The 55990-nt window shown below is 53.4% G+C and carries 65 protein-coding genes and 1 other annotated feature (2 of these 66 running past the window's edge); of the genes, 3 read left to right on the top strand and 62 right to left on the bottom strand.

Features of this window, described 5'->3' with window-relative positions:
* The 18 genes from trpB to mtrB all read right to left on the bottom strand — a co-directional run.
* Nucleotides 1-971, bottom strand: the 5' portion of a protein-coding gene (gene trpB, locus C7820_RS03040; RefSeq protein WP_116229700.1) for a tryptophan synthase subunit beta. 229 nt of this gene lie to the left of the window's left edge; the window shows 971 of its 1200 coding nt (coding positions 1-971); it begins with the start codon at nt 969-971; its stop codon lies off the left edge, out of view.
* The gene (locus tag C7820_RS03035) at nt 968-1639 is read right to left on the bottom strand and encodes a phosphoribosylanthranilate isomerase (RefSeq protein ID WP_116229699.1); all 672 of its coding nucleotides are present in this window, start codon (nt 1637-1639) and stop codon (nt 968-970) included. Before C7820_RS03035 ends, trpB begins: the two co-directional genes overlap by 4 nt.
* A complete protein-coding gene (gene trpC, locus C7820_RS03030) occupies nt 1632-2462 on the bottom strand; it encodes an indole-3-glycerol phosphate synthase TrpC (protein ID WP_116229698.1) in 831 nt (276 codons plus the stop codon). Before trpC ends, C7820_RS03035 begins: the two co-directional genes overlap by 8 nt.
* A complete protein-coding gene (gene trpD / locus C7820_RS03025) occupies nt 2452-3492 on the bottom strand; it encodes an anthranilate phosphoribosyltransferase (protein ID WP_076170102.1) in 1041 nt (346 codons plus the stop codon). Before trpD ends, trpC begins: the two co-directional genes overlap by 11 nt.
* Before the next feature lie 25 nt (nt 3493-3517).
* Nucleotides 3518-5071, bottom strand: coding sequence for an anthranilate synthase component I (gene trpE, locus C7820_RS03020; RefSeq protein ID WP_116229697.1), 1554 nt, complete (start codon nt 5069-5071; stop codon nt 3518-3520).
* A gap of 319 nt (nt 5072-5390) precedes the next feature.
* Entirely contained in the window at nt 5391-5765 is a 375-nt protein-coding gene (aroH, locus tag C7820_RS03015; protein ID WP_116229696.1) for a chorismate mutase, read from the bottom strand.
* Nucleotides 5758-6864: a 3-dehydroquinate synthase gene (gene aroB / locus C7820_RS03010; protein WP_116231607.1), complete on the bottom strand. Its 1107-nt coding sequence runs from the start codon at nt 6862-6864 to the stop codon at nt 5758-5760. Before aroB ends, aroH begins: the two co-directional genes overlap by 8 nt.
* Before the next feature lie 2 nt (nt 6865-6866).
* Nucleotides 6867-8036 carry a chorismate synthase gene (gene aroC / locus C7820_RS03005; RefSeq protein ID WP_116229695.1) on the bottom strand — a complete coding sequence of 390 codons (1170 nt, stop codon included), beginning with the start codon at nt 8034-8036 and terminating at the stop codon, nt 6867-6869.
* A gap of 351 nt (nt 8037-8387) precedes the next feature.
* Nucleotides 8388-8552, bottom strand: coding sequence for a hypothetical protein (locus C7820_RS33390; RefSeq protein ID WP_163879324.1), 165 nt, complete (start codon nt 8550-8552; stop codon nt 8388-8390).
* 81 nt (nt 8553-8633) lie between these two features.
* On the bottom strand, nt 8634-9473 hold the full coding sequence (locus tag C7820_RS03000; protein ID WP_309545732.1) for a CheR family methyltransferase: 840 nt from the start codon (nt 9471-9473) through the stop codon (nt 8634-8636).
* Nucleotides 9464-9907 (bottom strand): nucleoside-diphosphate kinase, encoded by a 444-nt coding sequence (gene ndk, locus C7820_RS02995; RefSeq protein WP_076170097.1) that lies wholly within the window; start codon nt 9905-9907, stop codon nt 9464-9466. Before ndk ends, C7820_RS03000 begins: the two co-directional genes overlap by 10 nt.
* Before the next feature lie 89 nt (nt 9908-9996).
* On the bottom strand, nt 9997-10971 hold the full coding sequence (locus tag C7820_RS02990; protein WP_116229694.1) for a polyprenyl synthetase family protein: 975 nt from the start codon (nt 10969-10971) through the stop codon (nt 9997-9999).
* A gap of 180 nt (nt 10972-11151) precedes the next feature.
* The gene (locus C7820_RS02985) at nt 11152-11805 is read right to left on the bottom strand and encodes a UbiX family flavin prenyltransferase (protein ID WP_116229693.1); all 654 of its coding nucleotides are present in this window, start codon (nt 11803-11805) and stop codon (nt 11152-11154) included.
* Nucleotides 11802-12674 carry a UbiA-like polyprenyltransferase gene (locus C7820_RS02980; protein ID WP_116229692.1) on the bottom strand — a complete coding sequence of 291 codons (873 nt, stop codon included), beginning with the start codon at nt 12672-12674 and terminating at the stop codon, nt 11802-11804. The genes C7820_RS02985 and C7820_RS02980 overlap by 4 nt, the downstream gene beginning before the upstream one ends.
* Nucleotides 12667-13401, bottom strand: coding sequence for a demethylmenaquinone methyltransferase (locus tag C7820_RS02975; RefSeq protein ID WP_076170190.1), 735 nt, complete (start codon nt 13399-13401; stop codon nt 12667-12669). The genes C7820_RS02980 and C7820_RS02975 overlap by 8 nt, the downstream gene beginning before the upstream one ends.
* Nucleotides 13402-13409: 8 nt before the next feature.
* Entirely contained in the window at nt 13410-14291 is an 882-nt protein-coding gene (locus C7820_RS02970) for a heptaprenyl diphosphate synthase component 1 (RefSeq protein ID WP_116229691.1), read from the bottom strand.
* 124 nt (nt 14292-14415) lie between these two features.
* A complete protein-coding gene (locus tag C7820_RS02965; RefSeq protein ID WP_116229690.1) occupies nt 14416-14967 on the bottom strand; it encodes a hypothetical protein in 552 nt (183 codons plus the stop codon).
* Between the two features lie 185 nt (nt 14968-15152).
* The gene (gene mtrB / locus C7820_RS02960) at nt 15153-15386 is read right to left on the bottom strand and encodes a trp RNA-binding attenuation protein MtrB (RefSeq protein WP_076170091.1); all 234 of its coding nucleotides are present in this window, start codon (nt 15384-15386) and stop codon (nt 15153-15155) included.
* Nucleotides 15387-15490: 104 nt separating this feature from the next.
* On the opposite strand from mtrB, the gene C7820_RS02955 reads away from it, so the two are divergent.
* Nucleotides 15491-15673 (top strand): hypothetical protein, encoded by a 183-nt coding sequence (locus C7820_RS02955; protein ID WP_116229689.1) that lies wholly within the window; start codon nt 15491-15493, stop codon nt 15671-15673.
* A gap of 45 nt (nt 15674-15718) precedes the next feature.
* Here the strand turns inward: C7820_RS02955 and C7820_RS02950 are convergent, their stop codons facing one another.
* The 24 genes from C7820_RS02950 to C7820_RS02840 all read right to left on the bottom strand — a co-directional run bounded on the left by C7820_RS02950 (nt 15719) and on the right by C7820_RS02840 (nt 35862).
* Nucleotides 15719-15991: an HU family DNA-binding protein gene (locus C7820_RS02950; RefSeq protein ID WP_076170090.1), complete on the bottom strand. Its 273-nt coding sequence runs from the start codon at nt 15989-15991 to the stop codon at nt 15719-15721.
* Between the two features lie 170 nt (nt 15992-16161).
* On the bottom strand, nt 16162-17148 hold the full coding sequence (locus C7820_RS02945) for an ABC transporter permease (protein ID WP_105444680.1): 987 nt from the start codon (nt 17146-17148) through the stop codon (nt 16162-16164).
* Nucleotides 17138-18634 (bottom strand): sugar ABC transporter ATP-binding protein, encoded by a 1497-nt coding sequence (locus C7820_RS02940; protein ID WP_116231606.1) that lies wholly within the window; start codon nt 18632-18634, stop codon nt 17138-17140. The genes C7820_RS02945 and C7820_RS02940 overlap by 11 nt, the downstream gene beginning before the upstream one ends.
* Before the next feature lie 280 nt (nt 18635-18914).
* Nucleotides 18915-19991, bottom strand: a complete 1077-nt coding sequence (locus C7820_RS02935; protein WP_116229688.1) for a sugar ABC transporter substrate-binding protein — start codon at nt 19989-19991, stop codon at nt 18915-18917.
* A gap of 285 nt (nt 19992-20276) precedes the next feature.
* Nucleotides 20277-21755 (bottom strand): stage IV sporulation protein A, encoded by a 1479-nt coding sequence (gene spoIVA, locus C7820_RS02930; protein ID WP_116229687.1) that lies wholly within the window; start codon nt 21753-21755, stop codon nt 20277-20279.
* Nucleotides 21756-22227: 472 nt separating this feature from the next.
* Complete coding sequence (locus C7820_RS02925; RefSeq protein ID WP_251677021.1) at nt 22228-22989, bottom strand: DUF3939 domain-containing protein; 762 nt, start codon at nt 22987-22989, stop codon at nt 22228-22230.
* Between the two features lie 77 nt (nt 22990-23066).
* Complete coding sequence (locus tag C7820_RS02920) at nt 23067-23426, bottom strand: 2Fe-2S iron-sulfur cluster-binding protein (RefSeq protein WP_089548058.1); 360 nt, start codon at nt 23424-23426, stop codon at nt 23067-23069.
* On the bottom strand, nt 23423-24064 hold the full coding sequence (locus tag C7820_RS02915) for a nucleotidyltransferase family protein (protein ID WP_181908921.1): 642 nt from the start codon (nt 24062-24064) through the stop codon (nt 23423-23425). The genes C7820_RS02920 and C7820_RS02915 overlap by 4 nt, the downstream gene beginning before the upstream one ends.
* Nucleotides 24065-24091: 27 nt before the next feature.
* Nucleotides 24092-24394, bottom strand: a complete 303-nt coding sequence (locus tag C7820_RS02910) for a 2Fe-2S iron-sulfur cluster-binding protein (protein WP_116229686.1) — start codon at nt 24392-24394, stop codon at nt 24092-24094.
* A 23-nt stretch (nt 24395-24417) separates the two neighbouring features.
* Nucleotides 24418-24597 (bottom strand): DUF2768 family protein, encoded by a 180-nt coding sequence (locus C7820_RS02905; RefSeq protein ID WP_076170084.1) that lies wholly within the window; start codon nt 24595-24597, stop codon nt 24418-24420.
* 224 nt (nt 24598-24821) lie between these two features.
* Nucleotides 24822-25097, bottom strand: a complete 276-nt coding sequence (locus C7820_RS02900) for a stage VI sporulation protein F (protein ID WP_076170083.1) — start codon at nt 25095-25097, stop codon at nt 24822-24824.
* 70 nt (nt 25098-25167) lie between these two features.
* On the bottom strand, nt 25168-26208 hold the full coding sequence (locus C7820_RS02895; RefSeq protein WP_076170082.1) for an NAD(P)H-dependent glycerol-3-phosphate dehydrogenase: 1041 nt from the start codon (nt 26206-26208) through the stop codon (nt 25168-25170).
* Nucleotides 26198-26821 carry a glycerol-3-phosphate 1-O-acyltransferase PlsY gene (gene plsY, locus C7820_RS02890; protein WP_116229685.1) on the bottom strand — a complete coding sequence of 208 codons (624 nt, stop codon included), beginning with the start codon at nt 26819-26821 and terminating at the stop codon, nt 26198-26200. Before plsY ends, C7820_RS02895 begins: the two co-directional genes overlap by 11 nt.
* Nucleotides 26822-26832: 11 nt before the next feature.
* Nucleotides 26833-28155, bottom strand: a complete 1323-nt coding sequence (gene der, locus C7820_RS02885; RefSeq protein WP_089548060.1) for a ribosome biogenesis GTPase Der — start codon at nt 28153-28155, stop codon at nt 26833-26835.
* A gap of 254 nt (nt 28156-28409) precedes the next feature.
* Nucleotides 28410-29639, bottom strand: a complete 1230-nt coding sequence (gene rpsA, locus C7820_RS02880; protein WP_116229684.1) for a 30S ribosomal protein S1 — start codon at nt 29637-29639, stop codon at nt 28410-28412.
* A 123-nt stretch (nt 29640-29762) separates the two neighbouring features.
* Nucleotides 29763-30359, bottom strand: a complete 597-nt coding sequence (locus C7820_RS02875; RefSeq protein WP_285855049.1) for a lysophospholipid acyltransferase family protein — start codon at nt 30357-30359, stop codon at nt 29763-29765.
* Nucleotides 30356-31060 carry a (d)CMP kinase gene (gene cmk / locus C7820_RS02870; RefSeq protein WP_076170078.1) on the bottom strand — a complete coding sequence of 235 codons (705 nt, stop codon included), beginning with the start codon at nt 31058-31060 and terminating at the stop codon, nt 30356-30358. Before cmk ends, C7820_RS02875 begins: the two co-directional genes overlap by 4 nt.
* Nucleotides 31061-31166: 106 nt before the next feature.
* Nucleotides 31167-31388 (bottom strand): hypothetical protein, encoded by a 222-nt coding sequence (locus C7820_RS02865; protein WP_147306251.1) that lies wholly within the window; start codon nt 31386-31388, stop codon nt 31167-31169.
* 69 nt (nt 31389-31457) lie between these two features.
* Nucleotides 31458-32111 (bottom strand): flagellar brake protein, encoded by a 654-nt coding sequence (locus C7820_RS02860; RefSeq protein ID WP_181908920.1) that lies wholly within the window; start codon nt 32109-32111, stop codon nt 31458-31460.
* Nucleotides 32112-32259: 148 nt separating this feature from the next.
* Nucleotides 32260-33621 (bottom strand): germination protein YpeB, encoded by a 1362-nt coding sequence (gene ypeB / locus C7820_RS02855; protein WP_116229682.1) that lies wholly within the window; start codon nt 33619-33621, stop codon nt 32260-32262.
* An 84-nt stretch (nt 33622-33705) separates the two neighbouring features.
* Nucleotides 33706-33855: a hypothetical protein gene (locus tag C7820_RS33385; RefSeq protein WP_163879344.1), complete on the bottom strand. Its 150-nt coding sequence runs from the start codon at nt 33853-33855 to the stop codon at nt 33706-33708.
* A gap of 78 nt (nt 33856-33933) precedes the next feature.
* On the bottom strand, nt 33934-34629 hold the full coding sequence (gene prsW, locus C7820_RS02850; protein WP_076170075.1) for a glutamic-type intramembrane protease PrsW: 696 nt from the start codon (nt 34627-34629) through the stop codon (nt 33934-33936).
* Between the two features lie 126 nt (nt 34630-34755).
* Nucleotides 34756-35370, bottom strand: a complete 615-nt coding sequence (locus C7820_RS02845) for a genetic competence negative regulator (RefSeq protein WP_076170074.1) — start codon at nt 35368-35370, stop codon at nt 34756-34758.
* 186 nt (nt 35371-35556) lie between these two features.
* On the bottom strand, nt 35557-35862 hold the full coding sequence (locus tag C7820_RS02840) for a hypothetical protein (RefSeq protein WP_116229681.1): 306 nt from the start codon (nt 35860-35862) through the stop codon (nt 35557-35559).
* A gap of 95 nt (nt 35863-35957) precedes the next feature.
* Between C7820_RS02840 and C7820_RS02835 the strand changes: the two genes are divergently transcribed.
* Nucleotides 35958-36878: a polysaccharide deacetylase family protein gene (locus C7820_RS02835; protein ID WP_116229680.1), complete on the top strand. Its 921-nt coding sequence runs from the start codon at nt 35958-35960 to the stop codon at nt 36876-36878.
* Between the two features lie 53 nt (nt 36879-36931).
* Here the strand turns inward: C7820_RS02835 and C7820_RS02830 are convergent, their stop codons facing one another.
* Genes C7820_RS02830 through C7820_RS02820 form a run of 3 tightly spaced genes read right to left on the bottom strand, consistent with a single transcriptional unit; the run spans nt 36932 to nt 38804 of the window.
* Nucleotides 36932-37780, bottom strand: a complete 849-nt coding sequence (locus tag C7820_RS02830) for a metallophosphoesterase (protein WP_116229679.1) — start codon at nt 37778-37780, stop codon at nt 36932-36934.
* The gene (locus tag C7820_RS02825) at nt 37774-38214 is read right to left on the bottom strand and encodes a hypothetical protein (protein WP_116229678.1); all 441 of its coding nucleotides are present in this window, start codon (nt 38212-38214) and stop codon (nt 37774-37776) included. Before C7820_RS02825 ends, C7820_RS02830 begins: the two co-directional genes overlap by 7 nt.
* Nucleotides 38211-38804 carry a CPBP family intramembrane glutamic endopeptidase gene (locus C7820_RS02820; protein WP_076170069.1) on the bottom strand — a complete coding sequence of 198 codons (594 nt, stop codon included), beginning with the start codon at nt 38802-38804 and terminating at the stop codon, nt 38211-38213. Before C7820_RS02820 ends, C7820_RS02825 begins: the two co-directional genes overlap by 4 nt.
* Before the next feature lie 247 nt (nt 38805-39051).
* Nucleotides 39052-39286: a binding site (T-box leader), on the top strand.
* A gap of 242 nt (nt 39287-39528) precedes the next feature.
* Here C7820_RS02820 and serA point away from each other — a divergent pair.
* Nucleotides 39529-41124: a phosphoglycerate dehydrogenase gene (gene serA, locus C7820_RS02815; RefSeq protein ID WP_116229677.1), complete on the top strand. Its 1596-nt coding sequence runs from the start codon at nt 39529-39531 to the stop codon at nt 41122-41124.
* 165 nt (nt 41125-41289) lie between these two features.
* Here the strand turns inward: serA and C7820_RS02810 are convergent, their stop codons facing one another.
* From C7820_RS02810 to C7820_RS02730, 17 genes are all read right to left on the bottom strand, one after another.
* Entirely contained in the window at nt 41290-42723 is a 1434-nt protein-coding gene (locus tag C7820_RS02810) for an ATP-binding protein (protein ID WP_105444665.1), read from the bottom strand.
* A gap of 1 nt (nt 42724) precedes the next feature.
* A complete protein-coding gene (locus tag C7820_RS02805; RefSeq protein WP_076170066.1) occupies nt 42725-43441 on the bottom strand; it encodes a response regulator transcription factor in 717 nt (238 codons plus the stop codon).
* A 181-nt stretch (nt 43442-43622) separates the two neighbouring features.
* Nucleotides 43623-44885 (bottom strand): cytochrome c biogenesis protein CcsA, encoded by a 1263-nt coding sequence (ccsA, locus tag C7820_RS02800; RefSeq protein WP_116229676.1) that lies wholly within the window; start codon nt 44883-44885, stop codon nt 43623-43625.
* Nucleotides 44882-46573 carry a cytochrome c biogenesis protein ResB gene (gene resB, locus C7820_RS02795; protein WP_251677033.1) on the bottom strand — a complete coding sequence of 564 codons (1692 nt, stop codon included), beginning with the start codon at nt 46571-46573 and terminating at the stop codon, nt 44882-44884. The genes ccsA and resB overlap by 4 nt, the downstream gene beginning before the upstream one ends.
* Nucleotides 46573-47097, bottom strand: coding sequence for a thiol-disulfide oxidoreductase ResA (gene resA / locus C7820_RS02790; protein WP_076170064.1), 525 nt, complete (start codon nt 47095-47097; stop codon nt 46573-46575). Before resA ends, resB begins: the two co-directional genes overlap by 1 nt.
* A gap of 128 nt (nt 47098-47225) precedes the next feature.
* Nucleotides 47226-47966, bottom strand: a complete 741-nt coding sequence (locus tag C7820_RS02785; RefSeq protein ID WP_076170063.1) for a pseudouridine synthase — start codon at nt 47964-47966, stop codon at nt 47226-47228.
* Nucleotides 47967-47987: 21 nt separating this feature from the next.
* A complete protein-coding gene (locus C7820_RS02780; protein ID WP_076170062.1) occupies nt 47988-48329 on the bottom strand; it encodes a peptidoglycan recognition protein family protein in 342 nt (113 codons plus the stop codon).
* 80 nt (nt 48330-48409) lie between these two features.
* On the bottom strand, nt 48410-48943 hold the full coding sequence (locus tag C7820_RS02775; protein WP_116229675.1) for a spore maturation protein: 534 nt from the start codon (nt 48941-48943) through the stop codon (nt 48410-48412).
* 9 nt (nt 48944-48952) lie between these two features.
* On the bottom strand, nt 48953-49600 hold the full coding sequence (locus tag C7820_RS02770; RefSeq protein WP_116229674.1) for a nucleoside recognition domain-containing protein: 648 nt from the start codon (nt 49598-49600) through the stop codon (nt 48953-48955).
* A 35-nt stretch (nt 49601-49635) separates the two neighbouring features.
* On the bottom strand, nt 49636-50826 hold the full coding sequence (locus tag C7820_RS02765) for a D-alanyl-D-alanine carboxypeptidase family protein (RefSeq protein ID WP_116229673.1): 1191 nt from the start codon (nt 50824-50826) through the stop codon (nt 49636-49638).
* Nucleotides 50827-50983: 157 nt separating this feature from the next.
* A complete protein-coding gene (ytfJ, locus tag C7820_RS02760) occupies nt 50984-51457 on the bottom strand; it encodes a GerW family sporulation protein (protein WP_105444660.1) in 474 nt (157 codons plus the stop codon).
* Between the two features lie 121 nt (nt 51458-51578).
* Nucleotides 51579-52262 (bottom strand): DUF2953 domain-containing protein, encoded by a 684-nt coding sequence (locus C7820_RS02755; protein WP_181908919.1) that lies wholly within the window; start codon nt 52260-52262, stop codon nt 51579-51581.
* Nucleotides 52263-52402: 140 nt separating this feature from the next.
* Complete coding sequence (scpB, locus tag C7820_RS02750) at nt 52403-53002, bottom strand: SMC-Scp complex subunit ScpB (protein WP_105444744.1); 600 nt, start codon at nt 53000-53002, stop codon at nt 52403-52405.
* Complete coding sequence (locus C7820_RS02745; RefSeq protein WP_116229671.1) at nt 52971-53765, bottom strand: segregation and condensation protein A; 795 nt, start codon at nt 53763-53765, stop codon at nt 52971-52973. Before C7820_RS02745 ends, scpB begins: the two co-directional genes overlap by 32 nt.
* A 124-nt stretch (nt 53766-53889) precedes the next feature.
* A complete protein-coding gene (gene ribH / locus C7820_RS02740; protein WP_089548072.1) occupies nt 53890-54357 on the bottom strand; it encodes a 6,7-dimethyl-8-ribityllumazine synthase in 468 nt (155 codons plus the stop codon).
* Nucleotides 54358-54377: 20 nt separating this feature from the next.
* Nucleotides 54378-55619, bottom strand: coding sequence for a bifunctional 3,4-dihydroxy-2-butanone-4-phosphate synthase/GTP cyclohydrolase II (locus C7820_RS02735; protein WP_116229670.1), 1242 nt, complete (start codon nt 55617-55619; stop codon nt 54378-54380).
* Nucleotides 55620-55675: 56 nt separating this feature from the next.
* Nucleotides 55676-55990, bottom strand: the 3' end of a protein-coding gene (locus C7820_RS02730; protein WP_116229669.1) for a riboflavin synthase. 351 nt of this gene lie beyond the right edge of the window; the window shows 315 of its 666 coding nt (coding positions 352-666); its start codon lies beyond the right edge, outside the window; it ends in the stop codon at nt 55676-55678.

Genomic DNA, 55990 nt, shown 5'->3' with positions numbered 1-55990 from the left:
TCAATGTCCTTAAGGTAAGAATGCTCCGGTCCGACACCCGGATAATCCAGACCAGCCGATATGGAGTGGGCTTCCTGTACCTGGCCGAAATCGTCCTGCAGCAGATAGCTCATGGAGCCTTGGAAGACGCCATGGGTGCCTTTGCTCATCGTCGCCGCATGGAAGGCGGTCTCCACACCCTTACCAGCTGCCTCTACGCCGATCAACCGGACGTCCTTGTCTTCGATAAACGGATAGAACATGCCGATCGCATTGCTGCCGCCGCCGATGGCCGCCACAACATAGTCCGGAAGACGCCCTTCGGCCTCCTGGATCTGGCGGCGCGTCTCGTCGCCGATAATCCGCTGGAAGTTGCGCACCATCATCGGATACGGATGCGGCCCTACGGCAGAGCCGAGGATGTAGAACGTATCGTCGACATGGCTGACCCAGTACCGCAGCGCCTCGTTGCCGGCGTCCTTCAGCGTGCGCGAACCGGACGTAACGGGTACGACTTCGGCGCCCAGCATCTGCATCCGGAATACGTTCAGCGCCTGCCGCTTCGTATCCTCTTCCCCCATAAATACCTTGCATTCCATGCCCAGGAGTGCGGCTACGGTTGCCGTTGCCACACCATGCTGGCCTGCTCCCGTCTCGGCAATGACCTTCGTCTTGCCCATTCGTTTGGCGAGGACGCCTTGTCCGAGCGCGTTGTTGATTTTATGGGCGCCGGTATGATTGAGATCCTCCCGTTTCAGGTAGATCTTCGCCTGCCCCAAATGCTTGCTGAGACGCTCCGCATAATACAGGGGCGTCTCACGGCCGGAGTACTGCTTAAGCAGATAGTTCAGCTCCTCCTGAAAGCTTGGGTCGTCCGAATATCGGTTGTATGACTCCTCGAGCTCGATCAGCGCGTTCATGAGCGTCTCGGGAACGAATCTTCCGCCAAACGGTCCGAAGCGTCCGTTCTTGTCTGGTAATTGTGTTGTCATGCCTGCTTCACCCTTCCCACAAATGCTGCGATTTTGTCTATATCCTTCACTCCGTCACTTTCCACGCCGCTGGAAACGTCTACGCCGTCCGGGCTGTATTTATCAATCAGCTCGGCCACGTTGGACGGCAGAAGGCCACCGGCTACAAACAACGGAATCCCTTGGGCTCTCGCCCAATCGCGGTATGCCGGTATCTCCTCCCAGGCAAACGTGCTTCCCGATCCTCCGCCATACACCGGATCAAATGTATCAAGCAGCAGGCCGTCGATCACGCCTGCGTATAGTTCATGATTTATAGATGCTTCAGAATTCTCATTAAGGGACTGAACCGATAAGACCTTGAATACCCGGGTCCCCAAGCGCTCCTTGACCTCCCGGCAAAATTGCGGGCTTTCCTGTCCATGGAGCTGAACGACGTCAAGCTGGGCCTCCTCCACGATCGCGGCAAGCTCTTCAAGGTCCGGGTTGACGAACACGCCGACGCTTTGCGGAATTTCGGGCGTCTTCCACGCCTTCAGCTGCGCTGCAAGCAGGGCAGCCTGCTCAGGCGTTACCCGGCGCCGGCTCGGTGCGAATACGAATCCGATAAAATCCACAGGCAAGTTTACCATTGATTTTAGCACTTCAACGTCCTGAAGTCCACAAATTTTTACCGCCGTCTCACCCACGATGCTTCACTTCTTCCCCGGATAAGATCGGCCCCATCAAGTCACGGACCGCCTCCGCGATGTCATCCCGGCGCATGAAATACTCTCCGATCAGCACGCCGTTTGCTCCCGCCTGCTCCAAAAACGCCATATCTTCCTTGCCGGCGATGCCGCTCTCACTGATAACCGGAATCCCTTGTGGAATCAGCTCCCGAAGCTTTGCCGTTGCCTCCAGGGAGGTCTCGAACGTATGCAGATTCCGGTTGTTGATCCCGATCAGCGCCCCTTGGTGCAGATCCGCTCCGAGGCCAAGCACGGCTTCGAGCTCTTCCCGGCTGTGAACCTCAATCAGGGCGTCGAGCCCGAGCGCACCCGCCCGCTGCAGGTAAGCAGCGATTTGATCGGGCTCCAGAATGGCGGCGATCAGCAGCACCGCGTCCGCACCGAGGAGGCGGGCTTCATAAATTTGCCGCTCGTCGATGATGAAGTCCTTCCGCAGGAGCGGCAGGTCCACCGCGGCGCGCACATCGCGCAAATACTGCCCGCTCCCCTGGAAGTATTCAACGTCCGTCAGAACCGACAGGCAGTCGGCCCCTGCCGCTTCATAAGCCTGGGCGATACGCACCGGATGAAAATCCGGACGGATGAGACCCTTGGAAGGCGACGCCTTCTTCACCTCGGCGATCAGACCCATGCCCCGCTTGCGTCCTGCAGTCAGCGCCCGGTGGAACCCTTTGGTCGCGGGCATCGCCGCGATTTGGCGCTCCGCTTCCGCAAGTGAAAAATGCTCGGCGAGTCGGGCCACCTCGGCCCGTTTGGTTTGTACGATTTTATCAAGATACATAGCTCAGCTCTCCTGTCATTTGGATCAGTTGCTCAAGTTTGGCCGATGCGCTGCCGTTGTCGATGGCCCGTGCCGCCGCCTGTACGCCTTCCGCGATGCTGTCCGCAAGCCCCGCGACATAGATACATGCCCCCGCGTTGGCCAGCACGATGTCGCGGTACGGGCTCTTCTCGCCTGCCAGCACCGAACGGATAATGGCGGCATTCTGCACCGCATCGCCGCCCAGAACGGCTTCCAGCGGGTGGACGTCCAACCCGAGATCATGCGGGTGAATTTGATAGGTCCGCACTTCGCCGTGACGCAGTTCGGAAATTTGCGTCGGCCCCGAGATGCTGATTTCATCCAGCCCTTCCAGGCTGGTCACAACGAGCGCACGTTTGGAGCCGAGCTCCTTCAGCACGTTTGCAATCGTTTCGGTCTTGTTCCGGTCATAGATTCCCAGCAGCTGACGGTCGGCTCCGGCCGGATTCGTCAGCGGTCCCAGCATATTAAATACCGTCCGCACGCCGAGCTCCTTGCGCGGAGCGGCTGCATGCTTCATGGACGGATGGTAGATTTGGGCGAACAGGAAGCAGATGCCGATTTCCTCGAGGCACCGTTTAGCCTGTTCACTGCTCAAGTGGATGTTAACGCCGAGCGCCTCCAGCACATCGGCGCTGCCCGCGCGGCCGGATGCCGAGCGGTTGCCGTGTTTTGCCACCCGGACCGAAACGGAAGAAGAAATAATCGCCGAGACGGTGGAAATGTTGAATTTGTGGATCCCCGATCCGCCCGTTCCGCAGGTATCCAGCAGCCTTGCGTTATCGGTCGCTACATGGCTCGCGACGCTTCTCATCGCTTCGGCAAACCCTGTGATTTCTTCCACGGTCTCCCCCTTGATCCGCAGCGCCGTCAGCAGCGCCCCGATCTGAGAAGATGTCGCCGCTCCTTCCATGATGCACTGCATCAGTCCGCGGGCTTCCTCCCTTGAAAGATCCGCGCCCCCGATCAATTGTGACAAACTCGCATGTATCAATTCGCTTGCGCTCATGCTCTTTCCTCTCCTTTCCGGTCCATTAAGGTGTATATTCAAAGAAATAATCCTGATTGGTCACTTCCCGCTCCAGTTTGACCGGAGGGAACATCGCTTCCGCCGTCCGGATCGATTTCAGGAGCGCTTTGGCTTTGTTCACCGTCTCCTCATACTCTTTTTCCGGAACGGAGTCCCACACGATGCCGGCGCCCGCCTGCACGTACGCTTTGCCCTTGCGGAATATGATCGTCCGGATCGTAATACAGGAGTCCATGTTGGCGTTAAAGCCCAGATACCCGATAGCGCCGGCATAAGCGCCCCGCGCTTCTCGCTCCATCTCGGCGATGATCTCCATCGCTCTCAGCTTCGGTGCTCCGGACACCGTCCCCGCCGGCAGGCAGGACAGAAAGGCATCGAAGAAATCTTTGTCGTCCCGCAGCGTCCCCGACACATTCGAAACCATGTGCATTACGTGCGAATACTTCTCAATTTCCATAAAGCTGTCGCATTTCACGGTGCCGAACGCCGACACCCTGCCAAGATCGTTGCGTCCCAAATCCACGAGCATCAAATGCTCGGCGCGCTCCTTCTCGTCGGCGAGCAGCTCGGCGGCAAGACGGCTGTCTTCGGCCTCATCGGCCCCACGCGGCCGCGTGCCTGCGATCGGCCGGGTGCCGACCTTGTTGCCGTCGACCTTGACCAGCGCCTCGGGTGAGGTGCCGACAATGATTTCTTCGTGCATTTTCAAATAATACATATAAGGCGAAGGATTCAGTGTTCTCAGCACCCGGTACACATGCAGCGGGGACACCTCCGTCTCGATATGAAAGCGCTGGGACAGCACCACCTGAAAAATGTCCCCTGCGCGAATATACTCCTGAGCTTGGCGAACGTTCGCCATATACTGCTCCTTGGTCATGTTCGACTTGATTTCGCCGAGGTCGATATCCACCGGAATGCTGCGGCCGTTGACATTCTCTCGCGGCCCCTGCTCTTGCAGCTGCCCCGCGATCTCCTCCAGCTTGCGGTCCACCTCGTCATACGTTTTGCGGATCGCTTCGTCGTTGTCCCCTTCCTTTACATGCACGTTGCCGACCAGCAAAATTTGCTGCTTCACATGATCGAACACGATGACCGTGTCGCAGAACATGAAGCGGATGTCGTCCATCCCCAGATCGTCGACCTGATGCGCGGGAAGCTTCTCATAATACTGCAGCAGATCGTATCCGAAGAAGCCGATCGCTCCTCCCGTGAACGGAGGAAGATCATCGAGCTTCGGGCTTCGATACGAGCGAAGCAGCGCCTTGAGCTCCTCAACAGGCTTCCCTTTCATGAGCTGCTTCTGTCCGCCCTGTTCCAGCACGATTTCCCCCTTCTTGCCGGAGATCATCATGAACGGGTCCGTCCCGATAAACGAATAACGGGCCCACTGGCTTCCTCCCTCTACACTTTCAAGCAGAAATGCGCATTCCCGCTGGGCATAGCGCTGAAATATACGGATTGGCGTTTCCATATCGGCCAGCAGCCGCTTGACGACCGGGATCAGATTGTACTGTCCGGCCAGGGCGATGACCTGCTCTTTACTAGGATTCAACATCGTGTACCCTCCTTCGATTGATCAGGACTTTGTTGAGCAGCAGACTCGAAAGCAACAAAAAAACCTCTACCGAAGTAGAGGTTTGGATTTCAATAAGTATATGAAAGAGTCCGACAGCATGAACCGCATCAGCATTCACGCGTCCCCTAATACAAGGAAACGTCTTGACTGCCTCAGTACGGACATGTTGACGAAATTTAACATGCAACCCTATGGACTCTGCTCTTCTATACTTAACTCATCTCATCTAAACTCTACTCATCTCAACTACCTACACTATACAGGAACATTCCCTGTTATGGCAACTATGTTTTTCAAATCAGGCTTTGGGTGCGGCCAAATCCGGGCGCAGCTTCTTCGCTTCATTCAGATAGACGTGGTTGATCTCTGCCTGGCCCTTCTCGGTATTGACCGTCACCATAAGACGGATGCAGCGCGGCAGGCTTCCCTCGACCGGAACCTCCATCGAACACATCAGCGGCACAAGCTCCCAGCCTTCCAGCTGGCGGATCGCTTTGGCCGGAAACGCTGCATCCAGATCTTGGGTCAGCGTAATCCAGATGCTGCAAATGTCTTCCGGATTGATCTCGTTGCGGTCGGCAATTTCCTTCATCAAACGAAGGGTTTCATCCAGAATTTCCTGTTCGTCGTTGCGGGTTACTGTCGTTGCTCCCCGTATTCCCCGGTTATACATGCTCAGGCTCCTTTCTTCTCAGCTCTTCGATCACTTCGCGGACCAGAGCCTCCGGAATGTCTTTCACAATGCTGACCTCCCCGATCCGTTCCGGGACGATAAACACCATGGTGCCTTCCGTAAATTTCTTGTCATGCTTCATCGCCGCGATCAGCTCATCCGTAGACAAGTGCTCCGGCAGTACGACCGGAAGCTTCAGTGCCTTCAGCATGGACACCGTTTCCGGATAGATGGAAGCATCGCGGCCCAGTTTGACAGCCAGCATTGCCGAGCCTGCCATCCCGATGGAAATCGCCTCACCGTGCAAAAATTCTCCGTAGCCACCCACCGCTTCAATCGCATGGCCAATCGTATGGCCCAGATTCAAAATGGCGCGCAGGCCGCCCTCGCGTTCATCGGCCGACACGACATCGGCCTTGATGGAGCAGCCGCGTTCCAATCCGTACGCCAGCGCCTCCCGGTCCAGGGACAGCAGCTCGGATGCGTGGTCGCGGCACCAGCCGGCAAACTCCGCATCCCGGATCAGGCCGTGCTTGACCATCTCGGCAAGACCCGCGGATACTTCGCGCGCCGGGAGCGTCTGCAGCGTATCCATGTCGTATAGCACCAGCTCGGGCTGGTGAAAAGCACCGATCATGTTTTTCGCGAGCCGGTGGTTGACGGCTACCTTCCCGCCGACGCTGCTGTCATGCGCCAGAATCGTGGTCGGAATCTGCACGAACTTGACGCCGCGCATATATGTAGCAGCCACGAAGCCGGCAAGGTCTCCAACTACGCCGCCCCCAAGCGCCAGAACGGCCGAGCTGCGGTCCAAACCTCCCTGGATGGCCGTCGTCATCACTTCTTCATACACCGCGAGGGACTTGGACGTTTCCCCCGACTTGACGATCGAGACCACCGCTGTATATCCACGGCTTTCCAGACTTTGCTTGAGGGTGTCCAGATGGCGGGCCGCAACCTGCTCATCCGTGACGATCAGATGCGTGCTTTTCTTGGTCAGCCCATGTTTCTCCAGATAACTTCCCGTTTCGGGAAGAAGGCCCGGGCCGATATAGATCGGATACGAACGGTCGCCAAGCTCTACGTGTACAGTCCTCATCATTAGTACCTCTCCACTTGGGCCAGGTAATTTTCATAGTTGGCTTTGATTTCGTCCATGGAATCGCCGCCGAACTTCTCCAGGAACGCCTTGGCGATTTCCCATGCGACCACATGCTCCATCACCACGCTCGCGGCCGGAACGGCGCAGGCATCCGAACGCTCTACCTGAGCGGTGTACGGCTCTTTTGTATCAATGTCCACGGTCTGCAGCGGTTTGTACAGCGTCGGGATCGGCTTCATCACGCCCCGGACGACAACCGGCATACCGTTGGTCATGCCGCCCTCAAAACCGCCCAGGCGGTTGCTGGCCCGGGTATATCCCTTGCCTTCCACGTACAGGATCTCGTCGTGGACCTGGGATCCGCGCAGCACGCCGGCCTCAAACCCGATGCCGATCTCAACGCCTTTGAACGCGTTGATCGACATGACCGCTTGAGCGATCCGTCCGTCCAGCTTGCGGTCGTACTGCACATAACTCCCCAGACCGACCGGTACGCCCTCAACGACGCACTCCACGATCCCCCCGATGGAATCGCCTTCTTTCTTGATTTCATCGATGTAGGCTTCCATCTTCGCTTCCGTCTCAGGATCCACCACCCGAACCGAAGAAGCCTCGGTGCGTTCGATCAGTTCGTCGACGCTCAGATTGTTGGCCGGCGCTTCAATCTCGCCGATCCGGATGACCTGCCCGGCAATTTTGATGCCGAAAGCTTCGAGAAACTGGCGGGCAATCGCCCCGCAGGCAACGCGTGCCGCTGTCTCGCGCGCGCTGGAGCGCTCCAGCACGTTCCGCAGGTCTTTATGGTTGTATTTCAGACCGCCGTTCAGGTCGGCATGTCCCGGCCGGGGACGGTGAACGCGGCGTTTCTCTTCATCCGACCCTTCGATTGGCTCCACGTTCATAATGCTGCTCCAGCTCGCCCAGTCCTTGTTTTCGACCACGAGGGCAACGGGCGCTCCCGTCGTATAACCGTGCCGGACACCGCCGACAATATTCGCCGTATCCTTCTCGATTTGCATGCGGCGCCCGCGTCCATGCCCCTTCTGTCTGCGTGCAAGCTGAAAATTGATGGCTTCAAAGTCCAGTTTCAACTGGCTCGGTAATCCTTCGATAATGGCCGTGAGTTGAGGTCCGTGCGTCTCCCCCGCCGTTAAGTAGCGTATACTCATGGTGCTTTCCCCCTTTAAACTGTTAAACATTAACTGGCTAAAATCCGCAGATATCTTTTGCCATTATAGTATAGGTGCCACGCTTTGACAAGAAACCCCTACAGCTATATACCATGTGCTAAAGCTAGGGAAAACACTTCAGCAGTATAGAAGATGGATCAAGGAGAACCTAGGTTCATTTAGCCCCGATATATGAAAATCCGCCGATGATCAAGGCCAGCTTGTTCGGTACGTTTACAGCTCCAGCCTTATGCATGGGGGCACCCGAAAGAATAGCCCCGTAACAAGCACAAAAAAGCACCGTCTTTCCAAGTGAAAGAGCGGTGCTTATCAGCGCCAGCTTCCGCCTGCCTACCGGCTTACCGGCTGGCTGCTTCGCTGCGTATTCTTCTGACCTTCCAGGGAATCCTGTACCAGGCGGCTCAGCTGGACGCTCTCAATGCCCAGAATCTGTCCGCATTCCTGAATGGTAATAAACCCGCGCTGATACGCGGTAATTACCTTTCGTTTGTCCATGATGTGCAAACCTCCGCTTTGTCTGATGCCGTAATATAATCGTAGTATCGCAAAGAGAAGGTTTGAATATACCTTGACACCTTAAGCATCGGCCTTTTTCCGGTAAAAAAAGGTTTCGGTCGGCTCGAGCCCGTATTGGCCTGGCGTAAAAATTTGCTCGGTGCTTCCCACAAAAAGATATCCCCCGGGACGCAGGGCAGCAGCAAATTTATGGTAAAGCTTGGCTTTGGCTTCTTCAGTAAAATAAATCATCACATTCCGGCAGACGATGAGATCGTGATTCTGCTCAAACGTGTCGGTCAGCAGATTCTGCTTACGGAATTGGACGTTTGCCTTGAGCCCTTCGCTGAACTTGTACATCGGACCTTCCTGGGAAAAATAACGGGCCGCGACTTCCTTCGGCACGTCCTTCAGCGAACGCTCGAGGTACAAGCCCTGTTTCGCTTTGGCCAGCGCGCCCTCATCGATATCGGTGGCGACCAGCGTACTCGTCTGCAGCAGCCCTTTGCCGTCCAAAATCATGGCCAGCGTATAGGGCTCCTCTCCCGTGGAACATGCGGCGCTCCACACCTTAAGCCTGGACCGCGCACCTGCGGTCAATTCCGAAAGGATCACATCGCGCAGCACTTCCCAGCGGTTCGGGTTGCGCCAAAATTCCGAGACGTTGATCGTCATCCGGTCCAGAAACTCATCAAACAAGCGCTTATCCTTTTGCAGCGCCTCGAAAAATTCCGCAAAACTGTTGTATCCGTTCTTTACCCTGAGCGTCGTCAGCCGCCGCTTCATTTGGGCTTCCTTATAGTCCGAAAGGTCGATTCCCGTGCTTCGCTTAATATTCTGGATAAACCCTATGTAATCCGGGTCGGGCGTCCCTGGCTCTTCCGACGCGCCGCTATTATATAAAACTGGCTTTACATCCACGGCGTAATGCTGCGGTCGTAATCCACCAGTTCATGCGCTTCGAAGAAATTGGCGATTTCGCGTGCGCTGCTCTCCGGTGAATCCGAGCCGTGAATCAGATTATGGGGCGTATGGGAAGCATAGTCCCCGCGGATGGTGCCCGGCAGAGCCTCTGTGACTTCTGTTTTGCCCATCAGAATGCGGGACAGTTGAATAATGTTATCCCCTTCCCATACCATGGCAAATACAGGGCCGGACGTGATGAACTTTACCAGGTTGTCATAAAAGTCCTTGCCCTCATGCTCCGCGTAATGACGCTTGGCCTGCTCGTCCGACACCTGCACCAGCTTGCCGGCCACCATTTTGAAACCTTTGTCTTCCAATCTGCCGATAATTTTACCGATTAAACCACGCTGCACTCCATCAGGCTTGATCATTAAAAAAGTTCGCTGCATAAACTCACTCTCCATTTCCTCAAGTCATTGCGAATGTTGTACATAGTTATGATTTGTATTGTAAACAGAAAGTCGGATCAGCGGAAGTATCAATACGAACGTTTGGTCACAAAATGGGCGATATCGCGCAAATTTTTCTTCGTCCGCTGGTTCGGAAGCCGGTCGAGCGCCTCCAGCGCCTTGTTGATATAGCGGGTAGCCAGCTCCTCCGCCCGGGCGATCCCCGTGCTGGATTTGATGAGCGAAACCGCTGCGGAAACGTCGCATTCCCCGTTCTGTTCCCGGATGACGGCGATCTCCTTCAGCAGCGGTTCCCGAATCGCCTCGTCCTCCAGGGCATACAGCACAGGCAACGTAATGTTGCCCTGCCGGATATCGCTTCCAGGCGGCTTGCCGATTTGCTTCTCCGTTCCGCACAGATCCAGGAGATCATCCTGAATCTGGAATGCCATCCCTACGTTGTAGCCGTAGCGGTAGAGCAGGTTGCCTACCTTCGGCTCCGCGTCTGCCGCTACCGCTCCCAGCTGGCAGCTGATCGCGATCAGAAGGGCGGTTTTGCGCCGGATACGGAGAAGGTAACGACGGATGCTCTGTTCCGTATTGAAGAAGTCCCGGATTTGCTCCATTTCCCCGATGGACATCTCAACCATCGCTTTGGAGAGGATTTGATGAATCTTCGGGTTCTCCAGCTTGGTGGCCAGCAGCAGAGCCCGGGCGTATATATAGTCCCCCGTATACATCGCGATTTTATTATCCCACTTGGACTTGACGGTCAATTGACCGCGGCGCGTCTCGGCATCGTCAATGACGTCGTCGTGCACCAAGGAAGCCATGTGGATCAGCTCCAGGGGAACGGCCACATGCTTCAGCTTGTCCAGGTCATAGGTGCCGAACTTGCCGCCCATCAGCACAAACACCGGGCGCAGCCGCTTGCCGCCTGCCTTCAGCAGGTGCATGGACGTCTCGTTCAGCAGCTCGTGATCGCCCTCAATGCTGCGAAAGAGCTCTTGTTCGATTTGATTCATATCTTTTTTCAGTAAGCCGAATATGTCTAATCTCTTCATTCCTTCACCCGTATCAGCGTAATGTTACTCCGCATTTCCCTGTCCGTTCATGTTCAAATCATCGGCTTGAGCATGGCCCGCATAGCAGAAACAAAGAGCACTGGCGTTCTTCCATTCATTTTCATCTTATTTAAATCATAGCATACAATTCGTGCTGCACGAATGGGTTTGGAGGACTGTCTATTGTTTGGTACCGGACTCTGCAGCTTTGGCCTGTCCGGCCAGCCCGCCGTCCCAACGCCTGAACAGCTCATGCTCGATCCGCATCATATCAAGCACTTTCCCCACCTGGAAGTCGATCAAATCCTCGATCGTCCGGGGATGAAAGTAAAAAGCCGGCATCGCCGGAATCATCTTCACCCCGAGCCTGGCGAGCTTCAGCATATTTTCCAGGTGAATGGCATGCAGCGGCGTCTCACGGGGCACCAAAATCAGCGGCCTTCCTTCTTTCAGCATGACGTCTGCAGCGCGGGTCATCAAATTGTCGGACGATCCGTTAGCTACAGCGGACAGCGTCCCCATCGAGCACGGCGCAATCACCATGCCCTCCACCTGATAGGAGCCGCTGGCAATCGTTGCTCCGATATCCGCCACGGGATGGTAATAGACGCTGCCCGGATGGCCGCCGAATTTCTCGCTTAGCACAAGCTCCCTTTGAGCTGTTTTCCAGCCAAGCTCTTCGCCGAGCACCCGCCAGCCTGCATTCGAGACGACGATGTGCACGTCATAGCCCTGCTTCAGCAGAACCTCCGTTAACCGAACCCCATACACCGAACCGCTGGCGCCGGTAATCCCGACGACCCAGCTCCTTCTCTTGTTCTCCGTCTTCGTCACAGGTACTGCACCACCAAATCAATCAGGGTGAATACGAATACGAGAATGCTGAGAACGCTGTTCATCGTAAAGAAGGCGACCTGCAGCTTGCTCATGTCATTCGGGGACAAAATAAAATGCTCGTAGAAGAGAATAATATAGGCGATCAGCATCCCGGCAAAATACCACCAGCTCAGCTCGGTCGTAAAGAACAGGATAACGAATCCGATCGCGGTAATGAAATGAAAATACCGTGCGATGAGCAGCGACTTGCGGACGCCGAAGCGCGCCGGAATGGAGTACAAGCCTTCCTTCCGGTCAAAATCGATATCCTGGATCGCATAAATGATATCAAAGCCGGCAGTCCAGAAGGCAACCGATACGTACAGAACGATGGACGGCCAGTCGATTTCGTTGGTCACGGCCACCCAGCCGCCAAGCGGGGCAAGCGCGATTGTTAAGCCGAGTACGATATGGCACAGCCAGGTAAACCGTTTCGTGTAGGAATAAAAGACGAGAAAAAACACGGCGATCGGAAGCAGTTTGAGCGCCAGCGGAGACAGCTCATAGGCCGCCCACAGCAGTAGCAGGAAGCAAACGACCGTAAACAGGATCACTTCCGCGCTCTTCAGCAGCCCTGCCGGAATGGCCCGGTTCGCCGTCCGCGGATTTCTCTTGTCGATCACCTGGTCGATCATCCGGTTCAGGCCGAAGGCCGCGCTTCTGGCTCCGAACATGGCTAACAGGACCCAGCCGATCTGGGCCCATGATGGAAGGTGACCGTTTACGACGACCGATCCGAGGATCGCGCCCATAAACGCAAAAGGTAACGCAAATAATGTGTGCTCAATTTTGATCATTTCTAGAAAAATGCCGATTTTCTTAAACATGCCGATTCTCCTTGATCCCAATATGTAATGCTGCGACGCCGCCAGTTAGGGGATAGGCTTCGACATTCTGAAGACCGATGCTGCGGAATATGCTTGCCAGTTCCTCTCTTCCCGGGAAAAGAGCCAACGATTCCGGCAGCCATTTGTACTGCTCATATCTTTTGGCCAACACCTTTCCGAGTCCAGGCAGTATATACTTGAAGTAAGAATAATAAATTCCTTTGAAAGGCTGCCACGTCGGCTTGGACACCTCAAGGCATACAACCATGCCTCCAGGCTTGACTACCCTCTGCATTTCTTTCAGCACCTGCACCAGGTCAGGCACGTTCCGCAGACCAAAGCCGATAGTGGCGTAGTCAAAACGGTTATCCTCAAACGGCAAATTCATGGCATCCCCCTGAACCAGCGTAATCTGATCCTCGAGGTGTCTTGCCTTGATTTTGTCCATGCCGACCTTCAGCATGTTCGGGCTGAAATCGAGGCCGACCATCTGCCCCGTGCCGCTGGCTTCCGCCATGCTCAACGTCCAGTCGCAAGTCCCGCAGCATAGGTCAACCGCCGTATCTCCGGGTTTCATCGCCATTTTCTTCATCGTGAACTTCCGCCAGGCCTTATGCCTGCGAAAGCTTATAATATCGTTCATCACATCGTACTTCGGTGCAATGCTCTCAAAAACGGATTGGACATGTGAGTATTTGTTCTCCGTCTTCGTGTCCCGTTCACTCATGCTGGTATTCATCCTCTCGCCAATCCCTCCCCTACTGCGGATCCCGGTGTGTTAAGCTGACGAAGGAACGGGTCAAGCACCTGTCCGATCTCCCGGAACATTCCGTCTCCCTTAACCATTTTCAGGATGGACTGCACGCTGTTCACCGCCTGCTGCAGCTTATCCGCCAAATGTTCTCCGGCCTTGTACTTAAGCAGCATCTTCTTCCAGTCTTTCGGTTCAACCCGGTTTTCCTTCAAGGCCAGCTTGTCTTCATCCGAGGCCACATCCAGGATGTGCCAGAACGAATAGCTGTACAAGAACGGCTCCGAGCCTGAGCTCAGATGCATTTCCCGAACGACCGTTTCGCATTCGCTGAAGCCGCGGAGAAGCGATTTCCACAGTTCCTTTAACGAGTCATCCAGAAAAGGGGTAAAAGAAAGAAACAGCTGCATATTCAGCTGTACCCGTTGCCGTAAGTATTCCTCCGCTGACAGGAGAAGGCTTTTCATTTTGCCGTACAGATTCATTTTCAAAATATTCACATCGCAAATGGCCGCGCTCAGCGTCGATACAGCCTCGATTTGCCCCTTCTGGGACAGAAGCTGATAGAACCGGCTGCTGAAATAGTCTCCCGCGAGCACTTTAAGCTGACGGGAACGCATTTCTCCCTCGTTCTGTTTGCCCTGGATGGTGTCGATCGTTTCATGCGTGTCAATACCCATCTGAACGAGCGACGTGACAAGCGCCAGCAGCTCTGTGTGCACGGAAGGCTTGCGGCTTCCCTGGTTCAGAAAAATATATAGAAGATGAACACGGGCATCCGGATAGGGCGGCAGCTCCGTATGGGTTTGGATCATGTCGTAATCGACATATTTCTTTGCTAGTTGGGGTATGCGGTACGGTTTCATCGTCAGCCTCCGAGCCTATAACTTTCTCACTTCTATGTCGTCTGTTGCGAGCAAGAACTTTTGTTCACAATCTTTTTTATTATAGCACAACTTGTCAGACCACGCACAGTATGCTTACTTCTTTTTACCCGTTTTCCTGCGGATCGAACCGGTCTCTCCACAGTTTCGTTTCGGTGAGGTGGAATCGGGCTTTGATGTCGTCCGCAAGCGGGCCTTCTCCCGCTTCACCAAGCGCCTGTTTCAGCTCCGGACTCCACTCCGTCCGCCGGACATCGGCAGCCAGCAGCAGATGCCGCGTGCCCAGCCATTTATCTTCTGCGACGAGCCGAAGGAGAATCTGGTCGACATTGGAAGTGCCGTCAAAGCTAAATGAGAGGATCTCGGCGATATTCGAATAGATTTCAGACACGGACACCTCCGGTGTGGCCACCTTCAGGTCGACCGTCAGCACGCGGGATTCCCACTCCACCTTGCGGATCGGCAGCGTCAGGGGAAGGCTGTCCAGCGCATCCACGATATTCGCATTGTCGAGCGTCCAGCCCGATTGGGGATGAAACGCGGCCAAAGCCCTGCTTTCCCGGGCAAATGTGTGCTCCGCATGATACAGCGCAGGCAGGATGAGGACCGAGCCCAGCGTAACGGCAAGCACCAGGCCAGGAATGAGAAATCGTTTCAAGTACAGCCCTCCCATCGTCATAGTATCCCTTAGTTTCGTCCGGACACGTGCTGTCCATACCTCATTCTACAACGAAAAAAAGCAGGCTATGCCTGCGTTTGTACAGATTGTGCTTAAGGTAAGTTGCCATCCACTGACCAGCAGCTAATTTGCATTCAAGAGCTGTTTTTTTGAGCTCCTTGCGATTAGCTGTCGCTTTCGAGACTTCCGTGTTTCGTCCACACTTCGGCTTTGCCGCGAATTTTAATGGCGGAGGTATGGTCCGTAAACTGGGCGATCAGCACTTCGCCTTTGTCCAGCTTCTCCGTGTGATGAAACCGGGTATCCTGGCCTCGGGTCAGCCCAATGACCTGCACCCCTTGATCCTTCGCCTTGATCACGATAAAATCGCTATTTCCCGTATTCCCTTTATTTTCCATGACTGTATCCTCCTTTCTTCAGCGAGCCTTACACACAGCGTATCATTATTTTAAAATCCTGTGGCTATACTACCTAATGTAATAAAGTCCAAGGAGTTGAGAACATGCAATATGAACCGGCGCCCCTGCGGGAAGGGCAAATTTCCAAGCTTCGCGAATACGAGCAGCAGCTGAGCCAGCTGACGGGTTCTCCCGTCATCCTGATCGCCTATTCGGAAAAGGACGACAACGGCAATCCTCTCGAAGGACATATCAGCCCTAACCCTACAGAAAAGAAAAGGCCGTGAACGAGCGTCACGGTCCTCTTCTTGCGTATGGAATATGTAGAAATCTTATTTAATTCCGTCTTTGAGCGCTTTACCAGGCTTGAATGCCGGAATTTTGCTCGAAGGGATTTCGATTTCTTCACCGGTTTGCGGGTTGCGGCCTTTACGTGCGGAACGCTCGCGCACTTCAAAGTTACCAAATCCAACGAGTTGGACTTTGTCCCCGTTTTGCAGAGCCTGTGCGATGGATTCGAATACAGCGTCAACCGCTTTCGTCGCATCCTTCTTGGACAGTTCTGTCGTTTCAGCTACTTGGGAAATCAGTTCGGACTTGTTCACTATCATTTCACCTCCCAAAATAATAAATCGATGTTATCAATCTTTCCGTTTTGCCGTAAAATATACGTTCATCTGTGAGATTTACAGATAGAATCGCCATATAGACCGTATTCAGCCGCAGGCGCGGAACAAACTTATAGTAATACAGCAACCGCAGAATTTCAAGAGTTTTACGTTCGCGAGCGGTTCAAAACGTAAAAAGTGACGGCGAGAGCGAGGACAAGAACGATCCCTTTAACGATATCATGTGTAAAATACTGCAAATTCATCATGGTCAGTCCGTTGACCAGTACCCCGATTAATACCGACCCGATAAACGTGCCGATGACGTTGGGTTTGCCGGCGCCAAAGACCGAAAAACCGACGAACACGGCCGCCACGGATTCCATCAAGAGCGGCGATCCCGCGTCGATTTGTCCGGATCCGACCCGGGAGGCGTAAATAATCCCGCCGATCGCGGCGAACACGCCGGAAGCGACGTACGCCAGCGTACGCACCCTTTTCACCTTGATCCCGGACAGGCGGGCCGCTTCCTCATTACCGCCTGTGACGTACATTTGGCGGCCGTATTTGGTCCGCGTCAGAAAAATATGCACAAGCGCCACAGCGATAATCAGGAGGACGGCCGAAATCGGAATGCCGAACCATTTGCCCTGTCCAAGCTGCAGAAAGGCGGCGCTCATCTCGCCGGGGGCTTTGGTGCCGTCCGGGAATTCCATATGGTTGTAAATCGTATAACCCGCAGCATACGTTTTGTGAATCCCGCCGACGATGTACATTACGGCAAGGGTTGCCAGAAGATCCGGGATCCGCAGCTTGACGATCAGGAATGCGTTAACGAGCCCGATGACGGCACCCAGGATAAGCGGCACGATGATGACGACCCACAGCGGCTGCTCGTACCATATCATCAGCGACGCGGCACCTACGGTGGTCAGCGACACGGTTGAGCCTACCGACAGGTCAAAGCCGTCCACGACCAGCGACAAGGTCACCCCAATCGCCACAAAGGTCACGATCGTGATCGAGCCCAGAATGTCGGTCAGGTTCCCGTACGTGAAGAAATAAGGCAGTCTGAACGAAAAAAATGCAATAACCCCGATGATAACGACAACCGCCCCGTACCGGAACGCCAAGTTTAACAGTTTATCCTTCATGGTCTTCCTCCAAGCCTCCGCTCGCATAATATAGGAGCTGGGCTTGCGTCGCTTCTCCCCGAGCAAATACTTTGCTGATGGTTCCGCCGCTCATGACGGCGATCCGGTCGCCGATTCCCAGTCCTTCTGCCAATTCGCAGGTAAAATACAAAATGCCCTTGCCGGCATCCGCCAAATCTCCGATGATGCGGAATATATCGCTTTTCGCGCCGATATCGACCCCTTTGGTCGGTTCGTCAAATATAAAAACTTCCGCCCCGCTGTCCAGCCATTTGCCGATCGCCAGCTTCTGCTGGTTGCCGCCGCTTAGGAACTTCACCAGCTGGCTGCCGGAGGCAGCCTTGACTCCAAGGGCACCGACCATTTTGGCGGATAAAGCCCTCTCCTTCTTCCGCGAGATAAACCCCAGCCTGCTGACTTGGTTCAGCACCGGTATGGACAGGTTCAAATCCACCGATTCGTGGATAAAGATTCCCTCTTTCCGGCGCTCCTCCGGGATGGAGACGATTCCCGCGGATACCGCGTCAGCCGGTTGTTTAAGCGACAGCTTCTTCCCTTTCAGATGGATGCTGCCTTCGTCCGGCTGATCCGCACCGCTCAGGATCCGGGCCAGTTCGGTTTTACCGGCGCCCACCAGGCCGACTACCGCTACAATTTCCCCGCGGCGGACCTCAAGATCCGCGCCCCGCACCTTGTGTCCGCGCTTGACGCCTTCGGCCTGAAGGAGCACGTCCCCAATTACGGTATCCTTTTTCGGAAACTCTTCTTCAAACGTTTTGCCGAGCATGTGCCCGATAATACCTTCCCCGGTGATCTCCTGTGTCCGGCCAGTGTAAACCTTCCTTCCGTCACGCATTATGGTCACCATATCGCTGTGCTGCAGCACTTCCGGCAGGCGGTGTGTAATAAAGATGCACGCCACACCGGCGTCCTTTAGCGAGTGCATCATCCGGAAAAATGCCTCGCATTCGCTGTCGCTCAGCGGAGCGGTCGGTTCGTCGAATATAATCACCTTGGCGTCCTGGGACAAAATACGGGCCAGCAGGACGATCTGTTTTTGCGCAAGCGACAGCTCGTACACCTTTTTATGGATGTCTATACTGTCATCCAGCCTGGACAAAATCGCCTTGACCTGCTTGTCCATAGACCGGTAATTGACCCACATGCTTCCCCGGCCCGAAGACAAGGCGTCCAGCATGACGTTTTCGGCGACGCTCAGCTGCGGGACGAGGGCCGAATCGACCTCCTGATACACGCAGTGAATGCCGTGCTGCTTGGCCGCGGCCGGAGAGGTGATGTGCAGCTCCGTGCCGTTTGCCGCAATGCGTCCGCTGTCCGGCTGATAAGCGCCCGACAGAATCTTCATCAACGTGCTCTTTCCGGCGCCGTTGGCACCGAGCAGCGCATGAATCTGGCCGCCGCGAACCGTAAAATCCACCGCATGCAGCGCAGGAACGCCGCCAAATTGTTTGCCGATTCCGCTCATTTCCAGCTGAAATGATGATGTCACACGGCATTCCTCCTTCAAAAAGTAACCCCACAAAGTGGAGTACAGCTTCCGATGTTGTTCAGGTACTTTGCGGGGAGCCCCGAAATAATAACCCCACAAAGTGATGATCTGCTGCCGATGTTGTTCTGGTACTTTGCGGGGGGCCCCAAAACAGTAACCCCACAAAGTGGGGTGAAGCGTAGCCCCTGTTCCTGAAAAAGGGCAGCGCCTCAGCACCACCCCAAGACTTGCATTTGCCGGTTTGACCGGATCTTTTTTACTTGCTGTACTCGTTCATCCAGTCCTGAAGTCCTTGCTTGCTGGCACCCCAGCCGTCTACGTATTGGGACAGCTCGGTGGTGGAAATTTGTTCCTTCGGAAGCGCGTCGCGGGAAACGTACACCGGATTCAGAACGACCTTGTCCTCGGTTTGATCTCCGTGCAGCTTCTGGTAGCCATATCGGACCTGAATACGTCCGATATCCTTTGGATCGACAGCGGCGGAAGCGACCCACGGGTTGCTAGGATCCTGAATCATTTGCAGGTCCTCATCACTCATATCGATACCGTACACCTTGATTTCATCGCGTCCGGCCTGCTGGATGGCGCGCGCCGCCCCTTTGGCGAACTCGTCCCAAGCAGCCCATACGGCCGAAATCTGTCCCTTCGGATACTGCTTCAGAATCGCTTCCATCTGGGTCTGCGTGTCCAGTGCCGGGTTATTCGCGGTGCCGAACGTGGCGATTTCCTTAATATCCGGATTCTCTTTCATAAATTTCGCATAAGAGGTTTGGCGCCGTTCCATCGGTGCGAATCCGGCCACCCATACTTTGACGATGTTGCCTTTGCCCCCGATGTCCTCCTTCATCTGCTGCAGCGTCAGGTCGGCCATCTTCTGGTCGTCCTGAGAGAGCACGGTCGCGCCGGGCACGTTCACGTCAGCGTCGAAGACGACGACAGGGATCTTCTGCTCCACTGCTTTGCGGAGGCCCGGTTCGAGGAGCGAATCGCCGTGGTCGGTCAGAATCAAGTCAAAATGCTGCGTGATGGCCGAATCCAGCAGAGACGCCATTTTTGCTTTATCGTTGGCGGCCACGAACTTCGTCAGCTTTCCGCCGAATTTCTCCACTTCCTCGGTTACCCCTTGAACGTATTGCTGGGAGAACGTTCCTGTGTTAAACTCCATGATAAGCGCAACTCGTTTGCCCGCCAGAGGCTTGTCCGCGTTTGCACCGGATGCACTCCCCGAGTCCGCTGCCGGCGGCGCGTTATGACCGCAGGCACTCATCACCATCGACAGCACCAGCAGGACGGATGCCAACACGAAACCCCTTTTTTTACCTCTTAAACGCATTTCTCTCTTCCCCCTTAAAAGCTTCACTATGTTAAAATGTTATACACTAATATAAAGCCTATATCCAAGTATGTAAATAGGTTTTTAAGAGTTTGTATAAATACTTTCTTTTTTTCATAAAAAACCTGTTATAACGGACCCTTAACTCGGCTCCGAGCATCCATATGCTTATTTTTATGTATAAAACAGGAATTACTTTCAACAGGTATCCATTTCTGCATTGAACCACAAAAAAACCGCAAGCAAGCGGGCGCCTGCCTACGGTTTTTACTTAACGCTGATGGGTTACAAAATAATCGCGATCAATCCGCCAGAGCCTTCATTGATAATGCGTCCGAGCGTCTCCTGCAGTTTATATCTCGCATTATCCGGCATCATGGCGATCTTGCCTTGAATGCCTTCCCGTACGATAGAGTGCAGCGATCTGCCGAAAATGTCTGAATCCCAGATCTTGATCGGATCGTTTTCGAAGTCCTGGATGAGGTAGCGCACGAGTTCCTCGGACTGTTTCTCCGTACCGATGATCGGCGAGAATTCCGACTCGACATCGACGCGGATCATATGGATCGAAGGCGCCGTCGCCTTCAAGCGAACCCCGAACCGGGATCCTTGGCGGATCAGCTCCGGCTCATCGAGCGACATTTCGGCCAGCGAAGGAGCGGCGATGCCGTAACCGGTCGTCTTGACCATCTCCAACGCCTCGGCGAACCGGTCGTACTCCCGCTTGGCATGCGAGAATTCCTGCATCAGCTGCAGCAGATGGTCCTTGCCGCGGATTTCCACACCGACCACTTCCATCAGGATTTGATCGTACAGTTCATCCGGAGCGAACAGGTCGATCTCGGCTACCCCTTGGCCCATATTCATGCCGCTGAGCGCCGCGCGGTTGATGAAGTCATAGTCCATGAACTGGGTAACCACCCGGTCCACGTCGCGCAAACGGCGGATATCCTTGACCGTATCGCGTACGGAATTTTCATAGTTGCTGCGCAGCCAGTGCTTCTCGTTCAGCACCATAACCCAGCTAGGCAGGTTGACGTTGACTTCGTGTACCGGGAATTCGTACAGCACTTCGCGCATGACGCCGGTGACGTCATCCTCCGTCATTGTCGCCGCACTGAGCGCCATGACCGGAATGTCGTATTTCTCGGCGAGCTCATTGCGCAGCTGCAGCGTTTCTTCACTCCGCGGCTTCGTGGAGTTGATGACCAGCACAAACGGCTTACCGACTTCCTTCAGCTCGGCGACGACGCGTTCTTCAGCTTCCACATAGGAGTGGCGCGGAATTTCGGCAATCGTGCCGTCCGTAGTCACCACAACGCCCAGCGTAGAGTGCTCCTGAATCACTTTCCGCGTCCCGATTTCGGCCGCTTCCTGGAACGGGATCGGCTCCTCGAACCATGGCGTCGAAATCATGCGCGGACCGTTTTCATCCTCATAGCCTTTGGCGCCTTCCACCGCGTAGCCTACACAGTCCACAAGGCGGACGTTCACTTCCAGACCTTCGGTGACCTTCAGCTGCACCGCATTGTTCGGTACAAACTTCGGCTCGGTGGTCATAATCGTCTTCCCGGCAGCGCTCTGCGGGAGCTCATCGACCGCTCTGGCGCGGTCTGCCTCGCTTGCAATGTTCGGCAGTACGATGGTTTCCATAAACCGTTTAATAAATGTTGACTTTCCTGTGCGGACGGCGCCGACGACACCCAGGTAAATGTCCCCGCCAGTTCGTTCGGCAATGTCTTTAAAAATGTCCACTTTTTCCAAAAGAGATCCCCTCCTCATTTACTCCGAAGGAAAAATGCTTTAAGAGCATCCGCTTCGTGTTCCATCTGGAGCCTCGAGCCATTGCAACGGATTGGAGCCTTACAATGTCGTCAGTAGTCCGCCGCCGGTAGTCAGGTAGGATGGGAAACGGCAAAGCGGCGTTACTCCGTAGGCATTTGGACTAGTATCATAGTATGTACCTATTAAAAACAATATGACGGGTATTCGGAATAAAATTCATATAATCCCTGCGTCGTTCGCATGCCCCTCGTCATCCCTCTCAGATATATGCCGGGGCATAAATAAATATGTATATGAAGCATGCAGCACAACATAACTACCTGCACACGGCCGCTCATCCGCTTGTTGATGCCGTTTTGCTAGCGGGAATCCCAAAAAACATAGCAATACGCATAAAAAAAAGACCCACTGTTTCCAGCAGGCCTTTCTCTTCCAATCTGTTCGTTCAGTTTCATGCCCCTGTCTCCGATTTGGCGATCGGCGCATCCCCTGACCACTCGTACGGCAGCGACTTCACCGGTACATAATCGGAAGACTTGATCAGGTAATCTCGTAAATCCTCGTCTTTGGAAGGCTTCACGCCTTCCTTGTCAATCAGCTGCATAATATCAAATGCATAATCCGCATAAACCACGCCCTTGGCATCCATGATAAAGCTCATGTCCTGACCTGAATATACGCTCTTCAGCTCAACATTGTTTGTGCCAGCCAGATCCGGATCAACGGTATGGATTCCGGGATAAATTTCTTCGCCGGCCGGCAGCTGCCCATCATGCTTGGACTTATACAAATCGACAGCCCGCTGCACGTCGTTGACCTTTTGCACCGTGACGAGATCCATGACCTTAACGGTTGGGTCGGTCTCTTCGTTCTGTACTAGAAAGTATGCGCTTCCGCCTTTCTCAAAGGCGGTCGTTGGGATATCGTCCAAGTAGCCCCGTTTTTGGAGCTGGTCCAGGTCGATGCGGAACTTCTCAAAGCGCGGCGTCGTTTCATCCGCATTGATGATCGGCAGGATCCCCTGATCCTTTTGAAAATCGTCCATCGCGGACTGGATACGCTTCACGCTTTCACGGTAGGATACCCTCGTCTCACCGCTCTTCTGATCCGGATACATGCAGGCTGTGGCGGTCATGATCAACAGCAGCACCATGACAGCCGTCGCCGCCTTCCGGGCTCCCTTCATCATCTTGTTGGTCAAAGCCGATGTCATCAACAATATCACCCTTTGCATATAGTAAAGCCGATTGATACATCAAGCAGCCTGTAACGTGGTTGTCCTGCCCGCCGCTACCACAGGTCGTCCTCCCGGTCACGGTTCCTTGCTGCTTCCAGCTGCTTGCGGACCGCCGCCTTCAGTTTGTCTTCCGGGACTGTCACCGTCACCGCACCGCGCACTCTGGCTTGACATGAGAGCCTGGTGCCGCTGCGGATCAGGGAGCCGAGCTTGCGCTTCTCCGCCTCGGCGGGAGGGGTGAGCTGTCCGGCGCTGGCAGCGTCAACCTGAACTTTGCACATCAAACAGCCCATTTTGCCCCCGCATCGCGTGGGTATGTATACCCCTGCATCCCTGGCCGCATGGAGCAGCGATATGCCTTCGCGGACGAGAACGCTTTTGCCTGACGGCTGGAACGTAACTTTATGGTTCATTGGCTTTCCCGCCCGGCATGGCCTGAATCCCGCCCGTTTACCGCAAATCGGACTAACGACTCGGTCTGGAGCAATTGGGAAATGATCTGAATGTGCTCGGATTGGAACGCATTATCCGTGAGCAGATCCTCCAAGAGCGGTAAATGGGCCTGTAAATCTGCCCGCATGGCAGCGGCAATCGCCGTGTACCGGTCCTCCCGGTTCCGAAGCACATTAAACAGCAGCTCATGGCTGAGCGGCATCAGCGGAATCCGTATTGAGTTTAGTTTCGCATAGACGCCCACAGGGGCCAGCCTCCGGTTAATTTCAACCTTATAATGCGAACCCTCCGCCTGAACTTCGAACCCTCCCACCAGTTCCAGCGTGTACCGGCTCAACTTATAATGGCTTAATACGGACCGGTATTGATCCGTAACGCTCAGGACCTGCTGATCCACCGCCCGCCCTGCGAGGGCATGATGAAGCTCCGATACGGAGGCCGAATCGGCGTAGATGTCAATATCGCGTGGCGGTTTATCCAAATGCACGTCCTGCAGCAAAAGCCCGCAGCTTCCGCCAATTAACCAGCAGGATGAGGTTTGCGACAGCGCATGAGAGGCGTCATGCAGCGCTTGCTGTAATTCGGCTGGGATCTGCACGGCACACACTCCAATCTTCCGGTCCATTTAAAAATACGTTTTATTTCTGGCTACGATTTTCCCCGCCGTCTTGACCACGGCTTGGCACCCTAGACGATAGCCCTCGTCAAACTCTTCCGGGTCGAGGCGAAGATGCTCCGCTTTCGTCGGTTCCTCCAGGTGCTCCGCCCCTTCGGAAATCAGACAGCGGCAGCGGGCACAGGTACCGCGGGTGCAGAGGTGCTGCCAGTCCACTTTGTTGTCCTTCGCATGCTGAAGGATGCTTTTGCCTGGTTCAGGCACGACGGTTTTCTCGATTGATCTTCCAATTAGCTGTAATGCTGCTTCCATGTTCGTTATCCACCGTTCCTTTGCTACATTAGTGCTGCCATTCCGCCCAAAAATCCGACCACCATAATGACAAATGCGACCAAAGAGAGGGCTCCCCGAAGAACCCCCTTTGTTTTGGTTCGGGCGAAGGTAATGAGAAAGACGGATAGCCCCATAATCAAGATGGCGATCAGGGATACCCACATTTTTGTCATTGGATCCATACGCTAAAACTCTCCAATCTGTTCCATCATTAACCGTATTATAACACGAAACTTGTCCGATTTCGCAAAATGCGCCCACAAAGTAAGGCTCGGTCAGCAGTCCCCGTACTTCTTCCTCTCATCGGAACAGCAGAGACGATTTGATACCTATAAAAAAAGAGCGAAAAGCCCTGCAGCCTCCGGCTCCAAAGACTTCATGCTCTTTTTTCGTCTGACCTATATGATTATTTCTTCATCATCATTTTCATCAACGCTTCCATGTTTTCAGGATTCATCCCGCTTTTCTTTACGGCGCTGATGATATCCTTGATGGTTTCCTCGCTGACGGGAACGTTGGCCATCGCGGATACTTGTTTAATCAGCTGACGGAGCTGGGCCTCGTTTTGCATGGTCGACGGCTTAACCGTGCTGGCCAGTTTTTTGACGGCACTTTCAGAGATGTTTTTGCCCGTTTTCTTATTGATCGCCTTCAGCGCATCCCTAGAAATGTTTTTGCTCAATGTCTTCTCCCCTCCTCCGGCATTCCTCAACCCTAATATATGAGGAAGTGCGGAAAAAGGTGAATAAGCATCAACGGTGCCACTGCTCCCACGTTTCCAGCTTCATCGTCTCCATTTCGGTCTTCGGGTCCCGGCCCATGAGCGCCTCGACGGCAATGCGCGGATTCCGGTTCAAAAAGAGCACATGGTACAGCTGATCGGCTATCGGCATCTGTACGCCGTATTTTTTCGAGATGTCATGCGCCGCTTGGGTCGTCCGGACACCTTCCACCACCATGCCCATCGAATCCAGCACCTCATCGAGGTTTTTGCCTTGACCGAGCATGGAGCCTGCGCGCCAGTTCCGGCTGTGCCTGCTCGTTGCCGTGGCCACCAGGTCCCCGACGCCCGCGAGGCCGGAGAACGTGAGCGGGTTCGCTCCCATTTCGACGCCGATCCGGGTGATTTCAGCCAAACCTCGCGTAAGCAGCGCCGCTTTTGCATTATCCCCGAAGCCAAGTCCATCCGACATGCCCGCGCCGAGGGCAATGATGTTCTTCAGCGCTCCCGCGAGCTCGACCCCGACCATATCCCGGTTGGTGTATACGCGGAAGTCGGAATTCATAAACAAGTCCTGCGCGGCGACCGCCTCGCTCTCGGTCAGTGATGCGACCACAACGGTGGTCGGGCACCGCTTGACGACTTCCTCCGCATGGCTTGGACCGGACATGACTACGATTCTTCCCTCTTCGCAGCCCAGCTCTTCAGCGATGACCGTAGACATCCGCTTCAACGTTTCGGTCTCAAAACCTTTCGTCGCATGGATCACGAGCATATCCTTCTGCCAATGAGCGCTTAAGTCCCGCGCCACCTGCCGCATCGCTTTGGATGGGGCAACGATAACTACGGCCTTCGCCCCCGACACCGCTTCCCCCATGTCGCTTGTCGCTTTCAGATTGACCGGCAGCTGAGCGTCCGGCAGATAGCGGTTGTTGGTATGCTGCTCATTGATTTCCTTGACCTGATCCGGATTTCTGCTCCACAGCACCACCTCCGGATGGTTTGCGGCCAGCACGCTGGCCAAAGCCGTTCCCCAGCTGCCCGCGACCAATACAGCCACTTTATTTGACAATCCCTTTACCCCCTTTGGGCCCCCCGGATCCGATCTTATTTTCCCGGCCCTGAAGAATTTTCACAATATTGCTCCGATGTCTCCAGAAGGCAAATATACAAATAATGAGACTGGTCCAAAAAATTGGCCAGGCATAACCCAAAATGAGCAAAAATACAGGCGTAAGCGCCACGAACACCAGTGATCCCAACGACACATACCGTGTAACCACGATCAGCAGAATGGCGATAATGCCGGCATACAGTGCTGGCAGAAAGCTCAGTGTCGCCATGACGCCAATGGTCGTCGCAATGCCTTTGCCCCCGCGGAAGTGAAAATACACCGGCCAGTTATGCCCGACGATCGCACCGATGCCGCATAATGCGGGAACCCATGCCTCGCCTCCGCCCAACCACACGCCGATCCAGACCGCCGCGATTCCTTTAAGGACGTCCAGCGCCAGGACCAGAACGGCCGGTCCCTTCCCCAGTATGCGCAGCGTATTCGTCGCTCCCGCATTACCGCTGCCGTGCTGGCGGATGTCGATCCCTTTCAGCAGCTTGGCAAGGACGACGCTGAAGCTGATGGAACCGAGCAAGTAACTCAGTATAATGGCGATGATCTGTAGAACCAAGCTATTCTCCCCTAACTTTCATCCGATTTGCGCCGAGTAAAGATGCGTATAGGCGTTCCTTCAAAATCAAAAGCAGACCGGATCTTGTTCTCCAAATAACGCTCGTAAGAGAAGTGCATCAGTTCCGGATCGTTCACGAAAATGACCATCGTCGGCGGCTTGACCGCAACCTGCGTCGCATAATTGATGCGCAGGCGGCGCCCCTTGTCCGTCGGAGGCGGATTAATCGCCACGGCGTCGGATACGACGTCATTCAAGAGATGCGTCTGCACCCGCAGCGAATGCTGCTCGGCGACGTGCTGAACGACCGGCAGAAGCTTGTGGAGCCGCTGCTTCGTTTTGGCAGACAGAAACAGAATCGGCGCATAGGTCATAAACAGGAAGTGATCGCGGATCTTTTTCTCAAACTGGTGCATCGTCTTGTCATCCTTCTCGACGGCGTCCCATTTATTGACGACAAAAAGAGAAGCTTTGCCGGCCTCGTAAGCGTAACCAGCAATATGCTTATCCTGGTCAATGATCCCTTCTTCGCCGTTAATGACGACAAGCACCACATCCGCTCTTTCGATGGCGCGCATCGCCCGCATAACGCTGTACTTCTCGGTCGTTTCGTATACTTTTCCGCGTTTGCGCATACCGGCGGTATCGATCAGCACGTAACGCTGCCCGTCCCGCTCAAACGGAGTGTCAATGGCATCCCGGGTCGTTCCCGCAATATCGCTGACAATGACGCGTTCTTCGCCAAGGATCGCATTCACGAGCGACGATTTGCCGACATTCGGCCGTCCGATCAGTGCAACCCGGATCACGTCCTCATCGTACTCGTCATCCGTCAGGTCTGGCAAAATATCTACAATAGCGTCCAGAAGATCGCCGATCCCGGTTCCGTGACTGCCGGATATCGCGATCGGGTCCCCAAAACCGAGGCTGTAAAACTCGTAAATGTCGTCATTGCGCTGCAAATTGTCCACTTTGTTTACGGCCAGCACGATCGGTTTTCCGGACCGGAAAAGCATCTGGGCTACTTCTTCATCAGATTGGGTTACGCCGCTCTTGGCATCGCACATAAAGACAATGACGTCGGCTTCTTCGATAGCAAGCTCAGCCTGCATACGGATCGATTTCAATATGACATCGTCACCGTCAATTTCAATACCTCCCGTGTCAATGACACTGAAAGGTTTGCCGTTCCATTCGGCAACGCTGTAAATCCGGTCACGCGTCACGCCCGGCTTATCTTCTACAATGGCCAGCCTGTCCCCGACCAAACGGTTAAAAATGGTGGATTTCCCCACATTAGGCCTGCCCACGATTGCCACTACGGGTCTTGCCATAGTCACTCCTCCTGTCAATTCTTACGATAATCATCATAGCAAAAAACGTTTCTTTTGGCTAACCTTTCATAGGAATAGCCGAATGTTAATTGTATTTTTCCAAAGCATACACAGAACCATGCATGGCCAATTCTTTGGCTTTCATAAATCGAACATCTCGAACCAATTTTCCCCTAATCAGCATACTTGCTTATCTAAAAAAAAATCGGTAAACCCGTGTAAGGGTTCACCGATTTCAATTTTGGAGGCCCAAATCATTTAAATTTGCTGAGTTTGTCTCCAAAACGTTCACCGAGTGTAATGCTGAGGCCTTGGTTGCTGAGCGATACGTTCGGGTTGTCTTTCAGATCATCCTTGTGCACGCTGCTCTTCGGCGCTCTTTCCGGTCTTGGAGCTGCCGCAGGAGCTTCCTCGGTTTCCTTGATGCTCAGGCTTACGCGCTTTTCAGCCGTGTTGATGTCCAAGATTTTGACTTGAACTTCTTGGCCTTCTTTGAGCACTTCATGCGGTGTGCCGATGTGCTTATGGGAAATTTGCGAAATATGAACAAGTCCTTCGACACCTGGTGCCAGCTCAACGAAAGCACCGAAAGTGACAAGACGCTTCACTTCGCCTGTTACTACATCGCCGGTATGGAACTTGTCGGCTGCGGATTCCCATGGTCCTGGCTGGGCAGCCTTGATGCTCAGGCTGATTTTGCCTTTTTCCGGATCAACTTTGAGCACTTTTACCTTCACTTGGTCGCCTTCGGACACAACATCGGAAGGTTTGTCCACATGATGCCAAGCCATTTCAGACACGTGAACCAGTCCGTCAACGCCGCCCACATCAACAAAGGCGCCGAATTGAGTCAGACGCTGCACTGTACCTTCGATTTCTTGTCCTTCTTGGAGTTCACCCATCACTTTTTGCTTGTTGGCTTCGAACTCTTCTTCGAGAACGTCTTTTTGCGACAGGATCACTTTGTTGTTCTCACGGTCAAGCTCTTTTACCTTCACGCGCAGCGTGCGGCCTTTGTAGTCGCTGAAATCTTCAACGAAATGACGCTCTACCATGGAAGCCGGGATAAATCCGCGTGCGCCCACGTCTGCGACGAGACCGCCTTTTACCACGTCAGCTACGGTAACTTCGAAAGCGTCCTGAGCTTCGAAATGCTTCTCGAGCTCATCCCAGGCATTCTCGCTGTCGATCGCGCGCTTGGAAAGAACGAGTCTTTCCTTCTCGTCGTCGATGCTGACAACCTTGCATTCCACTTCCTGACCAACCTGCACCGCTTCGGATGCGTTGTCAAGGTGTACGGAAGACAGTTCGCGGACCGGAATGACGCCGTCATATTTATATCCAATGCTTACATAAGCTTGGTTGTCCTCCAGTTTGACGATCGTGCCTTTCACGGTGTCCCCTTTTTTCAAGGATACGAATTGATCCAATTCCTCTTGGTTTACCGCTTCTGCAGTTTCTTGATTTTTCGTTTCTTCCGACATGTCAATACCCTCCTCAATTCAAAAAAACCCATTTATTCAAACCTGCTGACGCAGAGTTCAAAACATCATAAAGCAGTACGAATCATATGTTTCCAATAAGTGCTTGTGTTCATGCACGCCCGGCTAATTCCCCGAAGGTCTTCCGGTCTTCTCCATTTCATGGATCCGGTCCATGATGCGTTCTGTCACCAGCTCGAGCGGATCGCCATCCACCTCGCCGCTTTTCAGGTCATCCAGGACGATAGGTTGTCCATACACGATTTTCATTTTTCTGAAAATCTTGTAATCGCCGATAATCGCGGCCGGCACGACGGCGGCATTGCCGCGGAGCGCAAACATGGCAGCCCCTTTCTTGGCGGCGCCAGTATCGGAGAAGCGCGTGCCTACCGGAAAGATGCCCATGATTTCACCGCCGCGCAAAATGGAGATGGAGGTCTTGAAGGACTCTTTGCTGACTCCCCCCCGCTTGACGGGAAACGCTCCGAACTGGGTGATCAGCCATCCCAGTACGGGAACTTTAAACAATTCTTCCTTGGCCATGAACTTGACCTGCCGCTTCACCTTGATCCCGACGGATATCGGATCGAGCAGACTTTTGTGATTGGAGCAGAGCAGCACCCCGCCTTCTTTGGGGATATTCTCCGTGCCGACCGCTTCAAAGCGGTACAACAAGGTGAATATTGCCCTAAGGATATCCCGGCAAAAAACGTAAATCTTCAATTCTTCTCCCCACCCCTGTACGTTTTGCAGTAATCAACGATGGTGTCGACAACCTGAGGTATATCCATGTGCGTCGTATCCAGGACAATGGCGTCATCGGCGCAGCGAAGCGGCGAAATTTCGCGCTCTGCGTCCAGACGGTCACGTCTTTCGATATCCTTCTCAAGCTGTTCAAGTGTCAATCCTTCCGCATCGTTCATTTCCTTGTACCGGCGGAGAGCACGCTCTTTGACGCTTGCCGTCATGAAAATCTTCACTTCGGCATCGGGAAGCACGGTCGTTCCGATATCTCGTCCATCCATCACTATGCCTTTGTGCAGAGCCATCTGCTGCTGCAGCGCAACGAGGTGGCGTCTTACTCCTTCAATCTGCGAGTATTGGGATACCATCCCGTTCACCTGCAAAGAACGGATGTAAGGGGTCACATCTTCGCCGTTGACCAGAACTTTCTGCCCGTCTTCCCCGGGTATTAATTCAATCACCATCTTTTGGGTGAGTTGAAGCACTTTTTCAGGAAATTCCGGTCCAATTCCTTGCTCCATCATAAACCACGTTACGGCCCGATACATGGCTCCAGTGTCCACGTATATGTACGAGAGGGCTCTCGCCACCAGGCGGGCAATCGTGCTTTTGCCGGCCCCGGCAGGTCCATCGATCGCAATGTTGATTTTCAAGTTATCCTCTGTCCCCTGCCTAACCAAAGGGGCATTCCTCCTCAAACATAAGCCTCAAGAAAAAAGCAGGCATTGCCTGCGTCGAGAAAATTATACCACACAACCTATTCCGATGCAAAAACGTCCCTCCATTTTACTCTTTCCAATCCCTGACATCCCGCTCTTTGACAGGGATGCCGTCAAGCTTGTACACCGGGGACAAGTAAGGTCTGACCGGCTTGATATGAAGCGCCCCCTGTATGAGGATCAGCATAATGACAAGCACAATCAAAGCCCTTTTTACCCATTTGGACAAAACGTCAAAGCATTCTCCGAACAGCCGGAGATACTGCCGAACGCGATCCTGTTCATCCATCAGATACACTCCCTGAATTTTCCTACTAGTGTATCCTTGGCAAAGCAAAATATTCCCTCACCCGATCTCTCAGCGGTTCCGGAAATCAAACTGGCGCTCGAAGCAGTAACGGATCAGCTTTTGCCGCTCCATATCCGCAATCGCTTCAAACTTCAACATCACGATGTTCCGGCCGTTGTCGAGCTGCTGGATCCGGACGACGCTGCCTTTAAACGGAACGTGCTCCAGGTTTCCGTTCTTATACGGTACTAGCACCCAGCAGGACAGCATGTCCCCTTCACGGATCGCCTTATCGGCGTCGCTATAAAAGGAAATGCCGCCCCCGCCGACATCCTCTGTACGCGTGACGAAGCGGATATGGTGTTCGGTCTGGACCGCCACCTCCAATCCGGCATGGACGCGCAAAAAGCTTCGGCGCTGGACTTTGCCGATCGCCTCGGGCTCAGGCCTGCGGATCCGCACCATGCGGACGACGTCTTCCTTGAAGCCGAGCACGTAAGTATTGAAAAAATTTTTAACGCCGCCGTCGGTCAAAAAATACACCGAAAGCTCGTCACCCATGTGCAGCCGCTTCAGCTGCCCGGTCTTTTCCTGGATGGGCACCTCCATCAGAATGGACTCGTCCTCCAGATCCGTGATACGTGACTTGTACTCCATCCCCGCTTCTTTCTGGTCTCCGGAATCGACGGAGATAAACAATTGATCGCTGATTTTAGGAAACAACAAACTCACCGCCAGCCTGTAAAATAGCATTCTATCCTGATTATACCATGTCTTTGTTCATAGGTAAGCAGTGTTTTTGCGCAATATAAAAAGCCCCTCGGCTGATCCGAGAGGCTTTGCTCATCACTTGATCCTTGCAACTTTTTGCCTATTTCACCGCTTTTTTATCCGAATCCTTGAGCTCCTCTACGACCCGTTCAGAGCCGTCATTGGCATCCATGTATATCCGGTATCTGGAGCCGTTAATGTTGCCACCGAATTCGTAGCAGAGAGCTTCCTGGCCCGAATCGTCCTTGATCAGCGCCAGCCGGTTGTAGTTTTCCTTAAACTCGGGATTCAGCCTCTTCCGCGCCTGGCTCAAGGTCAGCTTCGGTTTTGGAATTTTACGCGCCTGGGATTGCTCGTAAACGAGATCGCTGGCCTGGAACCCGGTCACCTCGCCGTTATCGAGCCCGACCCGAACCGTCATTTTTTCCGGGTACACCAGTACGCCATCCTGCTTGCGCACATATGTGAAGTTGCCCATATTATCATACTGGTCTGCTGTAACGGCCGTCATATCCTTATAGCCTTTACTTTGCAGAAACTGATCTGCCTTCTTGCGGGCTTCTTCCATCGTAACCGCCTTCGGTCCGACCTCCCGGTTATCGGAAAAGGAAATCAAGTGGCCGCCCTGACGGGTGAAGTTCAGCGACAGCGGAGCAGGCCGGTTGTTGGAGCTGACGGTGGCGGTGTAGGACGCCCATTCGGTTCCTTTACCGTTTTCGGTAACTTGAACGTTGGACTGGCCTCCTCCCGCGCCGGCAAACTCGGCTGCTTTACGCTTAATATCGTCGGGAGATACCGGCTGTGCCGACAGCTTTTTCACCGACCGCTTGTCATAGATGCTGGATACCGACGGACCCCAGTTCAATTCCGGGTATTCGCCGACCCTTTTGTCTACCGTTTTGAAGCCGTCGATAATGGTGTTGTCCAGCTTCTTGTCTTCCGTGGCCATCGCGCTTTCCACGTCCATCCAGCGCAGCCGGTTGCTGATCACCTTGGACTGCACGTCCTGGAGATCCTTGGTGATTTGTCCGGAGTTGGCATAGAGCGCCTTCAGGTTTTTGATCTCCTCATTTGACAGCGGCTCTTTCTCCAAATTCCGCATGGAGGTCTGGTAGGAAAACTTCGATATTTTGGACAGAAACTCTTCGGTTTTGTTAAACGGCAGCATGGTGAGCGGCAGCTGGTTGATTTCGTTCTGCGCTTCGCTTGTCAGCCGCCACACGTTGACCAGCCCTTTCCGGTGCATCGCATTGGAAGCCGAGCTTACGGCCAGCGTATTGCCAAGCTCGCTGTGCAGGCGGTCCATATGATAGGACAGGTCATGAAAAGCCCGCTGATACTGGTTCTCCGCCTTGATCAGCACGGCGTTCTTCTCCTGGTTCTCTTGGTACCCCCACACAAACGCTCCGATCATAAACAGGGTGACTATGGGAAATAAAACAGCGCTTAATCGCTTGTACATGTGAAGTCTCCTTTCATCAACTTAAAGCTGGTGTTAGTTTGACTAGAAGAAAGGAGTCTTATGCATCGTTTCCCAGGTATCGGTTCAAAACGGGTCTTCTTCGATATCGAACTGGCTTTGGTTGTTGCACAGGCACTGCTTGAAGCCGGTTTCGATCTTCCCGCGTTCTTTTTTGCCTCGCAGCACGTAGCGTTCCCCGCATTGCCTGCAGACGATTTTTACTTTGACACGCAAAAAAGGACACCTCCATCCTAAAAAGATTGTATCCGAATGCGGATTGTAACTTCTTAGGATAAAGTGTGCCCAATTTAATTACGTATTAACCTCTTCCTCCCGCTTCAGGAAACGGAACGGGGAGCGGTTGTTGGCCCGGTATACCTTGCCCATGCCTCCGTACCATAGAAAAGCCATCAGCGGGACGATAAACCAGATCCAATAATGGGTCATCGTGCTTAGAATAAAGTCGTAGACCCCGTGCCAGAACCACGGAATGATCATCGAATAGACCAGAAAACGCTTGGCCTTGGCTCCGGTCGAAAACCTCGCTCTGCCGAGGTAATAACCCATCATCACCCCGAACATGGCATGCCCCGATACCGGGAGCAGCGCCCGCAGGAACATCGCCCCGAAGGATGCGTGGCTGTACCAGGCATACATCACATTCTCCACAGTCGCGAAGCCCAGCGAAATCGCTACGGCATACACGATTCCGTCGTACGGCTCGTCAAACTCCGTATGGTTGTATATCATGTGAAACAGCACGAACCATTTCAAAAATTCCTCAACAAACGCCGATATGACAAAAGAATCCAGATACGGATTGCCGCCGAGCCCTGTTGTAAGGCCCCGCTGGATGATCATGACCGGAACCACGATCATAAAACCAAGCAGAAACACCTTGATCACCATAAGCAGCGGTTCCTGATCGTATCTGTCCTTTAAATAAAAATAGGTCAGTAGGGCAAGACCCGGCGCCAATGCCGACGCAATAACCGAAAACAAAAGCACCGTTCTTAATCCCTCCACTTCCTGGCAGTGACCTTAGCGGCCCTGCCGAATGTAACTCCTGCTTCAAAGCAAAGTTCATCCCATGAAGATGAATCCTCATGGGATGTCTCGATCAGGATAACGGTGTTAATCCTGGCGCTTGAAATGTGTGCAAATGACGTCAACCGCATTCTCAGCAATGACGACTTTGCCGTATTCCTCAAGTACGGCTTCCGTATAGGATGCAGCTTCTCCGAACTCGGCAAGAACCGCGATCAGCGAAGGAAGCTGATTAGCGTCGATTTCTTCTGGGTCCATGTACAGTACCCATTTATCTCTATAATGATAAAGCCGCCCGGCTTCGGTGATATGTCGTTGAAGTACGTGTGCAGCTTCGATCAGCACTTCGAAGTCGTTAAAAGCATACACGATGGAGTCGCTTTGTTCAAGCGTGACTTCCATTTCGTAAACTTCTTCAGGGAGTTCATCTTCACCCAGTTGACTGTACTGATGATGATCGTATTTCCCCCGGGTCACGATGACGACCATTCCTTGAGCAGGAAGGGCAAACACTTCCACGGCGAGCGGTCCCGTTGCATCAAAGCCCAGTTCGTTATAGGCCTGATCCATCATTTCGGTAAACAGCTCGTGCACCTTCGGGATTTCTTGCCACATGTCCTCCTTCTGGATGCCCCGTTCACTCAGGTCGTCAAACGTAAGGAAAATCCGTATCTTATCTGAGCTTAAGCGTTCTATTTTCATGACAGGATCCTCCTTGTAAGCATTGTTATAACAAATTATGATGTCTCCCATAATATGTGCTGAAAATAGTTCTATGTAAGTATGTTATCATTATATAACCATAAATGCACGCTGTAAAATGGACAAAAAAAGAATCATTTGGAGCGGATAACCGCCCTTTAAATGATTCTAATGGGTTTGACGCGTTTACAATCCAGGTATCACCGTATTTGTCTCTTTCAGAATCATGTCCACTTCCCGCTTGACATCCGGATTGGTGCGGATAAAATCTTTAATCTGGGTGACGCTCGATCCCTTGGAATACGAATCGTTGTGAGAACCATGAGTGTCGTGACGATGGGACGAGCCCATGCCGATGTTCGCCATGTCCATCATTTTGTCCTTGGCATTGCCGCCAATGACGGACGTAATCATGCGTCCCCGGTTTTTGGCCAACAGCGTCGTTGCAGCAGCACCAACCAAAATACCGCCAATAAAAGCAGAAGTGTTCATTTAGGTACAACCTCCTTATGGGATGAAGTCGAATATATTTTGAGCGAATATGGTCCTGCTCATGCGGCATAAATTCAGGAAAGCGAGATGAAATCATGGTTAAAATTACGGCGGCGCTGGCTCTATGCTCACTGCTCATCCTGAGCGCCTGCGGAAACGAGGGACAAAAAGACCAAAAGGCGGTCCCTCCGGCTCAAACAAGCGAAGTACATACCAACAATTCAGGCAGCACCACAACAAACGGGACGTCCGGCGTTCAACCAGGCGGATCGGGATCGGAAAATTCTCCGGAAACGAATAACGATCAAACGAATCAAGGCAGCGCATCCAAGCCGGATTCCAACGATCAGCAGTCGGGTACAAAAGCAGTAAAGGTGCAGTATCGCATGAATAAAGCTTACGATATCGTTCCGAGTGTTGAAGGGGTTTCGAAAAAAGTCGTACTGCTAACCTTCGACGACGGCCCTAAAAAGGCCGAAATGATCAACGGGTTGATCGATACGCTGGACAAGCATCACGCCAAGGCGATATTTTTTGTCAATGGATACCGCGTCAAGCAGCATCCCGAGCTGTTGAAATTAATAGCAGACCGCGGACAGACCATCGGCAACCACAGCTGGGATCACATTATCCTCAAAAATAAGCCCGAAGCGGAAGTACGCAGGCAAATCGAGGATACGCAGCAGATCGTCAAGGCAACCGTTGGCAAAGCGCCGGTATTTTTCCGTCCCCCCAATGGGGCTGGCGGTGATACCGGCAAGAAAATCGCCAAGGAGAACGGTCTCCTGTACATGACCTGGTCCAACGGCTCGCTCGATTGGACGATGAGCTCCAAAAGCAGCGGCAATGCCGACAAGGTTATCTCGAACGTGCTGGACCAGCTGCACAGCGGCAGCAACATTTTAATGCATGAGCTTCCGTGGACCGTCGAAGCGCTGGATACGCTCCTTACCAAACTGGAAAGCAAAGGCTACACCTTTGTAGATCCCGAAAGCATCGATACTCAAATCAAGTGAGGAATCATGCAATGCACAAAAAAGCAGCCGGCATATCGGCTGCTTTTACTCGTTTATCTGTGTTTTTCTAGAGGTTCTGTCCTTAGCGTAAGGACATGCATTTCTGCAGGGCAGCACAGGCGGAGCGGAACGCGTCTTGTGCCGAAACCGCGGCTGATCAGCATGCGCGGCCGGCGGACCTCCGCTTCCGGCTGTTCAAACTCAAACCATCCCGAAGCATACTTGCGGTAAAATTGATTCAGCCGGACCGGTCCGAGCCAAGGCAGCGTAATTTGTCCGCCATGGGTATGGCCGGCAAGCACAAGGTCCGCCTGGATCGTCTTCTGCTTCTGCAGCCAGGCCGGGTCATGAACGGCTAGGATGCGGCATTCCGCACCGGCATCACGGACAGACAGCTGTGGAACCGGAGGGTAATCGTTTCGTTTGTACCGCGGATAATCAACACCGGTTAACCAGATGCGCGCGCCGTTTCGCTGCAGAGGAACGTTCTCATCCCGCAGCAAAGTGACTCCGCATGCGTTCATCAGCTTTTCCAAACCTTCGGGATCGGCCTTATAATCGTGGTTGCCATATACCGCATACACCGGGGCGATTTCGGCGAGCAGCCTTAAGTTGTGCTCCACCTGGCTCAGCGGTACATTCCGTTCCATAATATCCCCGCCAAGGATCACCCAATCAACCGTTCCGGCCAGCTGCCGAATCGTCTTCCCCGTCAGCCTTCTGCTATGCAGATCCGATATGAACAGGAGCTTGCAGCCGTCAAAGGGCTTAGGCAGCCTTTCCAGCCTCACGTCGGCCTGCTGAACCAGCTCAAGCCTCGCCTCATACGACATCCTGGCATAAAGCGCTGCAGCCGCAGCCACGACGCCTGCCCCCGTCCAAACGAGCCAGGGGGTTACCATAGGTCCTCCAGCGGGGGGGCGCCCTTAATTCCCCAATAAACAAGAAATGCCGTTAAACCGATAAATAAAAAGATTAAAGAGTTCGTAAAATATTTACTGATCTTGATGCGTCGCGAACCGTAAGTGTCCGCTCTTGCCGGAACAGTGGATTCGCCTTCCGTCTCCCTGTTTCCGGCAGTCCGGTTACTCCGACGGGACTGCGTGGCTGCCGAGCCGGAAGCGGCTGCAGCAGTTCTGGCAGCCGCCGGCCGCTTTCCTGCATTTCCTGCCGTTTTTCCGCGTCTCAGCGTTCCGGCCGCCCGTGTTGAAGACGTCTCTGCTGCCTTGGACTTGGGCGGAGTCCGTTTACCGGCACCGGCTGAAGGCGCCTTTTTTACCGGGGTCTTCTTCCGATTTTTTCTGTACGTTTCAACTCTGCTCAATTCGCTGTTCATGCTTCCCTCCGAAATCGAATCACTAGCCCGGATACACAATCAATCATAAAATGGCATAAGACCGGGGCAAGCAGTGTTCCGGAATGTATGTAGATATATCCGAGGCCGTAACTGCTCAAAAAAACCCAGCCTGTTGGAATCCAGTGCTTCAAATACCGGACGTGAATGACCGCAAATAATATACTGGTCCAATACGGACCGAACGCATGCTGTACGGCTCCACGGAACAGCAGCTCCTCGCATACCGCCACGACCGCAGAGATGACTATAATATGCCATACGGGACGGCGCTGGAACAGCATGTTGTTGATTCCGCCGTCATCCATCACTTCCTCCGGCGTAATCCGGGAGACGAGGAAATCGACGGCAAACATAACGGCGGCCAGCCCAAGCCCCCATGCCGCAACTTGTCCGGGATGCTGAAGCTGAAACAAGGCAAGCGGATTTCTTCGCTGCAGCAGAATCCATACGAGACCGATCAATAAGGTTAGGCCCTGGGTGATATACAGATTGATCAGAAGTAGACGGTCATTCAGCTGTTCAGGCTTAGCCTGCTGAATTTTGGGTAATTTCCATTTCCTTTTTTTCATGATGAGGCCTGCCTGTCTATTAAGTTTCTGTTACTAGAGTGGTTGCAAACATCCCACAACGTGAAGGTTTTACTCCAACATCTGTTTGTGTTCTGCGGGACCCCCGAAATATACGATTTAACTTTGTTAAAAAAGTCCTCCCAGCATTAGAATCATAGCAGATTAAGAGCAGAACATTCAAGGGAAGCACTTTTACCTATTGACACGCCTGATAGGCGCGTGATACATTATGGAAAAATTAATTGAGCGAAACACGATGAAGGAAAGAAGAGGCTTTATCGTCTCCAGAGAGCCGGTGGTTGGTGCAAACCGGTGACAGAGAAGTCATCTTTAGCGTTCCAGAGCAACTGCATTGAACTACTCAGTAGGTGCAGTCGGATGATTCCGTTATCAATCAGGTCTCCAATCGGAAGACCTTGAGGCTGCCGTTCGCGAAGACGGCGGTGAATTAGGGTGGCACCACGATAACTCTCGTCCCTTACTACGGAAGTAGTATGCGGATCGGGAGTTTTTTTGTTGTCCAACTAAGAATAATGAGAAAAATCCGGCCAGCTGCACGTTCATCCTTTGGCACAGTACCGCGTTGCTTTACGGAATGAACTTAGGCGTCCGCCTGATTGCCTCGCATAGGCTCAGCGGCTCCACTTTCGGCTTCACGGATATGTTCCTATCGGACATGTCCTTATATATAAGCGTTCTAGATATTTAAGGAGGATGGAAACCAATGTTTAAAGTGTTAGTATCGGATCCGATCAGCGATCTCGGAATCCAGCAGTTAGTCGATGCACCTGATGTCACGGTAGAGAAAAATACAGGGCTCTCCGAAGACGAGCTTGTGGCGATCATCGGGGATTATGACGCCCTTCTCGTTCGCAGTCAAACGCGTGTTACCGAAAAAATTATGGCCGCGGGAACCCGCCTGAAAGTCGTCGGCCGCGCCGGTGTCGGCGTGGACAACATCGACCTCGAAGCGGCAACCCAACGCGGCATCATCGTTATTAATGCCCCTGACGGCAATACGATAACCACCTGCGAGCATACCTTTGCGATGATGATGGCGCTCGCCCGTCACATCCCACAAGCTTATGCCAAAACGATCGGCGGAACCTGGGATCGCAAATCGTTCCTTGGCGTCGAGCTTCGCAACAAAACGCTCGGCGTACTGGGTATGGGACGGATCGGCAGCGAGGTGGCCAAACGTGCCAAAGCGTTCGGCATGAACATTCTGGCATTCGACCCGTTCCTGACCCAGGAGCGCGCCGAGAAGCTCGAAGTGAAGCTGGCAACGGTGGACGATATTATCCGGAATGCCGATTTTATGACGGTGCACACGCCGCTTACGCCGGAGACCCGTCATATGATTTCCCGTCCGCAATTTGAAGTGATGAAAAAGGGTATGCGCATCATCAACTGCGCCCGCGGTGGCGTCATTGACGAGATGGCCCTGGTTGAAGCGATCGACGAAGGTATCGTTGCCGGCGCCGCATTCGACGTGTTTGAATCGGAGCCGCCGCAGCAGGACCATCCGTTCCTGAACCATCCGAAAATTATCGTTACGCCTCACCTCGGCGCTTCCACCATCGAAGCCCAGGAGAACGTAGCCATTGACGTTTCTGAAGAGGTGCTGCATATTCTGCGCGACGAGCCGTTCAAGAACGCCGTCAACATGCCGCCGGTGGCACCGAGCATTATGAGCCGTCTGCAGCCTTACTTCTCGCTCGGGGAGAAACTGGGCAGCTTTGCCGCCCAAATTACGAAAAACCAGGCGATCCATGAAATTCATGTGGACTATGCGGGAGATTTGTCCGACATCGACACCCTTCCGCTGACTCGCTATATCGTCAAAGGCGTGCTTGCCCACCACCTTGGCAGCGAAGTCAATATCGTCAACTGCATGCATCTTGCCAAAAACCGTGAAGTCAACGTGGCCGTATCCACGGCTCCTAAATCCAAAGGCTTTACGAACCTGCTTACCGTTACCCTCAAAACCTCCGAAAACGAAGAGCGTCTGGTAGCGGGCACCCTGCTTAACGGCTATGGCGAGCGGATCGTGCAGCTGAACAAGTTCCCTGTCGATATCGCTCCGGAGGGTCATCAAATCCTGATTTCCCATAACGACAAACCGGGTATTATCGGCCAAGTCGGAACGCTGCTCGGCAAGAACGACGTTAACATCGCTTCGATGCAGGTCGGCCGGAAAATTATCGGCGGCGAAGCCATCATGATTCTGACCGTTGACAAAGGCGTGCAGAAAGAAGTGCTGAATGAGCTGACGACGATTCCGGAACTCAACAGTGCCGTCGAAATCGTCCTTTCCTAATCGGTCCATACTTTGTTAAGAACAGCGTAAGCAGGTTCTAGTGAGCCTGCCTTACGCTGTTTTTTGTTGGTGGGGAAATAAGCTGATGTTCCACGTTGAACAAGATTAATCTTTTTTCTTCAACAAAAAAACACCCCGTCAGAGGTGTTTCCTGTTCTTTTTCCATTATTTACGGCTTTCGACAGGCAGCAGCATAGTAAAGGCCGTTCCTTCGCCCAGGATGCTGTCCACCTGAATGCTGCCCTGGTGCGATTCTACGATGTTCTTAACAATGGCTAGCCCAAGACCCGTTCCGACCGATTCCCCGCGTACCCGTGCCTTGTCCGCCTTGTAAAACCGTTCAAACACGAACGGCAGATCCTCCGGCGGAATGCCTACGCCCTCATCCTTCACCACGATTCGGATCATCGGCTTGTTGTCCGACAGGACACGGTCTGCAAGGATGCTGATCTTCTTCTCTTCAGGCGTGTGCCTGAACGCATTGTCCAGCAGGTTGGTCATCACCTGCTCCAAACGGTCTTCGTCGGCCTCCTCAAGCACCATATCCTCCGTCTTGCGGTCATAAAGGAGCTCGATATTCCGCTCCTTTGCCCGTACCGTAAACTTGCGGTATACGCGCTCCAGCAGCTCGTTGAGGTCCAGCTGCTTTTTGGCCATGTCGACATGCCCCGCTTCCATCCGCGCCATGTCAAGCAGATCCTTAACCAGTCGCCCCATGCGAAGGGATTCATCATGAATGACCTGAATCAGTTCCTGGCTCTCCTCCGGCGACGCCGCCATGCCATCCAGCAGCGCTTCGCTGTATCCTTGCATCATGGACAGCGGCGTACGGATCTCATGCGATACGTTGGCAACGAAGTCCTGGCGCATTTTCTCCAGCTGCACTTCCTCGGTTACGTTGCGGAGCACCGCAACCGCCCCGCGGATGTCGTTATCCGAATACAGAGGCGCCATATGAACCGACCAGACGCCCTGCTTGACGTGAAGATTCGTGCTCGTGTCGCCGCTGCCCTCCAGCATATTGTCGAACAGGTCCAGCAAAGGCTCGGGTACTTGCTGTTCTTCCTCCCCTTCGGCGTCCTCCTGGTCCAAGTTCCAGTGGATATCCTTCCATTGGGTGATCAGCTTCTGTCCCGGTGGATTCGTCAAGATCACCTTGCCTGAAGTATCGAACGTAATGACGCCGTCGCTCATACTTCGGAGGACGCTCGCCAAATGCTCCTTTTCCTGGTTCAAGTTGCGGATGTTGTCTTCCAGCTCAGCCGCCATATGATTGAACGTGTTCGCCAGCTTCCCGATCTCGTCGCTCGTATTGATCGACAGGCGCGTGTTGTACTCGCCTTTACGGATCGCTTCGGTAGCCTGAATCATCTGCTGCATCGGCTGCGTAATCTTCGTCAGCAGAAACAGCGCAAAGAAGGTCGTCATCGAAAACCCGATGATCGCCGTGTACGTAAACAGCCGCTTGATGTCCCCGGAGTTCGAATAATTCATATCGATGTATGGAAGCAGAAATAACCCGAGAATAATCAGGATGCATGCGACCAGGCAGATGATGGTCGCCCAGAGCTTCCCGACAAGAGAGGTCCAGAAATTCATGTTATTTCGGTACCTCGAGCTTGTAGCCTACGCCCCAGACGGTGGTGATCATCGCCGCCGACTCCGGTGATACCTTGTTCAGCTTCTCCCGCAGGCGCTTCACGTGCGTGTCGACCGTCCGAAGGTCACCGAAAAATTCATAGTTCCATACATCCTTCAGCAATTCTTCCCGGGAAAAAACCTTGTCCGGCGAGACCGCCAGGTAATGCAGCAGCTCGTATTCCTTAGGCGTCAAGCTGACCTCTTGTCCGTTCGCAGTCACCCGATGGGCATCGTGCTCAATCACAAGATGCGGAAACACGATGTTGTTGCTCGAATTCGTTTCCTTCGACAGGTACGCCGTTGCCGAAGAGCGCCGCAAAATCGCTTTTACCCGGTAAATGACTTCCCTCGGGCTGAATGGCTTCACGACATAATCGTCCGCGCCGACTTCAAAACCTTGAACCCGGTTGATCTCCTCGCCCTTGGCGGTCAGCATCAGTACCGGCGTCGATTTGAGCTGGCGCAGCCGGTTGCACACCTCGATGCCGTCCATGCCGGGCAGCATCAAGTCCAGCATGATCAGGCCATAATCCTGATTGGAAGCTTTACGAAGCGCGGTTTCGCCGTCCTCGGCCTCCTCGACTTCATAGCCTTCCTTCTCCAAATACATTTTCAGCAAGCGGCGGATCCGTTCCTCGTCGTCCACGACCAGGATCCGGTTTGTATGTTCTGACATAAGAGAACCTCAACCCCTTCTATGTTCCTGTGAAGAACTTGTCATAACTCCATGCTAATCTTAACAAAAATCCGTTTCAACATCCAAGCGAGCAATGTGAAACGGATTATTCAGTGCTAAATGGATTGAACTAAAGTAAGAATGTGCTCCAGTTCAATCCATATAAATTGTCATATTCGAATCAGTTTGTACCCGCATAGGAGTGAAGTCCGGCAATGACCAGGTTCACGCCGACGAGGGTAAACATAACCACCAGGAAGCCGAGAACCGACAGCCATGATGACTGGCGCCCCTGCCAGCCGCGGGACAATCTGAGATGCAGGTAAGCACTGTAGAACAGCCAGCAGATGAGCGCCCACACTTCTTTCGGATCCCATCCCCAGAAGCGTCCCCAGGCCACCTGAGCCCAAATCATCGCAAAGATCAAGGCGCCGAGCGTAAAGATCGGAAACCCGATGGCGATCGCACGGTAGCTGATCTCATCCAAATCATCGGGGTCGATACCGTCCAGGAACGGAGAGGCCGCACGTCCAAGCGGCTTGCGCGCGATCAACCGGAGGATTCCGTACAGGATAATGCCGGAGATCACCGTCCAAATAATCGTATTGAACTTGCGTCCCGCGTTGATCCCGTTCATCCAGGACGGAGCGCTGAACAGCGGCTTCGTCATGCCGAGGAACGGCTGATAGCTTTCGACCTTGCTGTGGTACGGCGCAACGATCGGCGGCAGCTTGTATTCGACGGTCTGTGTAACGCTCGTCGTTTGCCCGGCCGTTCCGGAAGCCTTCGTCTGGGTGAACACGGATTCATAACCGGCTGCACGGAAGGCAAAGACCGTAATGATAAACGAGATAACCAGAATGATCGAGAAAAATACGATTTCGACCCAGCGCTGCTGGCGTCTGTCCTTTTTATCCGTGCTGCTGAAATTCACCGTGCGCAGCAGGTACATAAAGCCGGCCGCAAATGCGATCGCGAAGAACGACTCTCCGGCCGCCGCCATCGTGACGTGGATTTTCAGCCAATAGGACTGCAGCGACGGAATCAGCGGCTGCACCTCCTGCGGAAATACCGCGGCGTATGCCATGATGATGATCGTGATCGGAACGGCGAACAAGCCGAGTATCGTTTTGCGGTAAATGAGATATACCACCGTAAACGCCACCATGACCATCATCGAAAGGAAGGACATGAATTCGTACATGTTGCTGACGGGAATATGTCCGCCGCCCGCCCACCGGGTAAAGAAGTACGTTAGCTCCAGCACCAGGCCGAGGGAGGATACCCCGAACGCGATATTCCCCCACTTCCTGCGGTGTGACTCCGGATCCCTGTTGCTCCAGCGGCGGCCCATAATGGCGACCGCGAACAGGATGAACGCCGCGCAGTACAGGAAGAATGCGACGACGAACATGTTGCTGCTGAAATTTAACAATCCACTCATGAGTGATTCCCTCCGTTATCCAAGGACTTCTCGTCCACTTCCAGATTCATTTTGCGAAGTATTGCCGCAATCTCCCGGCGGATGCCGAACCAGTTCTTGTTGGTATGCGCACCGAGGGTCAGGTTCCCGTCGTCAATCCGCAGCCAGATCCGGCGGTGCTGCCAATAGAAGCCGAGTATAAGTCCAAGCATGACGATGGCTGCGCCTACCCAGACAAAAGGCATCGCTTTGTCCACCCGGATGTTCAAATAGGTGGTCGACATCGATAGGTCCACATTTCCCATTCCTTTGACATCCAGCTCAAGCGGAACGCTGCCGCCGTTCATTTTGGCGTTTATGGCATCCTGCTGGAAGCGCTCCTTGTCGACTTGTTTCGGGAAATAGAAATAATGTACGCCTTCGGCTGGCAAATTCGGCCCTTTAATCAGGAAGAGAAAAGCCGGCGCGTTTGGATTCGGAGTTTTCGTGACGGGCTGACCGTTCTCGTCCAGCCCAAAATCGTTGTACTTCTCCTTCAACTCAAGCGAATATGGCCCTACCTTGTAGTTCCGCTCTGGATCCTTGATCTTCAGCTGGAACGTACCGTAATCTTTGCCGGTCTTCTTGTCCACCAGGGAAGGCTTGACCGAACGGAGGACCGGTGTCAAATCGTAGTCAAACTGATAGGCCTTCAGGCCTTTGTAATCCATCGGGTCGTTAACCTCGATATTGTGATGGTCAACGGCCTTCAGCGTAGGCTGTTTGGACGGATCATTGCAGTTGGCCGTACATTCGTACAGGGTCGCCTGCGTCTTGAACAGTTTTGGAAGCACCTTGTTTTTGCCCTGAAACTCCTTTGGCAAATCTTGTTCCGAGTAATATTCAACCGTAAACTTCTCGTTCTTCAAATAATACGACGTATTCGGAATATGCTTGATTTCGCCTTCAGGAAAAGCGACATGCTGATCCATGTGCAGACCGGGCAAGCCGCGGGCCAGCACGGCCAGCAGGAAAATGATCAGCCCGATATGGATGACGTATGGTCCCCAGCGGCTGAAGCGGTACTTTTCTGCGAGTAAAGCGTTATCCAAGGTATGTACACGGTAGCCTCTTTTCTTGATGTGGACGGATGCCTGCTCCACCCATTCCTTGGACTCCAGCTCTACCGGTCCCTGATACACCACGCGCTGACGGGTCAGGAACTGCTTATGCTTCAAAATTCTTTGCTTGGTAAGCGCTTTGTATAATGGCAGCACCCGGTCCAGGCTGCAGATGACTAGCGACGCGCCGATCATGACGAGCAGGAGGACAAACCACCAGGATTCGTACGTATGCGACAGACCCAGCTTGTAATAAATCCATCCGGCCGTGCCGTAAGTTTCCTTGTAGTACGTTGAGGGATCGATGTTCAGAAATGTGTTTTCCTGGGGGAAAATCGTCCCGAGCATCGATCCGAGCAGGGTCAGGATAATCATGTATACGGCGATCTTTACAGACGAAAAGAAGTTCCAGATCCGGTCTATGAAATTCGGGTTGGCACGCTGAGAGCGTCGTGCCATCCCGTCATAGCGCATCTCCAGAACTTCGTTGGACTCGCGGTCTTGTTCTTCCAATGGCCTTCCGCAAGCCTCGCAGAGCACCGTTCCCACGGGGTTTTGGTGCCCGCACTCGCACTTGGTGTTCTTGAATGCAATAACTTCCTTCATCATCAGGAATTCACCAACTCTTCAATTTGCTGATCGAGAGTTTGCAAATCCAACTGTCCCAGATGGATCTTATTGATTTTCCCGTTAGGCGAGACAAAAAACGTCGTAGGCAGCGGGGAAATTCCGTAGGATTGAATGGCGTCCTTCTCGGGATCCAGCATTACAGGGAAGCTGACATGGACCTGCTTCACAAAATTTTCCACGGCCATCTTGTCCTCGCCGGCGTTGATGCCAACGATGACGACATCCTTATCCTTCCACTTATCATACTGGGCCTGCAGAGCGGGCATTTCCTTCACGCATGGTTCGCACCAGGTTCCCCAGAAATTGACAACAAGCGCCTTGCCTTTATATTCATCGAGCGTATGAACCTTGCCGTCCAACCCGAGCAAGTCAAAGTTCGGCGCCTTACTGCCTTCCGTCGGTTTGCCATTAGAGCCCGATACCTGTGTCGTAATGGCGTAACCGCCCAAAATGACAATCAACAGCAGGATAATGATTTGAACCTTTTTTCTAGATTTACCCATGCCAAAAGCTCCCTTTCCATGACAAATCACATATTTTAAGCGCAGAGTTTGAACAACCTATGAACAATTATAGCGAAATAATGTCATAGGTGCTCCGGGAGTATTTGAAAATTATGTGTCCTTCCGTTCTATCTTTTGTTTAAATTTCCCGATTTAGCCATATTTAATAAACTTTGTACTTCATCCTTTGTCAGGTGGCGATACAAACCGCGCTTCAAATTGTGCAGCAGCAGGTCGCCGAACGCTACGCGTTTCAGCCGGATCACCGGGTGCTTGATCGCATCAAACATGCGTCTGACCTGCCGGTTACGGCCTTCATGGATCGTGATGCTGATTACGGCTTCGTTCTTCTCCGTATCGATATCTTTATATTCGACTTCGGCAGGGGCCGTCATACCATCCTCCAGCTGAATACCGGCTTTGAGCTTGTCCAGGTCGCTGCCATGCGGGATCCCCTCGACCGTCGCCAGATACGTTTTGGGTACATGATGCCGCGGGTGAGTCAGCAGATTGGCAAATTCGCCGTCATTGGTCAGCAGCAGCAGACCTTCGGTATCGTAGTCCAGACGGCCGACCGGATAAACCCGCTCTTTGATGCCTTTCAAATAATCGGTTACGATTTTTCGTCCTTCCGGGTCGGACGCGCTGGTAATTACCCCTTTTGGCTTGTTGAAAACGATGTAAATCTTCTGCTCGTGCTTGATCGGTTTGCCGTTCACCTTAATGATATCTTGATTCGGGTCCGCCTTGGTCCCCAGCGTGGTTACGGTTTCCCCGTTAACTTCCACTTTGCCGGCCAGAATCAATTCTTCGCACTTACGGCGCGAAGCGATACCGGCCTGCGCTAACACTTTCTGTAATCTCTCCATGTTCAATAGGTCACCTCAACCCTAATGATAACCATCAACAGGATAAATCACAAGTTCGTTCCATGGAAAATCCGCTCCTGGGCAGGTGTCGGAGTGAGGATACAAATAGAGGGGGGAAATATTGTAGCGGCGTGCCAGCTCCATAATAAGTTTGCTGGCAACGAACAGCTGCTGTTTTTCGGCAGCGCGAAACAGGGTGTATTCGCGGTTAAAATCACCCTGGAGGCAAATATGGATATGGGACGGATCGGTGACGTAAGGGGAAGAAACGACCGAGGCATCCTCCCCGATCCAAAAATCATACCCTTTCCCGTTGATGGAAGGGCATACGGAATGATGAATGATAAAGCCTTCGAATGTCATGCGGATCACCTCATTTAAACTAGCCTGAGCTTGTTACAGTATATGAGGTGTCCATGAAACCGTTCCACACGGCTGGCCGGTTATCCGAAGAACAGCAGGCAGACGGCAATAGCTGCTGCAAATCCTACCGCATCCGATAAGAGACCGACCTTAAGCGCATATCGCCCGTTGCGGATCCCGACCGCACCCAAATAAACAGTGAGCACGTACAGCGTCGTATCCGTACTCCCTTGAATCGTTGAAGCCATCCGTCCGATCATGGAATCCGGGCCATACACCGAGATCAGATCGGTGGCGAATGCGAGGGACCCTGTTCCTGTCAGCGGCCGCAGCAGACCCAGGGGCAATATTTCACTCGGAACGCCCAATTGCTGAAGGAAGGGACCTGTCCAGCCCACAAAAAAATCAAGGGCCCCTGAAGCCCGGAAAATGCTGATCCCTACCATCATCCCGACCAGGTTAGGAATGATTTGAATGGCCGTTTGAAATCCCTCTTTGGCTCCGTCGACGAAGGACTCGTACACCGGCACCTTTTTGGTAAAAGCATAAAGGGGAATAAACGCGATCAGTACCGGGATCGCCCAGGCCGATATCATATTGATGAACGCCACCATACGCCCTGCTCACCCTTTCAGCTCGGATTGGGAGGAAGAAACGGGACCCGCATGCACCGGCGGCTTCTTCGGCCTGCTGCGCATAAATTTGCGCCGGTACCAGCGGTCCATCACGATGGCGGCCAACGTGGCCACGGCGGTCGCCATCAGCGTGGTGCCAACGATATCGGTCGGATTGGCGGACTTATAGTTCATCCGGATGGCGATCAGCGTAGTCGGAATCAAGGTGATACTCGCCGTATTGAGCGCCAGCAGCGTGCACATCGCCGGGCTGGCGGCCGTCTTATCAGGATTCAGCGTCTGCAGCTCCTGCATCGCCTTGATCCCCATTGGCGTGGCTGCGTTACCTAGACCGAGCAGATTCGCGCTCATATTGGACAATATGTAACCCATGGCAGGATGGTTTTTCGGCACATCCGGAAATAAAAAGGTGACGATCGGGCTCAGCAGCCGGGCTATTTTTTTCAGCAGGCCCGAATCTTCCGCAAGGCGCATCATACCGAGCCAGAAGACCAGCACGCTGATTAACCCGAAACATACGGTCACCCCGGTCTTAGCCCCGTCGAAGGCCGCAGAAGTGACCAGTTCAATTTTCCCCTGGGCTGCTGCAAAACCGAATCCAATCAGAATAAGCCCCAGCCAAATCGCATTGATCATCTCGTATCCCCTCTCCCCAGGTTGTTACGTTAACATCAGGCACCAGGCTGAAGCAGACGCTTCAGCACCACGCTGAACCATTGTCCCCAATTACTTTGGTGAACGGGTGCCATCGTCTGCTCAGCAGCTGTTCCGGACGCCGTTCGTTCCGGCAGCACGCTTCCTTTTCTGTAGACCGGAATTTCTCCGATCTTCTCCCCTTTCAGCGACACCTCGATTTTCCCTCTCAGCCCGAATCTCAAATCCGGCGCTCCTTCCTCCGCTTCAGGATAGAGCACCAGCTTCTTGTTGACCTGAGCTTCCTCACCATCGGCAAAAGGGTACTGGAACGTCTGGCTGACGACCAGGTCCTGACCCTGTACCGGCTCCCCTTTTTCGGTCAGCTGTTTCAGCGGGTAGTATTCAAACCCGTAATCCAGCATCCTGCCGTGGTCGTTCCAGTCGTCCCCGTCATTCAGTGTCACGGCGACCAGCTGCTGGCCGTTGCGGGTTGCCGAGCTGACCAGGCAGCGGAACGCCTTTTTGGTATAGCCGGTCTTGACCCCGTCCGCTCCTTCATAAAGGCGGAGCATTTTATTTTTGTTATCCCATTTGTAGTCCCAGGATTCATTCGGATTCGGAACCTTCTTCGTCGGCGTCTTCACGATTTCCTTAAAAACCGGATTATGCAGGGCATAAGCCGTCAGCCTGGCCAAATCGTTGGCCGATGAATAATGGCCTTCCTCGTCCAGTCCGTGCGGATTCATAAAATGCGAATGGGAAAGGCCCAACATACGGGCTTTCTCGTTCATCAAATACACAAACCCCTCCACAGAACCGCCGACGTGCTCGGCAATCGCCGTGGCCGCGTCATTGCCTGAACGCAGCATCAGCCCGTACAGCATATTTTCCAGGGTCATTTCTTCCCCCAGCTTGAGATAGATGGAAGACCCTTCTTTGCCAAAGGCGTTTTTGCTGACCTTCACTTCGCTGTCCAGCTTGCCATGCTCAATCGCTACGATGGCGGTCATGATTTTCGTCAGGCTGGCGATCCGGAGCTCATCGTCCCCGTGGCTGGAATACAGCAGCCTGCCTGAAGTGACATCGATCAAGGCTGCGGCCTGAGCGTGGGTGCCGAGAGCGGGTAAATTTTTCGCGGCCGATGCCCGGCTTGTACCGGCAAAGCCGCTGGCGATAAGTGTGATGACCGCAATCCAGCTCCATATTCGTTTATGCTTGATCCACATGTTATCTTTCCTTTCGGTTCGGAAAATCTTGTACAAGTATATGCTTGGCCTAACTCGGGTATGCCAAACGTGCAAACGAGAAAAAAACGATGCCCTTTTCAGAAATCGTTTCTTCACAAAAAATCCCTCCCGGCTGACGGAAGGGATTGGCACAGGCTTAAAACAATGAAGGATTGATCTCCGAAGTCGTCGTTTGGGCTGGATTGACAGCACCAGCACCCGTTTGCGTATTCGTTTGGAACATCGACGTGATTTTATCCACCATGGATGGTGCGGAATCAATTAATTTCTCGAATAAATGCGTTTGATTATCGAGCGGAACGATATTCACGCCTGCTTTGCCGACAACGAGAAATGCGATCGGACGAATCGAAACTCCGCCGCCGCTGCCTCCGCCAAACGGCAAGGACTTGGATTCATGTCCGGGTGCCGCGCTCACGCTTTTACTGATATCATCCGCGTTAAAATCACTTCCCCCTGCAGCAAAGCCAAAGCCCACCTTACTGATCGGAAGGATGACGCTGCCGTCAGGAGTTTCTACAGGGTCGCCGACGATTGTGTTGACATCAACCATGCCTTTGATGTTTTCCATCGCAGTCTGCATTAAGCCTTGAATCGGATGCTCTGCCATGTTGATTCCTCCTAGTGTGTTGATATTAAGCTCTGAGCCACAGATGTTAGCTTGCCCATATCCCTTTGAAGTATGTAGTCACGTCTGCTCGGCCGGTACCGTTAAATAAAGTAAGCCTTTGTTATCGCAGAACCTGTTTGGCCAATCGGAACCAATGGATCGGACCTCCCGGTACTTTGAGAATTCGGGCCATCAACATGATGCCGGCATACAAGGCATAACCGCAGGAGATGCGGGCGACGCAGGACAGCTCGGTGGCAAACTGCGGCTCATCCTTAAACACCGGAACGACAAAGAGCCTTGGATTGTTTCGCATGCGTACTTTAAAGGAAAGCCAGCCCACCAGGGTCGTTTTGAGCCCCCACACGGTTCCCGTTGCAATCGCAGTCCATGCTGCATCGCCGGTTGATAAATTGGTGGACCAATCCAGCTTCATGATGTTCACATGCTGCATGGTACGGTAAAACCATTCCTTTAAAGAAGCCGTCGACTGGAGCATAATCCTCACTTCATCTGCCCAATGGTCCAGCCGTCTTTTGTTAATATGCGCTTTTCCGACGGTTTGGCCGTTACGGAAACTGTTTTTGCTCTCAAGCCGAAGCATAAAGCCCTTTTTCATATTGGCAAACACCAGGGAAGGCATCTCATAATGCATCTTTACGATTCCATACAGCATCTTGACGTCCAATACGGCCTTGTCATCCTTATTGTGCTTGCTGTACCATAATGTAATGGTAATGCTTGACATTATGACGGCAACCAGCAGAATGATCAGGAGAACAATAATGGCGACTACAATCCACACGTATAAACCCCCAAGTCTGTCCATAAATCTTCCTGTGCATAGTATGGCATTCCCTGATGGAAAAGATTCGGCCACAAGCTTTTTTTGAACACCAAAGACCCACCCGGGGAATCCGGATGGGTCTTGTTGTTTATGCAGTTTTACGGCACATCGTCAAATGTCAGCTGTCTTCCGTCCAGCTTTTCGAACAAGAGCTGGGTTTCTTCCTCCAGATTATCCGTATCTTCAAAAATGGCCGGCTCCGGGAGCGCCTGAAGATTCGGCAGGCCAAAGTAATCGAGGAACGACTTGGTCGTACCGTACAAAATCGGACGTCCGATCGCCTCCGCCCGTCCCGTCTCCTCGATCAGGTCCTTGTTGACCAGCGTCTGGATCGCCCGCTCGGATTTGACGCCGCGGATCTCTTCGATTTCCACCCGGGTAATCGGCTGCCGGTAGGCCACGATGGCCAGCGTCTCGAGTGCCGCCTGCGACAGCGAGGATCGGGATGGGGAATAAGCGAGCCGCTCAAAATACGGGGCGTGATCGGGCAGCGTAGCCAGCTGATAGCTGCCGGCAATCTGGACGACCTGGATCCCCCTTTTCTCCCTGACAAAATCCTCCTTCATTTCTTCCAGGGCGTCTGTCACCAGCTCGGGACGGTGCTCGACGACCTCGGCAATCTGCTTGGCCGTTAGCCCTTCATCCCCCGCCAAAAAGAGCAGCCCCTCAATAATCGATTTCAACGTCGGAAAGTCCATTCGAGAGACCTCCCCCTTTCCATTCCATCACAATGTCGTCGAACAGCTTTTCCTGATAACAAATAATTTGTTTCATCTTCATCAGCTCCAAAATAGCCAGAAACGTCACGACAATTTCATGCCGTACCATCTCATCATGCAGCAGCTTGGAAAACAATAGCTTACCGCCGGGCCCGCTGGATTCCAGGGCATTCACCACTTCGCGGATGCGATCCTTCACCGAAATTTCGTCCCGCTGGATTTTGGCGTAGCTGGTCCGCTTCGACGCCTTGCGCAGCGCCTTCTGAAAAGCCGCGACCAAATCGGAGGCGTGCAGGCCTTTGACCGGATTGTCCGACACGCGCGGCACCCACGGCGTCAAATCCTCAGGCTCCTTGGAGTAGATCAGGCTCCGTTCAAATTCCTTTTCCTGCAAATGCTTGGCAATCCCTTTATATTTGCGGTATTCGATCAGCTTCTGCACGAGCTCCGCCCGCGGATCGATTTCTTCTTCTTCATAAAAGTCAAACTCGTCCATTTCAAATACCGGAGGCTTCGGCAGCAGGAGCTTGCTCTTGATCGACAGCAGCGTGGCCGCCATAACCAGAAACTCGCTGGTGATATCCAATTCGAGCTCCTGCATGCTTTGCAAATATTCCATATATTGATCGGTAATCTCACTGACGGGGATATCCTGGATGTCGATTTCCGCTTTGTCAATCAGGTGCAGCAGCAAATCAAGCGGTCCTTCAAACGTTTCCAGCTTGTATAATACGGTGTTCACGGCTTATCCTCCCGTCACTTAAAGTACGCCCGCCAAGCGGGGCTGTGTCCCAATGGCGCTTAAGGCACTTTGCGGACATAAAAAATGCAGTACCCGTAAAAAAGGGTACTACATTAAATAAGCACTATTTTAACTGTTTCGTCAAGTTGGCCATTTCAATTGCCGCCACCGCAGCATCGTATCCTTTGTTTCCGGCCTTCGTTCCGGCCCGTTCCACCGCCTGCTCGATGTTCTCAGTCGTCAAAACGCCGAAAATGGTAGGAACGCCGGTTTTCAGGTTGATCGCCGCCACGCCTTTGGCCACCTCGTTGCACACGTAGTCGTAATGGGAGGTTGACCCCCGGATAACCGTGCCGAGCGTAATGACGGCGTCGTACTTGCCGCTTTCCGCCATCTTCTGGGCAATCAGCGGGATTTCGAAAGCGCCCGGAACCCACGCCACGTCCACTTCTTCTTCCTTGGCGCCGTGCCGCTTCAGGCCGTCAAGTGCGCCGCCCAGCAGCTTGCTGGTGATAAACTCATTGAATCTTCCTACCACGATGCCGTATTTTAATCCTTCGGATACCAAATTTCCTTCATAAATATGTGCCATGCTTCATCAGCCTCCTGTAATTATTCGGTAGTCGTCGTCAATGAATCGGGCTGCTCAAATTTCAGCATGTGCCCCAGCTTCATTTGCTTCGTATGCAAGTAGTTCTCGTTGTCCTTATTAGCCTGCATTTGGATCGGCACGCGCTCGACGATTTCCAGCCCGTAGCCTTCCAAGCCTTTGATTTTACGCGGATTGTTCGTCAGCAGCCGAATTTGGCGAATGCCGAGATCCTTCAATATTTGAGCTCCGATGCCGTAATCGCGAAGATCCGCGGGGAACCCGAGTTTCAGGTTGGCATCGACCGTATCAAGGCCCTCCTCCTGGAGCTTATAGGCTCTCAGCTTGTTCAGGAGCCCGATGCCGCGTCCCTCCTGGCGCATGTACAGCAGCACGCCGCGGCCTTCTTCGTTGATCTGCCGGAGTGCGGCTTCAAACTGCGGGCCGCAATCGCAGCGATGGGAATGGAACACGTCCCCTGTCAGGCATTCGGAATGGACGCGGGTGAGCACCGGCTCCCCGGATGCGATGTCCCCTTTGACGAGCGCCAAATGCTCTTTATTGTCCACCGCATTCGTATAGGCGACGACCTGGAACTCGCCGAAGTCCGTCGGCATCCGCACCGAAACCTCGCGGGTAACGAGCTTTTCCTTATTGTTGCGGTACTGGATCAAATCCTTGATGCTGATCAGCTTGAGACCATGCTTCTTGGCGATCTGCACCAGATCCGGCAGCCGTGCCATCGTCCCGTCCTCTTTGATAATCTCGCAGATCACCCCGGCCGGGAACGATCCGCTGAGACGGGCGAGATCCACCGCCGCTTCGGTATGGCCAGCGCGCCGGAGCACGCCGCCGGTTTTGGCAATCAGCGGAAACATGTGGCCGGGGCGCCGGAAATCGGCGGCGGTCGCTTCCGGATCGGCCAGCGCTTTGGCGGTCAGGGACCGCTCATAGGCGGAGATGCCTGTTGTCGTCTCTTTGTGGTCGATGGAGACGGTAAAAGCCGTGCCGTGATGGTCCGTATTGTTCGATACCATCGGCTTCAGGCCGAGCTCAGCGGCTCTCTCCTCGGTAATCGGCATGCAGACCAGTCCGCGTCCTTCCGTGATCATGAAGTTGATGACTTCAGGCGTTGCCTGATCCGCCAAGGCGATAAAATCGCCTTCGTTCTCGCGGTCCTCGTCGTCCACGACGATAACGACCTTGCCTGCCGACAAGTCAGACACCGCATCTTCAATGCGGTCAAACACAAAATCCTCCTCCATGGGTTTCCCTCCTATTCCTGCATGGGCTTATTGGCCTGTCTGTCCTCTTGCCTGCCTCATGCAAATCCGTGTTGTGCTAGCAGCTCCAGGCTGATTCCCGAAGGTTCAGGACGCCCATTCCCTTCCCCTGTTCGGTAGTGAAGCAAATGGTCCACATATTTTCCGAGAATGTCGCATTCCAGATTCAGCACACTTCCAGGCTTTTTGTCCGCCAGACTTGTCTCCGCAAGTGTATGCGGGATAATGGAAACGGTGAATGTTGTGGCGCTCGTCTTGACCACCGTCAAGCTGATGCCGTCCAGGGTAATAGATCCTTGCGGGATGATGTAGCGGAGCAGAGCAGTATCTACCGGCTCCACTTCGATCAGCAC

It is taken from the genome of Paenibacillus sp. VMFN-D1, from assembly GCF_003386155.1.
Classification (GTDB): Bacteria; Bacillota; Bacilli; order Paenibacillales; family Paenibacillaceae; genus Paenibacillus_AQ; species Paenibacillus_AQ favisporus.
Note: the sequence above shows the minus strand (reverse complement) of the source record. Positions and strands in the feature narration are given on the sequence as shown.

What these genes read in the sequence shown, in the direction of transcription:
- ribH (WP_089548072.1), bottom strand. Translation starts at nt 54,357, where the DNA reads ATGGCACATATTTATGAAGGAAATTTGGTATCCGAAGGATTAAAATAC.
- C7820_RS02990 (WP_116229694.1), bottom strand. Translation starts at nt 10,971, where the DNA reads ATGAAGAGATTAGACATATTCGGCTTACTGAAAAAAGATATGAATCAA.
- C7820_RS02840 (WP_116229681.1), bottom strand. Translation starts at nt 35,862, where the DNA reads ATGAACACTTCTGCTTTTATTGGCGGTATTTTGGTTGGTGCTGCTGCA.
- aroH (WP_116229696.1), bottom strand. Translation starts at nt 5,765, where the DNA reads ATGTATAACCGGGGAATACGGGGAGCAACGACAGTAACCCGCAACGAC.
- C7820_RS02835 (WP_116229680.1), top strand. Translation starts at nt 35,958, where the DNA reads ATGGTTAAAATTACGGCGGCGCTGGCTCTATGCTCACTGCTCATCCTG.
- C7820_RS02825 (WP_116229678.1), bottom strand. Translation starts at nt 38,214, where the DNA reads ATGAACAGCGAATTGAGCAGAGTTGAAACGTACAGAAAAAATCGGAAG.
- C7820_RS02910 (WP_116229686.1), bottom strand. Translation starts at nt 24,394, where the DNA reads ATGGAAGCAGCATTACAGCTAATTGGAAGATCAATCGAGAAAACCGTC.
- C7820_RS02735 (WP_116229670.1), bottom strand. Translation starts at nt 55,619, where the DNA reads ATGGAGGAGGATTTTGTGTTTGACCGCATTGAAGATGCGGTGTCTGAC.
- C7820_RS33390 (WP_163879324.1), bottom strand. Translation starts at nt 8,552, where the DNA reads ATGGACAAACGAAAGGTAATTACCGCGTATCAGCGCGGGTTTATTACC.
- trpD (WP_076170102.1), bottom strand. Translation starts at nt 3,492, where the DNA reads ATGAGCGCAAGCGAATTGATACATGCGAGTTTGTCACAATTGATCGGG.
- rpsA (WP_116229684.1), bottom strand. Translation starts at nt 29,639, where the DNA reads ATGTCGGAAGAAACGAAAAATCAAGAAACTGCAGAAGCGGTAAACCAA.
- resB (WP_251677033.1), bottom strand. Translation starts at nt 46,573, where the DNA reads ATGATGAAGGAAGTTATTGCATTCAAGAACACCAAGTGCGAGTGCGGG.
- C7820_RS02940 (WP_116231606.1), bottom strand. Translation starts at nt 18,634, where the DNA reads ATGAGCGGAATCGGCAAACAATTTGGCGGCGTTCCTGCGCTGCATGCG.
- C7820_RS02955 (WP_116229689.1), top strand. Translation starts at nt 15,491, where the DNA reads ATGCAATATGAACCGGCGCCCCTGCGGGAAGGGCAAATTTCCAAGCTT.
- C7820_RS02970 (WP_116229691.1), bottom strand. Translation starts at nt 14,291, where the DNA reads ATGAAACCGTACCGCATACCCCAACTAGCAAAGAAATATGTCGATTAC.
- C7820_RS02770 (WP_116229674.1), bottom strand. Translation starts at nt 49,600, where the DNA reads ATGATCAATGCGATTTGGCTGGGGCTTATTCTGATTGGATTCGGTTTT.
- C7820_RS02975 (WP_076170190.1), bottom strand. Translation starts at nt 13,401, where the DNA reads ATGAGTGAACGGGACACGAAGACGGAGAACAAATACTCACATGTCCAA.
- C7820_RS02945 (WP_105444680.1), bottom strand. Translation starts at nt 17,148, where the DNA reads ATGAAGGATAAACTGTTAAACTTGGCGTTCCGGTACGGGGCGGTTGTC.
- der (WP_089548060.1), bottom strand. Translation starts at nt 28,155, where the DNA reads ATGGCAAGACCCGTAGTGGCAATCGTGGGCAGGCCTAATGTGGGGAAA.
- C7820_RS02905 (WP_076170084.1), bottom strand. Translation starts at nt 24,597, where the DNA reads ATGGATCCAATGACAAAAATGTGGGTATCCCTGATCGCCATCTTGATT.
- C7820_RS02810 (WP_105444665.1), bottom strand. Translation starts at nt 42,723, where the DNA reads ATGAATTTCTGGACCTCTCTTGTCGGGAAGCTCTGGGCGACCATCATC.
- C7820_RS02820 (WP_076170069.1), bottom strand. Translation starts at nt 38,804, where the DNA reads ATGAAAAAAAGGAAATGGAAATTACCCAAAATTCAGCAGGCTAAGCCT.
- C7820_RS02830 (WP_116229679.1), bottom strand. Translation starts at nt 37,780, where the DNA reads ATGGTAACCCCCTGGCTCGTTTGGACGGGGGCAGGCGTCGTGGCTGCG.
- ccsA (WP_116229676.1), bottom strand. Translation starts at nt 44,885, where the DNA reads ATGAGTGGATTGTTAAATTTCAGCAGCAACATGTTCGTCGTCGCATTC.
- C7820_RS02925 (WP_251677021.1), bottom strand. Translation starts at nt 22,989, where the DNA reads ATGACATCGGCTTTGACCAACAAGATGATGAAGGGAGCCCGGAAGGCG.
- C7820_RS02805 (WP_076170066.1), bottom strand. Translation starts at nt 43,441, where the DNA reads ATGTCAGAACATACAAACCGGATCCTGGTCGTGGACGACGAGGAACGG.
- ypeB (WP_116229682.1), bottom strand. Translation starts at nt 33,621, where the DNA reads ATGTACAAGCGATTAAGCGCTGTTTTATTTCCCATAGTCACCCTGTTT.
- resA (WP_076170064.1), bottom strand. Translation starts at nt 47,097, where the DNA reads ATGGGTAAATCTAGAAAAAAGGTTCAAATCATTATCCTGCTGTTGATT.
- mtrB (WP_076170091.1), bottom strand. Translation starts at nt 15,386, where the DNA reads ATGGAAAATAAAGGGAATACGGGAAATAGCGATTTTATCGTGATCAAG.
- C7820_RS02785 (WP_076170063.1), bottom strand. Translation starts at nt 47,966, where the DNA reads ATGGAGAGATTACAGAAAGTGTTAGCGCAGGCCGGTATCGCTTCGCGC.
- C7820_RS02845 (WP_076170074.1), bottom strand. Translation starts at nt 35,370, where the DNA reads ATGAAAATAGAACGCTTAAGCTCAGATAAGATACGGATTTTCCTTACG.
- ndk (WP_076170097.1), bottom strand. Translation starts at nt 9,907, where the DNA reads ATGCAGCGAACTTTTTTAATGATCAAGCCTGATGGAGTGCAGCGTGGT.
- ytfJ (WP_105444660.1), bottom strand. Translation starts at nt 51,457, where the DNA reads ATGGCAGAGCATCCGATTCAAGGCTTAATGCAGACTGCGATGGAAAAC.
- C7820_RS02935 (WP_116229688.1), bottom strand. Translation starts at nt 19,991, where the DNA reads ATGCGTTTAAGAGGTAAAAAAAGGGGTTTCGTGTTGGCATCCGTCCTG.
- C7820_RS02920 (WP_089548058.1), bottom strand. Translation starts at nt 23,426, where the DNA reads ATGAACCATAAAGTTACGTTCCAGCCGTCAGGCAAAAGCGTTCTCGTC.
- C7820_RS02865 (WP_147306251.1), bottom strand. Translation starts at nt 31,388, where the DNA reads ATGGATGAACAGGATCGCGTTCGGCAGTATCTCCGGCTGTTCGGAGAA.
- aroC (WP_116229695.1), bottom strand. Translation starts at nt 8,036, where the DNA reads ATGAGTATACGCTACTTAACGGCGGGGGAGACGCACGGACCTCAACTC.
- trpE (WP_116229697.1), bottom strand. Translation starts at nt 5,071, where the DNA reads ATGTTGAATCCTAGTAAAGAGCAGGTCATCGCCCTGGCCGGACAGTAC.
- C7820_RS02775 (WP_116229675.1), bottom strand. Translation starts at nt 48,943, where the DNA reads ATGGTGGCGTTCATCAATATGATATCGGCCTGGGCGATCCCGGTACTG.
- trpC (WP_116229698.1), bottom strand. Translation starts at nt 2,462, where the DNA reads ATGTATCTTGATAAAATCGTACAAACCAAACGGGCCGAGGTGGCCCGA.
- aroB (WP_116231607.1), bottom strand. Translation starts at nt 6,864, where the DNA reads ATGAGGACTGTACACGTAGAGCTTGGCGACCGTTCGTATCCGATCTAT.
- C7820_RS02780 (WP_076170062.1), bottom strand. Translation starts at nt 48,329, where the DNA reads ATGACATTCGAAGGCTTTATCATTCATCATTCCGTATGCCCTTCCATC.
- C7820_RS02980 (WP_116229692.1), bottom strand. Translation starts at nt 12,674, where the DNA reads ATGTTTAAGAAAATCGGCATTTTTCTAGAAATGATCAAAATTGAGCAC.
- serA (WP_116229677.1), top strand. Translation starts at nt 39,529, where the DNA reads ATGTTTAAAGTGTTAGTATCGGATCCGATCAGCGATCTCGGAATCCAG.
- scpB (WP_105444744.1), bottom strand. Translation starts at nt 53,002, where the DNA reads ATGGACTTTCCGACGTTGAAATCGATTATTGAGGGGCTGCTCTTTTTG.
- C7820_RS02765 (WP_116229673.1), bottom strand. Translation starts at nt 50,826, where the DNA reads ATGTGGATCAAGCATAAACGAATATGGAGCTGGATTGCGGTCATCACA.